The sequence below is a fragment of the Plantactinospora endophytica genome (genome assembly GCF_016862915.1).
Taxonomy (GTDB): domain Bacteria; phylum Actinomycetota; class Actinomycetes; order Mycobacteriales; family Micromonosporaceae; genus Plantactinospora; species Plantactinospora endophytica.
The window spans coordinates 230,184-287,854 of record NZ_BONW01000001.1 but is presented as its reverse complement, the minus strand read 5'-3'; the positions used below and the strand labels follow the sequence as shown (position 1 = coordinate 287,854).

Here is a 57,671-nt window from a genome sequence, read left to right as displayed (position 1 = left end):
GGGTCGTCGACGTTCTCGAAGTAGTTGCCCTCGACGATCACGCCCGCGTTCTCGGTCGACGCCACACCGTAGTTGCCGGTGTTGAGGTAGTAGTTGTTGTAGACGTGCACCTGGTCGCCGAAGCGGATCCGCGGGTTGCGCTGGTTGGTGTTGTCGAAGAAGTTGTGGTGGTAGCTGACCTTCAGGTAGCCGACGTCCTGGGCGGCGTTGCCGTCGTCGTGCCCGAGCAGCATGTTCTTGTCCGTGCCGTCGGCGTGGTTGTACGACACCGTCACGTACGACGAGCCGCGCTTGATGTCGACGCCGCCGTCGGCACCGGTCGTCCAGGTGTTGTGGTCGATCCAGATGTGGTGCGAGAACATCTGCACGTTGACCGCGTCGTCGTCCCAGTTGCGGAAGTTCAGGTTCCGCAGGATGACGTTGTGCACGGCGTTCGACGGCGGCGAGGTGATGTCGTCGTCGATCGGCAGGCCGATGTTGAGTCCGCCGCCGGTGAAGCCGGAGTTCGAGCCGAGGCCTACGATCGTCTTGTCCGAGCTGACCTCGTGCATCGGGCCGGGCAGGTCGATCATGCCGTTGACCTGGATGATCCTCGGTCCGACCGCAGCCGCCTCGGCGACGAACGCCGCCGCCGAGTTGACGGTGACGGTCGGGCCGCCCGCGCCGCCGGTGGTGCCGTTCTGGCCGAGCGCGTTCACCGAGGCCCAACCGTCGGCCACGTTCGGGCCGGGGTTGCCGGTCGGCGGCGGGGTGGTGGTCGGGCCACCGGTCGGCGGGGTGGTCGGCGTGCTCACGCTGTCGCTGACCAGTACGTCGTCGAAGCTGGCGGTGGCGTTGAAGGTGGCCACCCCGATCCGGCCGGTGCCGTACTGGCTGTCGCTGCCCTCGGTGAGCAACGTGCCGTTGACGTACCCGCGCAGCGAACTGCCGGAGACGTCGAGACGCAGCGTGTACCAGGTGTTCAGGCCGACCGACACGCTGGCGGTGTCCAGCGTGGTCGAGGAGCCGCCGGAGAGCCGCTTCAGCTCGACCGTGTTGTTGCTGCGCAACGCCAGGTAGTAGTAGCTGGTGTTGCTCTGCACCCGGGCCAGCACCGCGACGAACCGGTTCGAGCCGTTGAACGCGGTCGGCTTCACCCGGGTCTGTACGGAGTAGTTGTTCCAGCTCGTGGTGCCGGCCAGGGCCCGGGCGTCGCTGCTGGTGCCGGTCTGCCGGTACACCTGACTGCCGTCGGCGGCGACCGACCAGGAACCGCCGCTGGCGGTCCAGCCGGTCGAGTTGCCGTCCTCGAAATTGTCGGAGAAGAGCGTCGCGGCCTTGGCGGTGGCGCCCATCCCGATCGCGAGCGCGACCGCGACGAGCGCGGAGCCGGTCGCGAGCAGGAGACCACGACGATGTCTCCGCCGGGTTTCGGTGGTACTCACGGAACCTCCTCGGTTATGCGTTTGCCCTGACGGGCACCGGCCTCGGATCTGATGGCGCAATTGATCGAAGGTTGTCAATCTTCAAGGGTCGGGTCGACCCGGGACGGGTGACGTCGACCAGGGGGTTGGACAACAGGACGGGCCGATACGGCGGGCTCCGTCCGGAGAAGTGGTCTGTCGGGGCCGCGCGCGGCGGTGCGGGGGTGCGGTGGCCCGTACCGCCGCGCGCGGGGTCCTAGAAGGGCAGCTTCCCGGTACCGCTGCCGGCCATCACCGTCGCCCGGATGCCGTTCGGGTCGGCGACGGTGTACGGGTAGAAGGTGCTCGGCTCGGTCACCGAGCCACCGGAGTCACCCGGCTCACTCGTACCGGCCAGCACGTTGTTCCGGGCGACCAGCCGTCCCCGGGAGCCGGAGTAGCTGATCGACCAGGGCACCTCGACGTCCTCGAAGTAGTTGCCCTCCACCACGCAACCGGAGTTGAGCTGGCAGGCCACCCCGACGTCGGTGTTGTAGACGAAGTAGTTGTTGAAGACGTGCACGGGATCGCCGAACCGGACCCGGGGATTGCGCTGCGGCGTACGGTCGTACCAGTTGTGGTGGTACGTGACCTTGAGGTAGCCGGTGTCCTGGGCCGCGTTGCTGTCGTCGTGCCCGAGCAGCATGTTCTTGGTGTGGTGGTGGGTGTGGTTCCACGACACCGTCACGTAGCTGGCACCGCGCTTGATGTCGATCAGGCCGTCGTAGCCGGCCGACAGGTCGTTGTGGTCGATCCAGACGTGGTGCGAGAACATCTGCACGTTTATCGCGTCGTCGACGGTGTTCCGGAAGTTCAGGTTCCGGATGATCACGTTGTGGATGGCGTTCGCCGGTGGGCTGGTCGCGTCGCTGACCGCCAGGCCGATGTTCAGGCCGCCGCCGGTGATCCCCGAGTTGGCGCCCACCCCGACGATGGTCTTGTCCGACATCACGTCGTGCATCGGGCCGGGCAACGCGATCATGCCGTTGACCCGGATGTTCAACGGACCGGAGCGGCTGATCGCGGTGAGCAGGTCGGTGGCGTTCGAGACGGTCACGGTCGGGCCGCCCGCGCCACCGGTGGTGCCGTTCTGGCCGAGCGCGTTGACCGAGGCGAAGCCGATCGGCGGGGCACCCGGGTCCAGCGGCGGACCGGTCGGCGGCAACGTCGGCCCGCCGGTCGGGCCACCGGTCGGCGGCGTACCGGTGACGGTCGAGACCTCGACGTCGTCGAAGGAGCCGCTGGCGTACGAGGCGGCCAGCCCGACCCGCCCGGAGGAGAGCACCGAGTCGGTGGCCTGCACCGACAGGCTGCCGTTGACGTACCCGCGCAGCGTGCTGCCGGTGGCCTCCAGCCGCAGCGTGGCCCAGGTGTTCACCGGTACCGCACCGGTGCCGCTGGCCAGCGCGACCGGCGCCGAACCGTCCCGCTTGACCAGTTGCACCCCGCCGGTGCTGGTCACCACGAGCGCGTAGTAGCGGCTGCTGCTCTGCGCCCGGGCGATCACCCCGACGTGCCGGTTGGCGCCGTTGAACCCGGTCGGCCTGACCCGGGCCTGCACCGCGTAGTCGCTCCACGAGGTGGTGCCGGTCAGGGTACGGGCGTCGCTGCTGGTGCCGGACTGCCGGTAGACCCGGCTGCCGTCGGTCGCCACCGACCAGCTTCCGCCGGAGGTCGACCAGCCGGACGAGTTGCCGTCCTCGAAGTTGTCGGTCAGCAGGGTGTCGGCGAAGGCGGCCGGCATCGCGACGGTCATCGCGGCGGCGGTGAGCAGTCCGGCCGCGCCCGCGACGGCGGTCAGCCGCCAGCTCGGTCGTCTCCGGCGCTGGTTCTCGTGCACGGTGAACCTCCCTGGGTGGTGGGGGGTGGTGGGCCGCCGCCGGCGCGGCGACGGCGGCGTGTGGGGGTACTGCGTTCCGGCGGCGCCGCGCCGCCGCTGGGCTGGACCCGGCGGGACGACCGGGGCCAGCGAGCTACACCGGCAGCCGGCCGGCGCCGGCCAGGGCCTGCACCACCAGCGGTACCAGCGGTGCGGGCAACACCGGACCGGACCGCAGGGTCGGCGTCCAGCCGGCGTCGCCGCCCAGGTCGGGCTCGTGCTCGGCGTTGTACGCGGCCAGCAGGCTCACCGGCCGGGCCGGCTTACGGCCCTCGCGTGCCCAGTTGCCCCGCTCGGTCAGCACCGTGCCGTCCCAGTCGTAGAGCAGGTCGGCCGCCGTAACGCCGTCGCCGAGGGTGAAGTGGTTGTTCTCGGCGTACACCGCCGACTGGACGCCGATCCCGATCGCGTAGCCGAACGCGTCCCCACCGAGCCGGTAGGCGTTGTTGTAGATGTCGACCCGGCCGAACCGCACCCGGGGCAGCCGCTGCATGGTGCCCTCGAAGAGGTTGTGGTGCAGCGTGACGTCGAGCCGGCCGACGTCCGGGCCGACCGTGTTGGAGGACCCGATCAGCATCACCTTGTCCCGGGCCACGAACCGGTTGTACGAGGCGGTCACCCGACTGGCGGTGTGCGTGACGTCCAGCGACCCGTCGTGCACCATGTACGGCCGTCCGAAGTAGACCGGCAGTCCGCTGTCCGGGTTGTCGCCGTCGGTGAAGGTGTTGTGGTCGACCCAGACGTTCTCGCTGCGGCGTACCGACATCAGGTCGAACTGGGAGTTCCAGTTGCCGGCGTCGCCGTCCGTCGGCGACCAGGCCGGGAAGCAGTCCCGGGCGTCGGCGAAGGTCAGGTTGCGTACGATCACGTTGTTGGCGGTGTCCACCATCAGGGTCAGCCCGGCGAGGGTGGCGCCGCGCAGCCCGACGATCGTGGTGTTCGGCCCGACGTTAATCTGGGTCTGCCGGGTCTGGTTCGCCACCGACCGCACCCGGGCCTGCTCCAGCGGCCCGGACGGCGCCACCCGCCCCCAGACCGCCGGATCGTACGCGGCCAGATAGGCGTCCAGCGAGTATTCCGGATCGGCCAGGTCGGCGCAGTCGAGCAATTGTCCGTCGACGTGCTCGAAACCGTCGACCACACCCTTGACATAAATGATCTTCGGAGTAGCGTTGGTCCTGTTGGTGGCATTGTCGCCACCGAGCGCCTGGACCAGTTCGGCGCGTGTCCGCACCACGTGCACCTGGTCGGCGGTGGCGGCCGAGCCGCCGGTGGTACCCGGTCCGGCGGCGGCCCAGCCGTCATCGGCCGACAACACCTGCCGGCCCAGCAAACGGGCCACCCAGGACAGTCCGTCCTTACCATGTGCGCTGGCCGTCGCGGGCGCCACCAGGGCGCCGGAGACCACGAGAAGACTGCCGACCACGGCGGCGGTCAACCTGCTCGATCGCATCCCACTCTCCGCGTCTGTCTACCGTCTGCCGGATCTCGTAACTGTTACGAAATCCTTCTGTTATTGAACGGTAGGTAAGAGCACTTAAAAGTGTCAATGCATTCTGTTTGCAGGTATGTTGCACCGGAGAAAGGCAATAACAATTGTCTCGGCGACCGTTTGCCGAGAAGAGGGATATTCGGTCCGATTTCTATCGAACAGTTGTCCCCGGGATTTGCAGCCTGTCGTCGGTTTTCACGCAACCGGTCCGGTCGTCACGCATCGCCCGTCTCCCTCTCCACCGCCGCCCGGTGCGGCTTCACCGCCCACGGCACACCCAGCTCCGACAGCAGCGCACCCTCGGCCGCCGCCCGGCGCAGCGCCGCGTTGATCCCCCGGATGGTCAGCACCCGGTCCGCACCGGTACCGGTCGAGACCACCCGCTCCCCGCCGACCAGTTCCGGCTCCGGCGCGGCCGAGATCGCCTGCACCAGGGCGGTGAACGCCGCCGTCCGGGAAAGCGGCGCGATCAGCGGCACCGCCGCCGGATCGGCCCGGTGCGCCAGCAGGTTCTCCAGCAGGTTCACCCGACCCGGCACCTCACGCGGTCCCGGATCACCGGGCAGGGTCAGGTGGTCGGTCGGATACTCCAGCACCGCCCGGCCGGCCGTACCCTGCACGATCACCTCACCGGCGACGAAGTCCTCGCCGGCCAACGTCACCGCGGCCAGCACCGGCAGGCCGCAGCCGAGCGTCGCCCGCAGCGCGGCGGTGTCGTCGACCTCGATCGGCCGGGTCCGGTAGCGCTCCAACTCCATCTGGGCCGGCCAGTCCGGCGGCGTGCCGTCGGCACCGGCCAGCCGTGCGACCGCACCGGCCGCCACCGCCGCACCGGCCACCGCCAGGCACTGCATCACCGCGTGGGCCAGCGGATTCACCAGTACGCCGTCCAGCGCCGGCCGCCCGTCCAGGCTGCGCCGGCCGGCCCACGGCGCCCGGGCGTAGTAGCCGTCGGTCCGTTGCCAGGAGGCCACGGTGGAGATTCCGGTGACCCGGCCCAGCCGGCCGTCGGCCACCGCCGCGACCAGCTCGTGCAACGCCACCGAGCCGAGCGCCTGGAAACCGATCTGCGCCACCCGGCCCGCCTCCGCCAGGGCGGCGGCCAACGTACGGTGGTCGGCCAGCGACAGCACCGGCGGCTTCTCCAGCAGCAGGTCCGCGCCGGCCCGGATCGCGTCCAACGCGATCGGCAGATGCGTGTGCGGCGGGGTGCAGATCACCACCACGTCCGGCCGGGTCGCCGCGAGCATCTCGCGATGGTCGGTGAAGACCCCCGTCCCGGCCGGCACCGGCGCGTCCGGTGCCGCCTCCACCGGCCGTACGTCGACCAGGGCGACGAGTTCCAGCCGGCCCGCGTCGTGCAACGGGGCGATGATCCGGCGGTGCCACAGCCCGTGCCCGCTCGCCCCGACCAGCGCCACCCTCGGCGGCGCCCCGACCCCGGTCATGCGACACCTGCCAACGTCTTCTCCACTCCGTGCCGGTCCAGCGCGGTCAGCCACTCGACCACGAGTTCGCGTACCTCGTCGTCGGCGGCGAGTTCCGCCGGGAAGACCTCGGTCAGCCCGAACAGTGCGTCCACCACCCCGGCCGGCGAGTCCTTGCCGGCGTCCAGGGCCGCCCGGATCCGGTCGGCGAGCGGGTCGTCCAGCGGCAGCGCCGTACCGTCGTCGGCCCGGCCCTGGGCGAAGCGCATCCAGGCCGCCACCACCAGGGCACCCCAGCGGGCCCGGCCGCCGGCCGCGCGTACGTCGGCGATGGTGTGCAGTACCCGCTGCGGCAGCTTCTGCGAGCCGTCCATGGCGATCTGGATGGTGCGGTGCCGGATCACCGGGTTGGCGAACCGGTCCAGCACCTCCTCGCCGTAGTCGACCACCGAGACGCCGTCCGGCGGGGTGAAACTGGTGGCCACGTCCTCGGCGATCAGCCGACGCAGCACGGCGGTCAGGTGCGGGATCTCCAGCGCCTCGGCGATGGTCTCCCGGCCGGCCAGCGCACCGAGGTACGCCGTCGCCGAGTGCACGCCGTTCAGCGCCCGCAGTTTGAGCCGCTCCCACGGGCCGGCGTCGTCGGTGATCACCGCCCCGGCCCGCTCCCAGGCCGGTCGCCCGCCCGGAAAGCGGTCCTCGATCACCCACTGCCGGTACGGCTCGGCGGCCAACGCCGCCAGGTCACTGACCCCGAGCGCCGCCTCCGCGTCGGCCAGGGTCTGCGGGGTGCTCGCCGGCACGATCCGGTCCACCATCGAGCAGGGGAAGCTGACGTTCTCGCGCAACCAGTCGGCGATCCGCTCGGAGCGGCCACCGGCCGCGTCGCCGACCACCTGGAGCGCCTGGCCGACCATGCTGTGCAGCCGGTCCCCGTTGGACGGCAGGTTGTCGCAGGTCAGCAGCGTGATCGGCCCGGCGTCGGCGACCGCCCGGGCGAGCAGCCCCTGCACCAGCAGGCCGGGCACCGTCTGCGGCGGCCGGTCGGTGGTCAGGTCGGCCAGCACCGCCTCGTTTGGCTGGAGCCGGCCGGTCGCCGGGTCGAGCTGGTACGCCTTCTCCGTCACCGTCAACGTGACCACCCGGATCGCCGGGTCGGCCAGCAGCGCCACGATCGCCGTCGGATCGCTGGCCGCGTGCCGGACCTCGGCGAGCGCCCCGACCACCTGGGTCCGGTTGCCGGCCCCGGATGTGCTGGTAACGCTGAACAGGCAGTCCTGGGCGGCGAGCTTGGTCACCATGTCGGTGCTGCGCGGCGCCACCCCGACGATGCCCCAGTCGCCGCCGGCCGCCGCGATCGCCGCCTCGGTGTAGACCGCCTGGTGGGCCCGGTGGAACGCGCCCAGCCCGAGATGCACGATCCCGGCCGGTACGGCACCGGGCCGGACCAGCGGGCGGCTCGACTCCGGCAGCCGGCGCAGTACGCCGAGGCCCAGCCTCGACGCGCCGACGGTCACGCCCATACCGGGCCGGCCGGGAAGGAGTACTCGGCGATCGACGAGGGTTTCATCGTCGCGCTGTAACCGGGCTGCTCCGGCAGCAGGTAGCGGCCCTCGCGGGTGCGTACCGGGTCGACGAAGTGCTCGTGCAGGTGGTCCACGTACTCGACCATCCGGCCGTCCAGCGAGGTGCCGACCCGCAGGTAGTCGAAGATCGCCAGGTGTTGCACGTATTCACAGAGCCCGACGCCACCGGCATGCGGACAGACCGGCACGCCGAACTTGGCCGCCATCAGGATCACCGAGAGCACCTCGTTGACCCCGCCGATCCGGCAGGCGTCGATCTGGCAGACCCCGATCGCCTCGGCCTGCATCAACTGCTTGAAGATGACCCGGTTCGCCGCCACCTCACCGGTGGCGACCCGGCAGCGCCCGCCGGAGAGCCCGGTCACCGCCTCGGCGATCCGGGCGTGCCCGAGTACGTCGTCGGCGTGCGTCGGCTCCTCGATCCAGTACGGGTCGAACTCCACCAGCCGGGACATGTTCTCGATCGCCTCGTCGACGTCCCAGACCTGGTTGGCGTCCATCATCAGCAGCGCGTCCGGGCCGATCTCCTCGCGGAGGATCCGCGCCCGGCGTACGTCGTCCTCGACCGGCCCGCCGACCTTCATCTTCATCGCCCGCCACCCCTGGGCGTACGCCTCCCGGGTCAGCGCCCGGACCTTGTCGTCCGGATACCCGAGCCACCCGACCGAGGTCGTGTACGAAGGGAAACCCGTCTGCTCAAGCTCGGCGAGCCTGTCCGACCATCCGATAGATCCCTTGTCGAGCAGGGCGACGGCCTCGGCCGGGTTGATCGCGTCGATGATGTGGTGGAAGTCGACGTTGCGGACCAGTTCCTCGCTCGGCATTTCGGCGAGCAACCGCCACAGCGGCTTGCCCTCCAGCTTGGCCCGCAGGTCCCAGACCGCGTTGACCAGCGCGCCGGTCGCCATGTGGATGACGCCCTTTTCCGGCCCCAGCCAGCGCAACTGCACGTCGGCGGTGAGCGACCGCCAGAATGCCACCGGCTCGGCGACGATCTCCGCCATCGTCCTGCCGACCACATGGTGGGCCAGGGCGCGGATGGCGGCGCAGGTCAGCTCGTTGCCCCGGCCGTTGGTGAAGGTGAACCCGGCCCCGAAGGTCCCGTCCGGCGCGTCGGTGCGCAACTCGACATAACTGGCCGAGTAGTCGCCCCGGTTGATCGCGTCCGAGCCGTCCCCGGCCGCCGCCGTCGGAAACCGTACGTCGTGCACGTCGACGCCGGTGATGGTAACCGTCACTGAGCTTGCCTTCCGTTCACGACTGCGGGACTGGATCGCTGCGCTCGCACATTCCTCCCACTCACTGGCGAGCATCCCCGAGCTTGAAGACCTTCTTGGGCAGGTGGTAGGCGAGGTCGACGACGGTCTCGGCCGCCTCGTCCAGCGGTAGCCGGTCCTCGGCGACGAGCCGGGCGAGGAACCCGGCGTCGATCCGCCGGGCCACGTCGTGGCGTACCGGAATCGAGCAGAACGCGCGGGTGTCGTCGACGAAGCCGGCGGTGTTGTAGAAGCCGGCGGTCTCGGTGACCGCCTCGCGGAACCGGCGCAGCACCTCCGGGGAGTCCAGGAACCACCAGGGCGCGCCGAGGTAGAGCGCCGCGTAGCCGCCGGCCAGCGGGGCCAGTTCCCGGGTGAAGGTGTACTCGTCCAGCGTGTAGACGACCACCCGCAGCCGGGGGTCGTTGCCGTACGCGTCGAGCAGCGGGGTGAGCGCGTGCAGGTATTCGGTGGCCTGCGGGATGTCGCCGCCGACGTCCCGGCCGTGCTTGGCGTAGAGCCAGCGGTTGTGGTTGCGCACCGAGCCCGGGTGGAGCTGCATCACCAGACCGTCCTCGATGGACATCCGGGCGAACTCGACGAGCATGTGCGCCCGGAACGCCTCGGCGTCCTCCGGGGTCGCCTCGCCGCGCAGGCCACGCTCGTAGAGGGTGCTCGCCTCGGCCTCGTCGAGCCGCAGGGTCAGCGCGGTCGGGTGGCCGTGGTCGGTGGAGGTGGCCCCGGCCGCGATGAACGCCTCCCGGCGCCTGCGCAGCGCGGCAAGATAGCCCGGGTACCGCCCGGTGTCCTCCCCGGCGATCTCGCCGAGCCGTACGACGTTGTCGGCCCAGCCGTCGAACTCCATGTCGACCACGTTGTCCGGCCGGAAGGTGGTGACCACCCGCCCACCAGGCCCGCCCCAGCCGTCGGCGGCCAGCTTGGCGTGCCGACCCAGCTCGTCCAGCGGCGACTCGGTGGTGGCCAGTACCTCGATGTTGAAGCGCTCGAAGAGGGCCCGGGGCCGGAACTCCGGCTGGGCGAGCTGTGCCGCGATCGCGTCGTAGATCTCGTCGGCGGTGCCGGGGGTAAGCCGGGTCGTCACGCCGAAAACGTTCCGGAAGGTCTCCTCCAGCCAGAGCCGGCTCGGAGTACCCCGGAACAGGTGCCAGTGCGCCGCGAACCGCCGCCAGATCGTCCGCCCGTCGGTCTCCACCGGCTCGCCGTCCACCGCCGGTACGCCCAGCTCGGCCGGGGTGACCCCCTGGCTGAGCAGCATCCGGGTCAGGTAGTGGTCCGGCACGATGATCAGCCGGGCCGGGTCCGGAAAGGCGACGTCGTCGGCGAGGATGCCGGGGTCCACGTGCCCGTGCGGCGAGATCAGCGGCCGGTCCCGGACCAGCGCGTACAGCTCGCGGGCGATCGCCCGCTGGCTGGGCTCGGACGGGAAGAGCAGGTCGGGCCGGTCGGACGGTGCGGACACGGGTCGGCTCCTTGCGATCAGGGGATGGTGAGCAGCTCGGCGACGCGGACCGGCTGCCCGGTTTCGAAGGAACGGTTCGCGGCCAGGCCGGTGAGCAGGGCGAGCGCGCCGTCCCGGGCGGTGGCGGCCCGGTCCATCGGATCGGTGTGGCCGCCGAACAGCACCGCGGTCATCCGGGCGTCCGCGCCGCCGTGGCCGGTCCGGGTGTACCCGGAGACCGGCACCTCCCGGGGCTGCTCCCAGAACGGCCGCACGGTGATCCGCGCCGAGCCCTCCTCCACGGCTGCCTGTACGCCGTGCAGCGCCGCGCCCTTCAGCTCGCCGGCCGCCTGCGGGCTGACGAAGTCGCTTTCCACCACCTCGAGTTCGAGCCGCCCCCGGCTGCCGTTGAACATCACCCGGTAGCCCTCCCAGGGGGCGTACGCGGTGAGGTGGTAGGTCATGGTGGCGCCGCTGTCGTACTGCGCCAGCACCGCCATGTCGTCCTCGATGGTCACCCCGGGGGCGAAGACGTTCTGGTCGCGGTGGTAGCCGTCCTCGGCCTCCGCCTCCAGATAGAGCGCCCGCAGCCGGGGGTGCTCGGCGAGGTGCAGCGCGAACGGGTCGTCGGTGGCGGCCGGCGAGCCGTGCGCCCGGTCGTACCCGCGGGCGTAGCCGTGCCGCCGACCGGCCTCGTCGCCGTAGAAGAAGAGTCGACCCGAGGCGTAGACCTGCACCGGCTGCGCGTCCAGCCACCAGTTGACCAGGTCGAAGTGGTGACTCGCCTTGTGCACCATCAGCCCGCCGGAGTTGGCCTTGTCCCGGTGCCAGCGCCGGAAGTAGTCGGCACCGTGGCGTACGTCGAGCAGCCATTCGAAGTGCACCGAGCCGATCTCGCCGATGGCGCCCTCGGCGAGTACCTCCCGGACCTTCTCGTGCAATGGGTTGTAGCGATAGTTGAAGGCAACCGAAACTTTCCGGCCGGTTTCCGTAACAGTGCGCAGGATTCGCTCGCACCGCACCACGTCGGTGGTCATCGGCTTCTCGGTGATCACGTCACAGCCGGCCCGCAGCGCCGCGACGATGTACTCGTCGTGCGTGCGGTCCACACTGGTCACCAGTACGACGTCGACCCGTTCCTTCTCCAGCATGGTGGAGAACTCGCTGGCCAGGTACGTCGGCACCGGGTCGAAGTCCAGCTCCGCGAGCCAGCCGTTGTGCGCGTTCATCCGGGCCTGGTTGACGTCGGCGAACGCGACGAGTTCGGCCGTGTTCGGGTGGTCCAACACCAGTGCCCGGACGAACATCTCCGCCCGCGCGCCCGTACCGACCAGGGCGAAGCGCTGCCTTCCCGGGGTAACCGACATCCCAGCTCGCCTCCGTTGGCTGCAAAGGTTTGCAGGAGAAGTAACCACGCAAGCCGGGCGGCCGTCAACGACCTGCGGCAAACCTGCGACCTTTATCCGTTTTTGCAACTATGGGAGCACTCCCATGGCTGCGTACCGCAACAGACCCGTAACCAAGCACCGTTGACACCTGAGCAACCGTTTGCATTAATTGGCCAACCACGTGACGGCAGACACACCGGCAGCCACAGAGAGGACTCGCGTGCCAGCCACCATTCGAGACGTCGCGCGCGCCTCCGGGGTGCACATCTCCACCGTCTCGCGGACGTTCTCGGCCCCGCACCTGGTCAACCCGGAGACCCGCAACCGGGTGCTGGCCTGCGCCGAACACCTCGGCTACCGGCCGAACCGGGCCGCCCGGGCGCTGATCACCGGGCGCACCCACAACATCGGCCTGATCATCGCCGACATCGCCAACCCGTTCTTCCCACCGCTGATCAAGGCGGCGGAGAGTCAGGCCCGGCAGCGCGACTACCACATCTTCATCGCCGACACCAACGAGGACCCGGCGGCCGAGGAGGACCTCGTGCACGCCCTGGCCAAGCAGGTCGACGGCGTGCTGCTGTGCAGCCCCCGGATGAGCAACAGCCTGATCGAGCAGCTCAGCCGCGAGGTGCCGCTGGTCGTGATCAACCGCCAGGTCACCGGGCTGCCGGCGGTGGTGATGGACGTCGGCCAGGGCGCCCGACTCGCCGTGGAACACCTGACCGGCCTCGGGCACCGCGAGCTGGCCCTGCTGGGCGGGCCGCGCGGCTCGTGGACCAACCGGGAGATCCGCCGGGCGGCGACCACCGCGGCCCGGGCCGCGGACGCCTCCCTGACCGTGCTCGGCCCCAACCCGCCCACCGAGGGCGGCGGCATCGCCATGGCCGAACAGGTGCGCCGGACCGGTGCCACCGCCGTGCTCGCCTACAACGACCTGATGGCGATCGGCCTGATGGAAGGGCTGGACTCGCTCGGGCTACGGGTGCCCCAGGACATCAGCGTCGTCGGCATCGACGACATCGCGCTGAGCCGACTCACCCGGCCCAAACTGACGACGGTGGCCACGCCAACCGCGGCCGCCGGCCGGACGGCCGTCGACATGCTCCTGCAACACGACGGTTCCTCCTCCGCACGCGCCGGGCGCGGCGGCGGACGGACCACCACCACCGACGACCGTCGTACCACCGCACAGGTAACGCTGCAGACCGAGTTGGTCATCCGCGACTCGACGGGCGTCGGTCCGGCGGCTTCGGCCGTCCGGCCCGCAGCGGCGGCAGCAGCCGACCGCCCGGGCGCGGCACCTCCTGCTGACCCGGGCCCGCACGGCCATCCGGACCCGGGCAGCGCGACCGCGGCCACCCCCGAAAGTGTCGCCTCCTAACGCCAAGGAGTGAGCGCAATGCACCCCGCCACACCCCCGACGGCAAACGCGCCTGCCGCGCGTGGCCACCGTACCCTGCACCGTCGTGGCCTGCTCCGGATCACCGCCGCGATGGTGGCCCTTCCCCTCGTCCTCGGCGCCACCGCCTGCGGCGGCGACGAGGAGCCCAGCACCGATCCCAACGCCAAGGTCGAACTCTCGATCTTCTGGTGGGGCGGTGAGGCACGCGCCAAGCTGACCGAGGAGGCCCTGGCGCTCTACACCGCCAAGCACCCCAACGTGACGTTCAAGAAGACCTGGCAGGCCAACCAGGGCTACTTCGACAAGCTCGCCACGCTGACCGCCGGCGGCGACGCCCCGGACATCTTCCAGATCGACGACAACTACCTCACCGAGTACGCGTCCCGGAACACCACTCTGGACCTGACGAAGTACAAGGACGAGGGCAAGCTCGACGTCTCCAAGTTCCCGAAGAGCCTCTACGAGTACGGCGTGGTGGACGGCAAGTTCGCCGGGGTCGCGTTCGGGGAGAACACCCAGGGCCTGGTCTACAACAAGTCGCTGCTCCAGAAGCACAGCCTGCCGGAGCCGACCACCGGGATGACCTGGGAGGCGTTCATCGCCTGGGCGGCGAACGCCAGCAAGGTCACCAAGGTCCCCGGCACGATGGACCCGAGCGCCGACTACAAGGCGCTCTGGGTCTGGCTGCGCCAGCAGGGCAAGGACCTCTACAAGGGCAAGGAACTCGGCTTCACCGCCGACGACGTCACCAAGTGGTTCGAGCTGTGGAAGGGCGCCCGCGACCAGGGGGCCACCCCGACCGCCGACGTGATCCACGAGGGCAACGCGACCGACATCACCAAGCAGCTCGTGGTGACCGGCAAGGCGGGTACCTCGTTCGTCTGGGCCAACCAGATGCCGGAGCTGAAGAAGAACACCAAGGACGAGCTGGGCGTCATCGCGTACCCGGGTGACCCGAGCGCGCAGTGGGCCCGGGCCTCGATGTACTTCTCGGTGTTCGGCAAGAGCAAGAAGGCCGACGTCGCGGTGGACGTGATCAACTTCCTGGCCAACGACCCGGAGGCCGGCAAGGTGCTCGGCACCGACCGTGGCCTGCCGTCCAACCTGGACGTCCGCAAGACGGTCAGCGACTCGGTCAACGACCCGGCGATGAAGCAGTCGATCCAGGTCTCGAACGACCTCGGCACCAAGTTCGGCCCGTCGCCGCAGGTACCGCTGAAGGGGCACAGCAAGGTCCGCTCCGAGCTGATCAAGTTCGCCGAGGAGGTCCAGTACGGGCGGCAGCAACCGGCCCAGGCCGCAGCCGCCTACTTCGAGGCCGCCAAGGCAGCGATCGCCTAGCCGCCGCCCGGTCACACGTTCGGAGAGGAGTTGGCTCGTGGCGTTGACCACGGCGCCCAACCCGACTCCGCCGGCCAGGGAAACCGTCCGGGCCTCCGCCAAGTCGCGGAGGCCCGGACGGACCCGGCACGGCGAGGGTCTGGCCGGTTACGTCTTCCTGTCGCCCTGGCTGCTCGGCCTGATGGCCGTCACGGCGATCCCCATGCTGCTGTCGCTCTACCTCAGCTTCACCAACTACGACATCCTGACCGACCTGTCCGACGTCGAGTGGGTGGGGCTGGCGAACTACGAGCGGATGTTCACCGCCGACCCGTCGTACTGGCACGCGGTGCAGGTGACGTTGTCGTTCGGGCTGATCGCCGTACCCCTGAAACTGGCCGCGGCGCTCGGCGTCGCGCTGCTGCTCAACCGTGCCTGGCGCGGAGTCGGGCTGTTCCGGGGTCTGTTCTACCTGCCGTCGCTGCTCGGCGGCAGCGTCGCGCTGGCCATCGTCTGGGTCAGCATGTTCAACCGGGACGGCGCGTTCAACTCGTTCCTGAGCCTCTTCGGCATCGAGGGCAAGCCGTGGGTGAACGACCCGGACTGGTCCCTGGAGACGCTGATGGTGCTCGCCATCTGGCAGTTCGGCGCGCCGATGGTGATCTTCCTGGCCGGGTTGAAGCAGGTGCCGACCGAGCTGTACGAGGCGGCGGCGGTCGACGGCGCCAACAAGCTCCGGCAGTTCCTCAACATCACCCTGCCGATGCTCTCCCCGGTGATCTTCTTCAACCTGGTGCTCGAAACGATCAACGGCTTCCAGGGCTTCACCGCCGCGTTCGTGCTCAGCAACGGCACCGGCGGGCCGGTCGACTCGACCCTGATGTACACGCTCAACCTCTACATCACCGGCTTCACCGAGCTGGAGATGGGCTACGCCTCCGCGATGGCGTGGGTCTTCCTGGTCGCGATCGCCCTGATCACCGTCGTCTTCTTCAGCACCGGCCGGTTCTGGGTGCACTACTCGGACGGAGACGGAAACTGATGGTCGCCCAGACTCCGACCCTGCCCCGCCCCGGCGCCACGGCGACCGCCGCCCGGCGCCGGCGCAGCGGCGCCGGCCGCCAGGCGATCCGGCTGCTGATCCTGGTCGCCATCCTCGCGGTGGTGCTCTATCCGCTGTTCTGGATGCTCGGCACCTCGTTCAAGTCGCAGGAAGAGATCGTCAACAACATCGGGCTCTTCCCCCGCGAGTTCACCCCGGGCAACTTCACCGACGGCTGGACCAACTTCGACGTCAACTTCGGCCGGTTCTTCTTCAACAGCGCGTTGGTCAGCCTGCTCACCGTGGTCGGCAACGGCGTCTCCTGCCTGCTCGCCGCGTACGCCTTCGCCCGGCTGCGGTTCCGACTGCGCGGGCTCTGGTTCGCCGTGATGATCGGGACACTGCTGCTTCCCGGGCACGTGCTGATCGTGCCGCAGTACATCCTGTTCCAGAAGACCGGGATGGTCGGCGCGGCATGGCCGTACCTGCCGCTGGTGCTGCCGCAGTTCCTCGCCACGGAGGCGTTCTTCGTCTTCCTGATGGTCCAGTTCATGCGGGGTATCCCGCGCGAACTGGACGAGGCCGCCAAGATCGACGGCGCCAGCTCGTACGGTATCTTCCGGCATGTGATCCTGCCGCTGAGCCGCCCCGCGCTGGTCACCACGGCGATCTTCTCGTTCATCTGGACCTGGAACGACTTCTTCCGGCAGTTGGTCTACCTCTCCGACCTGGAGGACTACACGGTGCCGGTGGCGCTGACCCTGTTCATCGACTCGACCAGCCAGAGCGCGGTCGGCCCGATGTTCGCGATGTCGCTGCTGTCCCTGCTGCCGGTGTTCCTGTTCTTCATCGCCTTCCAGCGGATGCTGGTCGAGGGCATCAACACCAGCGGGCTCAAAGGGTGAATCGGAGGGTCACGGCGGGGTGATCTCGTGGTGGCGCAGAGAGGTGCAGGTGACGAGGATGGCCGAGGTGCCTCGTCGTGGGGCGGAGAGCGGTCCGGGCTGGCCGGAGGAGCCGGTGGTGGCGGCGCCCCGGCCGGACTGGCGGGAGACCCTGCGTACCGCCAGTGACCTGGCGCTGCTCGGCATCGTCGTCGCCCTCGTATCGCTGCCGGTGGTCACCGTGGGAGCCGCGGTCGCCACCGCCAGCGCCGCGCTGCACACCTGGATCGAGACCGGGAGCTGGCCCGGACTGCGCCCGGTGCTGCGGGACTTCCGCCGCGCGGTGATCCCCGGCATCCTGCCCACCGTGCTCGCCGGGATCGCCGCCGCCGTACTCGCGGTGAACCTGCTGGCGCTGACCCGGGGTGTCGTGCCGGGCGGGGTGCCGCTGATCGTGGTCACCGCCGCGCTGACGGCGGCGGCCGGCGGCTTCGCCGGACTGACCGTCGTACGCCTCGGCCAGCAGGGCGGGCCGGGCTGGCGCGACGCCGTCCGGGGAGCCGCCGGATGCGTACGGGTCCGCCCGGCGACCCTGCTCGGCACGGCCGGTACGGTCGCGCTGGCCACCCTGCTCTGCGTGCTGATCCTGCCGCCGTTGACGCCGATCCTGGTCGGCTACACCCTCTTCGGGCTGCACGCCACCACTCGCCGGCTGGCCGGGCCGACTCCGTCCTGACCCGGACCGCCCCCGCCGAACCCGCCCGACCGTTCCCGCCTCCGCCGAACCCGCTCCCACCGGACCCGCTCCCACCGGATTTGCCCCCGCCGTTCCGCCGCTGACAGGGGACCTGGGAAGCCGTCGGTCGTTCCGCCCGGCGAGCGCCGGGAACCTGATCACCGGTGAGTCGGAGTCGCGCCTGTTCTGTCGACGATCCGACCCCGGGCAGGTCGAGGTGGGGACATTCGGCGGACCGGTCGGGCCACTTCGGCCGGACGCGAAATCGATTCGGCCACATCGCTCCGTCGATCGCGCCATTAGTAGCTGCGCGTACTGATTTCGATCACTCGGCGCCACTAACATCGCAGTCCCACTGCCGGGACGGAGCCGGGGGTATTCCCTTGATCGAAAATGGCGCGCCGGATCCACCCTCCAAGCCGGAGCCGCGACGGGACGACCGCTTGTCGGGGCGCCGCAAAAAGGAGATCGACCCGGACATCCGCAGCGAGTTCGAACGCGACGTCGACCGCATCTCCTACAACTACTACTTCCGCCGACTGGCCGAGATAACCCAGGTGTCGTCGGGGCACGGCAGGTTGCTCCGGCACAACCGGATGACGCACTCGCTCAAGGTGGCCCAGGTGGGTCGCCGCCTCGTCCAGTACCTGGAGCACGACCCGAAGAACAGAGCCGGAATCGAACGGGCCGGCGGGATCGACCGGAACGTGGTGTACGCCGCCGGACTGCTGCACGACGCCGGGCACCCACCCTTCGGGCACATCGGCGAACAGCAGCTCAACCGGCTCGCGGTGGAGAAGGGGCTGGAGGACGGCTACGAGGGCAACGCACAGACCCTGCGGATCGTCCTGAGCCTCACCACGCACCACAGCAGCGATCCGGGGCGGACGGAGCGCCGGGACCGGCGCAGCTTCGGGCTCGACCTGACCCGCGCGGTCGTGGCGGCCTGCGTGAAGTACCCGTACGCCCGGCAGGACCGGCGGCAGGACGGGAAGTGGGGGTACTACGACCCCGAGGCGAAGCTGTTCGAGGAGTTCGTGGCACCGCTGCTGCCGGCGTCGGGTACACCCACCCTGGAAGCCGAGATCATGGACTGGGCCGACGACATCACGTACGCCGTGCACGACCTCCAGGACTTCTACGTCGACGGGATCATCCCGCTGCACTACCTGCGGCACCGGCGCACCGGCGACCGTTACGAGGCCGTGCACCAGGAGGAGTCGAAGGACTTCTGGCAGTACGCCGCGCACAAGCTGCGGAGGTTCCGCGACGACGTGTCGACGTCCGAGATGCGCCGCACCTTCGAGGAGTACGCGTGCCGGTTCCCCGAGGGGCCGTACCGGGGGACGCGGGCGGAGACCGCCGAGATCGAGGCGCTGGCCTCGCAGGTGATCACCGACGCCAGCAAGGAGGCCATGGTCACCCCGGACGGCCGCCTCTACGTCACCCCGACAATGCGCGCGGTGATAGCCGCGATGAAGCAGGTTACCTGGTACTACGTCATCGACCACCCGGACCTCGTGGCCAGTCAGCTCGGCCAGCGCTCACAGGTCAACCTGGTCTTCGGAAAGCTCTACAAGCGGGTCGAGTACTGCTTCCGTCAGCGGGACAACAACCGCATCCTCTCCCCGGACGAGCAGTGGACCCGACGGCGGCGACTTCCGGCACCGCTGCGGGAATACACCGAACAGTTGCTGGAGGCGAACTACGGCAACGGGGCGTACCCGAAGCGTTCCCACTGTTACGCGCGGGGGGTCATCGACTACATCGCCTCGATGACCGAGGTGGAATTCAAACGGGTACGCCAGTTGCACGCCCCGGGCGAGGGCTACCCACCCGACGACGACACCGATTTCTATCGCGGCAACGAAGGTTCCTAGCCGGCGACCGGCCCGGCGGAGACGACCCAGGAAAGGAATTCGGATGGACGCGGACCCGACGTTCTACGAATACGAGCGCCGGTTCCTGGTGCCCGACGCCGCCGCCCTGCTCGGCGAAGAGCGGGGCAACCTGATGGTGCAGGCGTACCTGTTCTCCCGGAACGGGTACGCCGTCCGGGTGCGCCGCACGCACTATCCGGACCAGGCGGGCGGCCACCGCGAGGGGCCGGCGTTCGTCGCCGCCAAGGGGCCGCGCCGGCACGGGGCACGCGAGGAGTACGAAATGGAGGTCCCGCCGTCGTTCGCCACGGAGCTGATCAAGCGTGCCGAGCACACGGTGTCGAAGACGCGGTACCAGGTCGTCGACGGTGGCGAGACCTGGGACGTGGACGTCTTCCACGGCGACAACCACGGGCTGGCCATCGCGGAGTGCGAGTCGCGGAGCGTACGCCGGATCGAGGTACCGGCCTGGTGCGGGGCGGAGGTCACCGACGATCCCCGGTACAACAACGAGAACCTCGCGGAGACGCCGTTCACCCGGTGGGCGGCGTCATGAGGGACCTCGAACTCGACGAGTGGCTCTCCATCATCGGCCTCGTCCTGGCGGTACCGCCGCTGGTCGCCTTCTTCTTCAGCCTGCTGGCCCGGGTCCGGCGGGCCTCGCCCCGCATCGCCCTGCACGAGTTCCTGCTGCTCGTCCGCCAGCCGTGGCACGTCGTACTGGTGCTGATGGTGCTCGCCGGCACGTCGTACGTGCTGGCGTTCCCGGCGGCCGGCTTCCCGCAGCGGCTCGTCGTGCTGGTCCCGGTCGTCGCGGCGGTCTCGCTGACCGCGTCGTTCTTCCTGGCGCAGAGCCGGCAGCTCAGCGGCGCGGTGATCGTCAACGAGATCCGCCGGCTCTCCCGCTCCGTCCAGGGGCACCGCAAGCCGATCTGCTCCGCGATCCGGTTCGACGTGGACCGGCTCAAGGCCATCACCAACTACTCGCCGCAGGTCGGGGAACGGATCCGGGAGACGGTTGCCGAGGTGATCGCCGAGGAGGTGGGGCGGCTGCGACGGCTCGGGCTGGAGGTGGCCGCGCTGGAGATCCCCGGCGAGGACGAGACGGTCGTGATCGTCTCCGGCCTCTCGGTCGACGAGGCGGCGGACGTCGCGGACGAGGTGCGTCGCCGGGTCAAGCAGAAGGTCCGGAGCATCCCGTACTACGCCGAGGCGGTCGCCTTCGTCGGACAGGGCATGAGTACCCCGCCCACCCGGGACGAGGAGCGGGAGGGCATCGGTACCGTCAGCGCCGGGGTCGCGGCGGACCGGGGCATTCCCGAGATCCTGCTCTCCGACGTGTCGGCCGCCGTCAAGGAGTCCAAGACGCACGGGCGCAACAAGACGGTGATCTACCGCCCCGGCCAGGCGGCGGAGATCCGCAGCGACTACCGGGACGGCGGCAGTGGTTCGACCGGCGTGAACGGTACCGGCCAGCGCCGCCCCGCCGAGGGCGGAACGACGAGCGGCTAACCCAAGCCCGCGACCCCGGCCCGCCCGGCCGCCACCCGCCCGACGTGCCGGCCGGTGCGCCGCTCCGGCCCGTGGAGCCGGGGAAACGTACCGGTCAGAGCGGTTCGGAGTCGCGGTGTCGGACCGGCGTGAAGCGGACCGGGATCGACTGCGGGGTACGCCCCCACGGCGACGGCACGGCCACCAGTTCCTCGACGGGGATCGCCAGCCGTACCCCCGGCAGCAGGTGCAGCGCGGTCTCCACGGCGGTACGGACGATCAGCCGGGCCGGGATCTGCGCCGGGCAGGCGTGCGGGCCGGCGCCCCAGGACAGGTGTGCCCGGTTGCCTACCTCCCGCCACGGCTCGCCACTGGCGTGGATCCGGGGGTCGGCGTTCGCGGCGGTCAGTCCGAGGATCATCGCGTCGCCGCGCCGGACCGGCTGCCCGGCCAGCTCGGTGTCCCGCAGCGCGTACCGGGCCGGCGCGTTCGTCATCGGCGGGTCCCGCCACAGCACCTCGTCGAGCGCGTCGTCGACGCCGAGCCGGCCGCCCCGGAGCCGCCCGGCGAACCGCTCGTCGGTGAGCATCAGCCGCAGCGTCTGGGCGATGCAGCTCATGGTGTTCTCGTTCGCCGCGACCAGGGTCAACACCATGGTGTCGTAGATCTCGGCGTCACCGCGCAGGTTCGGGTGCTCGACCAGATAGGTGGTCAGGTCCCGGGACGGGGTCGCCCGCCGGGCCGCCACGACGTCGGCGAGGATCTTCATGACCTTCTCCCGGGCGGCCAGCGCGTCGGCGCCCCAGGCGAACATCGCGGCCAACCCGGCCTGGAGTTCGTGGCTCTCGACGGTGTTCAGCCCGAACCGATCCGCGATGGCCAGTACCGGGACGATCGCGGCGTAGTCGGCGACCAGGTCCGCCTCGCCCCGGCCGGCGAACGCGCCGATCACGTCGGTGCAGAGCGCGGCGACGGCCCGGCGCATCGCCCGCTGGTCGATCTCGGCCATCCCGCCCGCGATCGGGGCACGCAACCGGCGGTGCCGCTCGCCGTTGACGAAGAACGCGTTGTCGTACGGCGACATCATCGGGCGGAGCAGGGAGTCCGCCGGCAGGCTGCCGTCGTGGTGCGCCGACCAGTCGTTCGGATCGCAGGAGTAGACCTGTTCCTGCCGGGTGACGGTGAGGATCTCCTGGTAGCCCATCACCAACCAGGCGTGTACGCCCGGTTCGAGTTCGACCGGGGCCACCGGGCCGTGCTCGGCCCGGAGCCGCCGGAAGACGTGCTGCGGGTCGGGGCAGGCCGTCGTCGCGGCCAACGGCACCAGCCCGGTCAGCTCGGCCAGCGGTTTGCGGGCACCGGTCGGACGGTCGAGAGAAGAGGTTGTCACGAGACCATTTCCTCAGGCGACGGGGATGTCCTGCGGTACGTCCGCCGGGCGGTCGGCGGAGACGTCGAGGGCATGCTGGACGAGGGCGGTGAGCGCGTTCAGGGCCGAGGCGCGGTCCCGGGCGTCGCAGTCCAGGATCGGCGTCTCCGGCAGCAGGTCCAGGGCGGTACGCAGTTCGTCGGCGCCGTGCGGCACCGTGTCCGGGAAGTGGTTGACCGCCACCACGAACGGCAACCGGATGCCGAGTTCCAACTGGTCGAAGACCTCGAAGCTGGCCTCCAGCCGACCCGGCCGGGTGTCGACGAGCACGAGTACTCCGGCGGCGCCCTCGGCCAGCCCCTCCCAGAGGTCCCAGAAGCGCCGCTGCCCGGGAGCACCGAAGAGATAGAGCGCCACGCTCCCGTTGAGGGTGATCCGGCCGAAGTCCATCGCGACCGTGGTGGTGCGCTTGTCGTCCACGCCGGTGAGGTCGTCCACCCCCTCGCTGACCTGGGTGACGGTCTCCTCGGTACGCAGCGGGGCGATCTCGCTGACCGAACCGATCAACGTGGTCTTGCCGACCCCGAAACTGCCGACCACCAGGATCTTCACCGACCTGGTCACGGTCTCGGGCAGGTAGCCCGCGGAGCCGTCAGAGGGCACGGAGGCCATTGAGCACCTCTTGCAGTAGGTCCCGGGGAAGCTGGGCGGACCGGGGACTTCCGGCCCGTGCGGTCAGGTGGCCGGAGTCGACCAGGTCGCTGGCGAGCACGCGTACGACACTGACCGGCAACTCCAGCCGGGCGGCGACCTCCACCAGCGACAGCAGCCCCCGACACATCGCCAGCAGGGCGCGTTCCTGTCGACCGGCCGAGACCGGCAGCGGCGGCGGCGGATCTGTCGCGATCAGCAGCGTGTCGACGCTTATGGTGTTCCGCGACGGGCGGGCCCGCCCCTTCGTCAGCACGTACGGCCGCAGCGCCGAGTCGCGGTAGCCGCCGCTCCGGTCGTCAGGTGGGGTCATCGGCGCTCCCCGGCCCGTCGGTCGCGCCCCGCTCCGTCGCCCGGTCCCGCCGGGCCGCCGCGTCCGGTCATTCCCCGGCGCCGTTCCGGGCCGTCGTGGCGAGGTTCCGCTCACCGATCTTGTTGACCTGGGTCTGCATCTGGTGGGCGATCAGCGCCGGATCGACGGCCGCCTCGGTCACCACCGCCAGGTGTGAACCGTCGCCGGCCCGCCGGACGAAGAGGTAGCCGCCGTCGAACTCGATCAGCAGGTGCCGGAGGGAACGCCCGCCGGACCCGAACTCCCGGCCCACGCTCCGGCCGAGCGACTGCAACCCGGAGCAGGCGGCGGCGAGCCGGTCGGCGACGTCCTGCTCGGTGTGCTCGGACCGGACCATGCACAGCCCGTCGGCGGAGAGCACCACGGCGTGCCGGACGTACGGCACGGAGACGACCTCGGCCAGCATCCAGTTCAGGTCTTGCTTCGTAGTCATCGTTCGTCGTCCTTCGGGTTGTCGGCGGTCAGCGCGAGCCCTCCGGGCCCGGCCCACCACCGGTCCGGCCGCCCTCGATGAAGGCACCCATCCAGGAACCGGCCTGCTCCGGCGTCGGGTCGGACGACCCTGCCGCCGGCTCGATCTCAATCTGGTCGGCCCGGTCGGCCTCGCTCCGGGCAGCCTCGGCCGGAGTGGCCTCGCCGCGCCGGGAGCGGCGCCGGGGCAGCGTCACACCGGCGGCCGGATCGGCGGGCTCGACCTCGACCGTCCTCGGTCCGGCCGTCGGCGGCACCGTCGCCGTCGCGGCCGGCGGGCGCATCACCACCGCCTCCGGCGGGTCCACCGTCTCCACGACCTTCGACGGGATCAGCACCACGGCCCGCAGTCCACCGTACGGCGACTCGCTCAGATCCGCCCGGAACCCGTGCCGGCGTACGTAGTGGCCGACGACGGCGAGCCCGGTCTGCGGAATCTCGCCCAGTTCGCCCAGCCCCACCGGGCGACGCCCGGAGACCGTCTCCCGAGCCTGGTCCAGCCGGTGGTCGTCCATGCCGATGCCGCCGTCGTCGACCTCGATGACCGCGCCGCGCTGCACCCGTCGCACGGTCACCGGCACGGTGGTGGCCGGCGGCGACGACTGGGTGGCGTTGGCCAGCAACTCCGCCACCAGGTGGATGACCGGCTCCACCACCTCGGCGGCGACCGCCACGTCGTGGTCGCCGGAGACCTCGATCCGCTCGTACGCGAGGATCCGGGCCGACGCGGCGCGGACGACGTCCACCATGGCCAGTGGCTCCTGCCACTGCTGCCCCGGCCACTCGCCGCAGAGCACGGCAAGGCTCTGCGCGTGCCGGGCCTGCTGCGCGGCGGCGTGGTCGACCCGCATCCCGGCCTCGACCACGTCCGGGTCGTGCTGGTGCCGGTCGGCCATCAGCGACACCTGCTCCTGGATGGAGTGTGCCGCCGTCTGCACCCGTCGGGACAGGGCCACCACCGCGAGCCGCAACGACTCCTCGCGCTCGTCCGACCGCTTCAGCGCGCTGGTCGCCTCCGCCAGGACCTCGTCGACGAGTACGGCGGTCCGCTCGTCCAGCTCGGGATCGCGGGGCGCGGACGGCACCGGCGCCCCGGCCAGTACTGCCGAGAGCCGGGTCCGGAGCAGGTGTTCGAGGGCGTTGTGCACCGCCGCCGAGCGGGCCTGCGCCCGGTTCCGCCACTGTGTCTCGCGCTCGGCCAACTGGTGCTGGTAGCTGAGCACCTGCCGCTCGAACTCCCGTTGGCGCTCGGCCAGGGCGGCCCAGGCGGCCCGCTGCCGTCGGCGCAGTACGGCCAGCAGCAGCAGCGCCAGCCCGGCGGCCACCGCCGCCAGCAGTGCGACCGCCGGCCCGGGTGGATCGGCGCCGCGCACGGCGGCGACCACGGCGGCCGTACCGGCCAGGGCGATGAGGAGGAAGGCGGCCGACCACATCAGACGGCCCCCGGGTGTGGGACGACCTGACGAGACAAGAGGTGTCATTTTCACCTTCGAGCGGAAGATCCAGGCAGGACGGGATGCCAAACCGCAGTTCAGGCAGGTGGTGGATCAGGATCGTACCTGATCGGAACCGGATCACAACCCCCCTAACCGGACAGTCGTGACTCGACGTGGCCACGACCGTACGGTGGAGTCGGTCCCGCCGTTCGGCGGGCGCTCCACTCGGTCTTGGGACAATCGGCGCAGGTCAGGGCGGGGTGGGTCAGGGCGGGGTGGGTCAGTTCCCGGTGAACCGGGCGACGACGAACTCGGCGCGGGCGCCGCAGACGACGACGGTGCTGTTCCAGCTACAGGTGGCGGTGGCCACCTGCTTGAGCTGGCCCAACTCGGTCAGCTTCCCGGAGCCGGCGACCACCCCGGCGACACTGGCGTCCTGGCCGTATGTGCTCGGATCCTTGTCGAAGACCAGCAGGTTGCCGCCGTCGACCCGGACGGCGAACCCGTCCCGGCTGAGCTTCTCCGCGCCGTCGGCACCGAACAGGTTCTCCACCGGCTCGCTGGAGGAACCGGTCCGGACCAGCGGGTACTCGCCCACCGCTCGCAGTTCCCGCCCCTGCGGCACCTTCTTCCGCCACGCCGCCTGCTGACTGCCGGACCGGTCGGTGCGGACCGCCACCAGCTCGGTGGTGTCGCCGTTCGCGGCGGCGGTCTCCAGCAGACAGACCTGATGCTCGCCGCAGGGTTGCAGCTCGGTCGGCCGGCGACTCTTGTCCACCGCGTTGTAGATGTTCGTCGGCGGGCCGAGGTCCGCCAGGTCGTACCGGGCGAGACCGTAGCCGTCGCTGGACGGGGCGACGAAGAGCTGCCCCTCGTACGCCAGCACCTTGTCGTCGACGTCGGCGGCGTCGGCCCGGGACCTGAGTACCCGGCCGTTCGTCACGTCCACGACCCGGATCGAGTCGTCCGCGCCGATCTGCACGAGCTGCGGCCGGTCGCCACGGTTCGGCAGCGCCGGATCGCCGCTCGGCTCGGCGGCCCCGCCCACCTCGCGGGCGGTCCGCACCGGATGGACGGCGGAGTCGCTGGAGTACTGGCCCTTCGGGTTCGGCAGCGTCCATTCCTTGCCGGTCCGGGCGTCGATCCCGACCAGCGCGTCGGCGGTCTCGTCGAGGATCACCACGTACTCGTCGAAGAAGTAGAACCCGTCGTCGCCGCGTACCGGCCGGCTCCACAGTTTGGCGCCGTTCGCCGGGTCGAGGGCGATCACGTCCTGGGGCGTGGTGGTGCCGATGACCTGCGGCTTGACCAGCAACACGTCCGGCAGCGCCTTGATCCACTCCCACCGCTCGGCGGCGGCGTCGGTGGTGAACCACCGCTCGACCTTCGCCGACCCGGCCGTCAGCACCGCGACGTCGAGCCGCTGGTCGGCCCGCTGGTAGGCGACGTACGCGCGCTCGCCTGCGGTCGCGGTGAAGAGCAGGGACGCGTTCTCCTCCCGGGCGGCGATCCGGTCGACCTCCTGGAACGGTTCGAACTGGATCCCGGGATAGGGGTCCCGGGTCAGGTAGAGCAGGGTCGCGACGACCACCCCGAGCAGCGCCAGCGCCGCCCCGGCGACGATCTGGACCGGGCGGCGGCGTACCAGGCCGGCCAGCCCGACCGGCGCGGCGGCGCCCGGCGGTGCGGCCGGACCCGGCGGATAGGCCGGCCCACCGGCTGCCCCGAACGGCGGCGGGCTACCCGGCCCACCGGCCCCGAACGGCGGCGGGCTACCCGGGACGGCCGGTGAGACCGGCTGCCCGGGATGGCCGGTGGCGAGCGGCTGGGGTGGTCCTGCGGCGGTGCCCTGGCCGGGCGGGGCCGAGACCGCCGCGACCCGGCCGGCCTCGTACCCCCGGGACTGGCCCGGCACCGTCGCACTGCCGGCGGCGGCCGGACCGGCCGGCACCCCGGCGGCGCCCCGGACCGCCGGTGCCGACGTGACCGGAAGTTCGGCCAGTGCGCCCTCGGCGACCGGCAACTCCGGCTGTTCGAGTACGGTCGGCGCGATCCCGAGTTCGGCGTGCAGCATCCGGGCCACCAGCGGTACCCGGGAGGAGCCGCCGACCAGGAACAGTCCGGCGAGCTGGTCGACGCCCAGCCGGCAGTTGGCGATCACCGAGGCCGCCTCGAAGACCCCCCGGCGCAGCAGCGGGGTGACCACGCCCTCCAACTCGTCCCGGGTCAGGTGCAGCGCCTGCTCGACGCCGGGCACCGGAACCGGCGCCGTCGCGGCCCGGGACAGCATCTCCTTGGCCCCGCGTACGTCGTCCCAGAACTGCCGCCGGCTGCGCCACTGGCTGGCCGTGACCGGCCGGCTGAGCTGCTCCCAGACCGGCCCGTGCGCCGTCCGGATCACCCCGCCCAGGTGTTCCACCAGCGCCGAGTCGAGGTCCAGCCCGCCGAGGTCGGCGACCCCGCCCGAGCCGACCACCACGAACCGGGCCCGACCGCTCTCGTCGGTGCCCTCGTTGCGGACCACCGCGATGTCCAGGGTGCCGCCGCCGAAGTCGAAGACCGCCAGTGCCGACCGGACCGGTACCGGCCGGCGCAGCACGTCGGCGAAGTAGCGGGCGGCGGCGACCGGCTCCGGTACCAGCAACGTCCCGGCGGTCGACCGGATCGCCGGATCGGCGTTCACCGGCGGCCAGCCGGCCCGGGCGACGGCGGCGGCCAGGGTGTCCCGGCGGCGGGCCCCCCAGGTGGCCGGATAGCTGAGTACGGCCGGCGGCAGAAACCCGACCGCCTCGACCGCCGCGCCCGCCACCGCGCCGAGCACACCGGCCAACAGGTCGACGGTGGGGATCTCGCGGTCACCGAGGAGTACGGCCGGCTCGTCGATCCGCCGCTTCGGGTTCGGCTCGTAACGGCTCGGGTCCGCCTGGGCGAGCCGCTGGGCGTCCCGCCCGACGTGCGGTCGCCCGGCGCCGTCCAGGAACACCCCGGACGGCAGGATCGGCTGACCGTCGAAGAGCAGCGGCCGGGTCCGGCCGTCGGGCCAGCGCAGCACCGCCACGGTGTGCGAGGTGCCGAGGTCGACGCCGAGCCCGTAGCCTCCGTCCTGACCTGCCATAAACCGACTCCTCCGCAGGGCGAGGGGTTGCCCGGCCATGCATGTTACGGCCCGCCGCCCAACACCGACCGGCACCTCCACACCCGCCGCCGCTGCACGGGCGGCGGGCCGGGAAACCCGCTACCGACCGGCTCCCGGTTGACCCGGCAGTCGGCTGGCGGTGGTGGTGCAGAGCAGTTGGTCCACGGTGCTCGGGCGGCCGGCCGACCGGGTGCGGCGACCGGCCGGTCGGTGGATCAGGCGGCCAGGCGGCGCCGGGAGACCTCGGCGAGCGCCACCGCCGCCGCGACGCTGGCGTTGAGCGACTCGACCTCGGAGACCATCGGAATGCTCACCCGCAGGTCACAGGTGGCACCGACGAGCCGGGACAGCCCGCGTCCCTCGGAGCCGACCACCACGACCAGCGGGCCGATCGCCGCCTCCAGGTCGTACAGGTCGGTTTCGCCGTCGGCGTCCAGCCCGACCACCAGGAAGCCTTCCTGCTGGGCGAGCTTGACCGCCCGGGTCAGGTTGGTGACCTGGCTGACCGGCACCCGGGCCGCCGCGCCGGCACTGGTCCGCCAGGCGGTCGCGGTGATCCCGGCGGCCCGCCGCTCGGGTACGAAGACTCCCTGTGCGCCGAACGCCGCCGCCGAGCGGATCACCGCCCCGAGGTTGCGCGGGTCGGTGACGCCGTCGAGTGCGACCAGCAGCGGCGAGGGCTGCTCCAGCGCCCGTACCAGCATGTCCTCGTACGGCTCGTAGGCGAACGGCGGCACCTGCACGCCGATCCCCTGGTGCAGTACCCCGCCGGTCATCCGGTCCAGCTCGGCCCGGCTGACCTCGATGATCGCGATGCCCCGGTCGGCGGCGGTCCGGACCGCCTCGTTGACCCGGTCGTCGATGTCGATGCCCTGCGCGACGTAGAGCGCGGTGGCCGGTACCTGCGCGCGGAGCGCCTCCACCACCGGGTTGCGACCGACCAGCAGCTCGGCGGCGTCCCGGCCGGGTGCGGACCGGCGGCCCGGTGCGACCCGGGGGCCGCCCGGACGCGGGGCCGGCTTGCCGCCGCTCCGCCCCGCGCTGGCCGCGCCCCGCCCGACGCTGACCGACTTGCGACCGCCCTTCTTGGTGCCGGCGCCACCGGCACCCCAGGTGGTGTCCTTGCTGCCCGGTACGCCGACCTTCGGCGCCCGGCCCTCCTCGGCGGCGGCCCGGCGCTCCTTGGCCTGCTTCCACGCGGTGCGCTGCGGCAGTTGCTCGGTGCCGGAGTATCCCTTGTGCCAGGGGCGCTCGTCGGCGGGCAGCGTCCTGCCCCGGCCCTTGAGCGCACCCTTGTTCTTGCCGCCGGAACCCGTGGTGGCGCCCTTCTTCGCGGTGACCCGACGCCCTTTTCGGGCCGAGTTTCCGGGCATCAGTCCTGTTCTCCGATCGTCCAACGCGGCCCGTGCGGGGTGTCCTCGACCACCACGCCCGCGTGCTTGAGCTGGTCCCGTACCGAGTCGGCGGCGGCCCAGTCCTTCCGGCTGCGGGCCTGTGCCCGCTGCTCCAGAGCCAGCGCCACCAGCGAGTCGACCACGGACCGCAGCTCACCATCCTGCCCGTTGCTGGTCCAGGCGGCGTCGAGGGGGTCGAGACCGAGCACGTCGAGCATCGCCCGGACGGTCGCGAGCGCGGCCCGGGTGCCGGCGTCGTCGCCGCCGGCCAGCGCGATCTGGCCGTCCCGGACGGTGTCGTGCAGCACCGCGACGGCGGCCGAGGTGTTCACGTCGTCGTCCAGGGCCGCGCCGAACTCGGCCGGCAGTTCGCCGAGCGCGCCCGCGCCGACCCGTTCGACGGCCCGGCTGACGAAGCCCTCGATCCGCCGGTACGCCACCGCGGACTCGCGCAGCGACTCGTCCGAGTAGTCGATCCGGGACCGGTAGTGCGGCGCCACCAGGTAGTAGCGCAGCTCGACCGGACGGACCCCGATCGAGGCGACGTGGTCGAGGTCGACGACGTTCCCCAGCGACTTGCTCATCTTGGCCTCGCCGAGGTTGAGCAGCCCGTGGTGCACCCAGTACCGGACGAAGGGCAGCCCGGCGGCCCGGGACTGGGCCTGCTCGTTCTCGTGGTGCGGGAAGGTCAGGTCGAGCCCGCCGCCGTGGATGTCGAACTCGGCGCCGAGGTAGCGCCAGCACATCGCCGAGCACTCGATGTGCCAGCCGGGCCGGCCCGGCCCCCACGGCGACGGCCAGGCCGCGTCGGCCGGCTCCCCCGGCTTGACGCCCTTCCAGAGCGCGAAGTCGTTGGCGTCCCGCTTGCCCCGCTCGGCGGCCTCGACCGCGATCTGGGTCTGGGTCGCCTCCGGCCGCTGACCGGACAGGTCGCCATATTCCGGGTACGACCGGACGTCGAACCAGACGTCGCCGGAACCGTCCTCGGCCACGTACGCGTGCCCGTCGGCGATCAGCTTCCTGATCAGCTCGTGCATCTCCGGGATGTGCCCGGTGGCCCTCGGCTCGTACGTCGGCGGCAGCACGTTGAGGCTGCGGTACGCGGCACCGAGCAGCACCTCGTTGGCGTACGCGATCGACCAGAACGGGCGGTCCTGCTCGACCGCCTTGACCAGGATCTTGTCGTCGACGTCGGTGATGTTGCGGATGAAGGTCACCTGGAAACCGCTGCGCAGCAGCCAGCGGCGCAGCACGTCGTAGTTGACCCCGCCCCGGAGGTGCCCGATGTGCGGCGGAGACTGGACGGTGAGACCACACAGGTAGATCCCCACCCTGTCGGCGTGCATGGGGACGAAGTCCCGCACCGATCGGGTGGCGGTGTCATACAGGCGTAGCGTCACCGTACAAGGGTACCGACCGATGTCTGTCGGGGCTCACCCCGCGACCACCGCCCGGGACGCCCGGCCCGCCCTGCCGCCGAACTGCCCGCTCCCGCCCCGGCCGGCCCCGGCCGTACGCTGCCTGGTGTGGCGAGGGCGGCGAGCGACGCGGCGGCCGGCCCGGCGGAGGAGCCCGCCGGTCGGGCCGGTGAGACGGCACAGACCCTGGACCGGGGCCTGCGCCTGCTCCAGCTTGTCGCCGACGCGTCCGGTGGACTGACCGTGACCGAGGCGGCGGCCCGGTTGGGCGTCGGCCGGGCAGTGGTCTACCGGCTGCTCGGCGCGCTGGTCGAGCACGGGATGGTGCGCCGCGACGCGGGCGGAAAGCTGCGCCTCGGCGCGGGGCTGCTGCACCTGGCCCGCCGGGCCCAGCCGCTGCTCGCCGACGGTGCCCTGCCGGCCCTGCGCCGGCTGGCCGAGCAGACCGGGGCCACCGCACACCTGACCGTGGTCGACGGCGCCGAGGGGGTGGCGCTGGCGGTGGTCGAGCCGAGCTGGACGGCGTTCCACGTCGCGTACCGGACCGGCGCCCGGCATCCGCTGGCCCGGGGCGCGGCGGGCCGGGCGATCCTGGCCGGTCGGCAGGGCCGGGCCGACCCGGTGGCGTCCAGCGGCGAACTCCAGGCCGGCGCCTACGGCGTGGCCGCCCCCGTCCTCGGCGTCCCGGGCCTGGAGGCCAGCGTCGGCGTGGTCGCCCTGGCCCCGCTCGACCTCACCAAAACCGGCGCACAGGTCCGCCTCGCCGCCACCGAAATCGCCGCCGCCCTCGCGTGACGGGGGCTCGCCCGACCGCGGGCTCGGCCAGGGGCGCACAACTCCCCGGAAGGAGCGGCTTCCGACGCACGGACAGCCCCTCTTTCCCGGATCGTGCGTGATGCACGGAGTCTCCCGGCGCGGCGCCGAACCCTCAGGGGTGGGTCATCCGGAGGACGTCGAGGGCCTCGTCGAGCTGTTCGGCGGTGAGCTTGCCCGCCTCGACGTGTCCCCGGGCGAGCACCACCTCCCGGATCGACAGCTCCTTGGCCAGCGCCTCCTTGGCGATCGAGGCCGCCTCGTCGTAGCCCAGGTAGCGGTTGAGCGGGGTGACCACCGACGGCGACCCCTCGGCGTACGCCAGGGCCACGTCGACGTTCGCGACCAGGCCGGTCACGCAGCGGTCGGCGAAGAGCCGGCTCACGTTGGCGAGCAGCCGGATCGACTCCAGCACGTTGCGGGCCAGCACCGGCAGCATGACGTTCAGCTCGAAGTCGCCCTGCGAACCGGCGAAGGTGACCGTCGCGTCGTTGCCGATCACCTGGGCGCAGACCTGGCGTACCGCCTCGCAGACCACCGGGTTGACCTTGCCGGGCATGATCGACGACCCGGGTTGCAGGTCGGGGATCTGGAGTTCGCGCAGCCCGGCCCGGGGACCGGAACCCATCCAGCGTACGTCGTTCGCGATCTTGTAGAGCCCGACCGCGATCGTGCGGAGTTGGCCGGAGACCTCGACCAGCCCGTCCCGGGCGCCCTGCGCCTCGAAGTGGTTACGCGCCTCGGTCAGCGGCAGCCCGGTCATCTCGCGCAGCTTCTCGATCACCTTCGGCGCGAAGCCGGCCGGGGTGTTGATCCCGGTGCCGACGGCGGTACCGCCGAGCGGCAGTTCGGCTAGCCGGGGCAGGCAGCTCTCCAGCCGCTCGACACCGTACTGGAGCTGGGTGGCGTACCCGGAGAACTCCTGGCCGAGCGTCACCGGGGTGGCGTCCATCAGGTGCGTACGCCCCGCCTTCACCACCTCGGCGAACTCGTCCACCTTGGACTCCAGGGCGAACTCCAGGTGCCGCAGCGCCGGCAGCAGGTCGTGCACCACCGCGTACGTGGCGGCCAGGTGGATCGAGGACGGGAAGACGTCGTTGCTGGACTGGGCGGCGTTCACGTCGTCGTTCGGGTGCACCTCGCGGCCCAGTCCACGGGCGGCCAGCGTGGCGATCACCTCGTTGGCGTTCATGTTCGAGGAGGTGCCGGAGCCGGTCTGGAAGACGTCGATCGGGAACTGGTCGTCGTAGCCGCCGTCGGCGACGTGTCCCGCCGCGGTGACGATCGCCCCGGCGATCTCCGCCTCCACCACTCCCAGCTCGGCGTTGACCATCGCGGCGGCACCCTTGATCTGGGCCAGTGCCTTGATGTGCGCCGGTTCGAGCCCGCGCCCGGAGATCGGGAAGTTCTGCACCGCCCGCTGCGTCTGGGCCCGCCACAGCGCGTCGACGGGCACCTCCACCTCGCCCATGGTGTCGCGTTCGATCCGGTAGCCGGCCGCCTCTGGTGTGGTCACGCTATCCATCCTGCCCCGCACCGGCCCGGCCCGCAGATGATCGCCGTCACCGCTCCGGCCGTCGGCCGAGCCGAGCCGCTCCTACCGGGGACGAGTCCCCTCCTCCCCCTGCGGCGTCCAGCGGGTGAGCGCGGCGCGGCCGCCCGCTCGGCAGGCGGGGCCGGGCCGTCGGTGGTCAGTCCAGTTCCGCCAGTTGCCGCCGTACCTCGTGCTGGTCCGGGGACTCGACCTGGACCAGCAGTCCCAGCGACCGGGTCCAGTACGACCGGGCTGCCGCCGGATCGGTCTCGCGCAGGCACCGGGCGAGGCCGTCCAGCGCGCGGGCCTGCTCGTACAGATGCTGGATCTTGGTCGCCCCGAGCAGGGCCTGCCGGTGCAGCTCCAGCGCGGCGGTGGTGTCCCCCAGGTCCAGCAGGGCCCGGCCGAGCAGGTTGCGGGCGGCGCACTCGCCGGCCCGGTCCCCGGCGTCCCGCATCGCACCCAACGCCTCGCGGTGCCGGGACGCCGCCACCTCCGGCCGGCCACACGCCCGCTCCACCGCGCCGATCTCGTTCAGCAGGTCGGCGGTGGCGAACAGGTTCCCCCGGGCCGTCTGCTGCACCCGCAGCGCCACGTACATCCGGCGCAGGGCCAGGGAGTGCTGGCCCATCCGGCCGTAGATCGCGCCGATGCCGCCCAGACTGTCGGCCACCAGCGCGGTCCGCCCCACCTGGCGGGCGGTGAAGAGCCGGTTCCGCATCGCCCGCAACGCCTCCGGATAGCGGCCGAGCTGCATGTAGCCGCTGGCCAGGTTGGTCAGCGCGTTAGGCATGCTGTGCCAGGCCGCCGTCCGCCGGCCCAGCGCCAGACCGAGTTCGAGGTACCGCACCGCCTCCCGGGTCCGGCCCAGCATCAGCAGCGGCAGGCCGAGGTTGACGTACGCCCCCGACTGTCCCGCCACGTCGCCGAGCCGCTCCCAGAGCGCGATGACCACCCGCAGCGACTCCACCGCCCGCTGGAACTCGCCGAGCCGGAAGTACGCCGACGCCAGGTAGTTGTGCATCGTCGCCACCCCGGCGTCGTCGCCGAGCGCCTCGGCAGCCCGCAGCCCGTCGGTGTGCGTCTCGATCAGCTCGTCGAGGTGGCCGCCGAGGAAGAGCTGCCGCCAGTTCGCCCGGGCGAGCCGCCAGCCGTACCGGTGCAGGCCCTGCTCGACCGCGAGATGGACCAGCGCGACCAGGTTGCGCCGCTCCGCCTCCAGCCAGCTCCGCCCCTCGGCAGCGGCGGCGGCGACCAGGTCGGGCCGGGCCGGCTCCCCCGGGATGGCGACCCGCAGGTTGGCGGTCGGCTCGAACGCCTGGCTCACCGAGGCGGCGGCGTGCAGGTAGAAGTCGAGCAACGCCTGGAGCGCGCGTCGCCGCTCCGGCTCGCTGCCGACCACGGTGACCAGCTCGGCCGCGTACTCCCGGACCAGGTCGTGCAGGCGGAACCGGCCCGCGTCCACCTCGTCGACCAGGTGCGCGTCCACCAGCTCGTCGACGTGTTCCCGGGCCACCCCGAGCGGCAGCTCGGTCAGCGCCGCGCAGGCGTACTGGTCGAACTGCGTGCCGGGGTGGATCCCGAGCAGCCGGAACGTCCGCTGTACCGGCTCCGGCAACTGGGCGTACGACAGCGCGAACGCGTCCGCCAGGGTCCGGTGCTCGACGGCGAACTCGGCGAGTACCGGCCGTTGCGCGTCGCCGAGCCGCTGGACCAGGTCCGCCACCCGCCAGCGCGAACGGTGCGCCAGCCGGGCGCCGGCCAGCCGGATCGCCAACGGCAGGTACCCGCAGCGCCGGACCACCTCGGCGGCGGCCTCCGGCTCGTCCCGGACCCGTTCCGGGCCGACGATCCGGGCCAGCAGGTCCACCGCCTCACCCGGCTCCAGCACGGTCAGCGACTGCGCCCGTACCCCGTCCAGGCCGACCAGCCGGCGCCGACTGGTCACCACCGTCAGGCAGCCGGGGGCGGCCGGCAGCAGCGGTCCGACCTGGGCGGTGCTGGCCGCGTTGTCCAGCACCAGCAGCGCCCGCCGGCTGGCCAGCTCGGTACGCCACAGCGCCAGCCGGTCGGCGAGGTCGGCCGGCACCCGCTCCCCGGGTACGCCGAGCTGGCGCAGCAGCGTGGCGACGGCGGTACTGGTCGGCAGCGGGCTGTGCAGACTGTGTCCGTGCAGGTCGACGAAGAGGTGCGCGTCCGGGTACGCGGTGCCGAGCGCCGTCGCCAGGTGTACGGCGAGCGCCGTCTTGCCGCTGCCCGGCATCCCGTCGATGACGTAGACGGCGGAGAAGTTCGGCCCGGCCTCCTCGATCTCCTTCCGCAGCCGGGCGACGGTCTCGTGCCGGCCGGTGAAGTCCTCGATCGCCCGGGGCAGGGCCCGTACCGGTGACCGGAGCGGCTGCTCGTCGTCCGCCGACCCGACCTCACCGGCGAGTACCCGCCGGTGGATCTCCCGCAACGCCGGCCCCGGCTCGATGCCCAGCTCCCCGGCGAGGATCTCCCGCCCGGTCCGGAACACTGCCAGCGCCTCGGCCCGGCGTCCACTGTCGCCCAGGGCGAGCATCAACTGGCCCCGGAGCCGTTCCCGCAGCGGATGGCGTTCCACCAGGTCGGTCAGTTCGGCGACCAGGTCGCCGGTCCGGCCGAGCCGCAGCTCGACCTCGAAGGCGTCCTCCATGGCCAGCATCCGCTGCTCGTCCAGCGAGGCCGCGCCCCGGCGCACCGCCGTGCCAGAGATGCCGGCGAGGGCCGGGCCGCGCCAGAGGGTGAGGGCGGCGCGGTAGCCCTCCCGCGCCTCCGGCCAGTTCTGTTCGCCGGCGGCGGCGCGGGCCCGGGTGACCAGCCGCTCGAAGAGCTGCGCGTCCAGGTCGTCCGGCCCGAGCACGATGCGGTACCCGGCCGGCCCGGTGACGATCGTCTCACCCGGCACCCCGGCGGCGGCGAGCAGCCGGCGCAGCCGGGAGACGCAGGTCTGCAACTGCCCCCGCGCGGTGACCGGCGGGTCGGCGTCCCAGACCGCGTCGACCAGTTCGTCGACCGGTACCACCTGCGGGGCATGCAGAAGTAGCACCGCCAGGACAACCCTGTCCCGGCCAGCGGTCACCGTCGACTCACCGCCGCTCACCTGAAGCGGCCCAAGGATTCCGAACCGCATGTCGGCTCCTGACCGAGGTCGTACCCGGCAGCAGAGTAACCCGACAATCACGCGCAGCAGAATCGACTTGATAGCGGGGTGGCAGTGGAACGAGAGTGCCACCGCACACACTGTCCGCTGGGACGCACGACACACCAGGTGAGACACATCGACGGGGGCGGTGCGTCCGCCGGCCCGTGGGGGCGACGGACGCACCGTGTCGGAGCAGCGGTTTCGCCGCCTTCCACACCTGAGGAGACGCCAGACATGGACGCCTCTGCAAGACCCGAACGGTCCCGGCCCGTGCCAGCCGCCGGGGACGTGTTGCAATTCGACGAGTCCGACTACTGCTACGGAACGGGGCCGCTCGTCCTCCGGGTCACCGGGGTCGGTGCGGACCTCGGCCGCTACCCGCAGCTCGAGTGGCTGTCGCTACGCGGCGTGGAGCTGCGCGGGGACGGCAGCGCCGGCCCCGAACGGCAGGTACTGGTCCGCACCAGCGCCCTGGCGCGCACCGGCTGACCAGTCCGGCACCGTTGTCCGTCGGTCAGCGCCGCCCGACGGTCAGCACCGCGAGATCGCGCTCCATCCCCGAAGGAGCGCCCACCAACGCTCGACCAGGCCCCTACTTCACTGATGTTGCGCGATCTTGGACAGCGCGTCTCGGACAGCGCGTCTCGGTCAGCGGCGGCCGACGGTCAGCACGGGTTTGGTGACCTCGGCGAAGAAGTCGTTGCCCTTGTCGTCTACGACGATGAAGGCGGGGAAGTCGACTACGTCGATCTTCCAGACCGCCTCCATGCCGAGTTCCGGATATTCCAGGACCTCGACGTGCTTGATGCAGTCCTGGGCCAGCCGGGCCGCCGGGCCGCCGATCGAGCCTAGGTAGAACCCGCCGTGCTGGTGGCAGGAGCGGGTCACCTGACCGGACCGGTTGCCCTTGGCCAGCATCACCTGGGAGCCGCCGGCCGCCTGGAACTTCTCCACGTACGCGTCCATCCGGCCGGCCGTGGTCGGACCGAACGAGCCGGAGGCGTACCCCTCGGGCGTCTTCGCCGGCCCGGCGTAGTAGACGGCGTGGTCGCGCAGGTACTGCGGCATCGGCTCGCCCGCGTCCAGCCGCTCGGCGATCTTGGCGTGTGCGATGTCCCGGGCCACCACCAGCGGGCCGGTCAGGGAGAGCCGGGTCTTCACCGGGTACTTCGACAGCTCGGCCCGGATCTCGTCCATCGGCCGGTTCAGGTCGACCTGGACCACCTCGGAGCCCTGGTCGAGCTGCGCGTCGGTGACGTCCGGCAGGAACCGGGCCGGGTCGGTCTCCAGCCGCTCCAGCCAGACCCCGGACGGAGTGATCTTGCCTACCGCCTGCCGGTCCGCGGAGCAGGAGACCGCTATCGCGACCGGGCAGGAGGCGCCGTGCCGGGGCAGCCGGACCACCCGGACGTCGTGGCAGAAGTAGCGCCCGCCGAACTGCGCGCCGATGCCGAACTGCCGGGTCAGTTCCAGCACCTCGGCCTCCAGATCCAGGTCCCGGAAGCCGTGCGCCAGCATCGAGCCGGAGGTCGGCAGGTTGTCGAGGTACTTCGCCGAGGCCAGCTTCGCGGTCTTCAGCGCGTACTCGGCGGAGGTGCCGCCGATCACCACGGCGAGATGGTACGGCGGGCAGGCGGCGGTGCCGATCAGCCGCAGCTTCTCCTCCAGGAACTGCATCATCCGGGTGGGATTGAGCAGCGCCTTCGTCTCCTGGTAGAGGTACGACTTGTTGGCCGATCCGCCACCCTTGGCCATGAAGAGAAACTTGTACGCGTCCGGGTGCCCGTCCGGGTCCTCGGCGTAGATCTCCACCTGGGCCGGCAGGTTGCTTCCGGTGTTCTTCTCTTCCCACATGGTGAGCGGGGCGAGCTGCGAGTACCGCAGGTTCAGCCGGGTGTACGCCTGGTAGACCCCCCGGGACAGCGCCTCGTCGTCGGAGCCGTCGGTCAGCACGTGCCGGCCGCGCTTGCCCATCACGATCGCGGTGCCGGTGTCCTGGCACATCGGCAGTACGCCACCGGCGGCGATGTTGGCGTTGCGCAGCAGGTCCAGCGCGACGAACCGGTCGTTCGGGGAGGCTGCCGGATCGTCGATGATGGCCCGGAGCTGGCCGAGGTGCGCCGGCCGCAGATAGTGGGAGATGTCGTGCATCGCCTCGGCGGTCAGCGCGGTCAGCGCGGCGGGCTCCACGGTCAGGAAGCGGCGGCCGCCCGGCCCGTGGACCACGTCGACGCCCTCGTCGGTGACCAGTCGGTACTCGGTCTGGTCGGCGCCCACGGGCAACAGAGGGGAGTACGAGAACGGCGCGCCACTGCTCATAGCCGGCAAGCCTAGGCCAGCCGACCGGGGCCGGCCCACTCGCCGGGTCGACCCTGCGATGCCGCTCTCATCCGTACCGTCCCGACCCGGCGCTCCGGCCCCGGCGTCGGCGGCGGCCAGGTCCCCGGCGGAGCCCGTCGGCGGCGGTCGGGTCCCACGTTTCCGACTCGACCAGCCGGGCCATCCCGAGGGCGGCGTGCCGCGCCCGGACACGAGTCGGGGTCAGCCGTCCTTGCCGTTGTCGGGTGGACACTCCGGCTGCTTGGGGCCGCCGCACTCGGCGCCGGGCCCGGAGTCCTGGCCGCCCGGTCCGGCGGTCGGCGCCGGCCCGCCGGTGGAGACCCCGGCGAACTGGAGGTACCCGATGTCGCGCCCGTCGCCGATCACCATCCCGGCCGGGCCGACCGCGAGTACCTCGGCCGACGAGCGGACGTTGGCCAGTTCCCGCCCGGTGCGCGGGTCGAGTGCGATGATCCGGTTCGGCCGGCGGTCGATCAGCAGCGCGGCGTTCCTGGCCAGCGCGGCGGCGCCCTCGGGGCTGACCTTCCGGGTCCACCGGGCCCGGTCGATGGCGAGTTCGCTGCCGATCACCGAGCTCTGGTCGGCGGAGCGGGACAGCGCGTACCGGTCGTCGACGGCGAGCAGCTTCTCGCCTTTCGGGCCGGTCCAGAGCACCCGCCCGTCGTACGCGTCGACGACCGTCTCCCGGGCGTCCGGCGCGACGCCGACGAAGACGTTCTCCCCGCCCTGCGGATCCTCCCGCTGCTTGCAACCCGCACCGTCGGCGGTACGCAGGTTGAGCCCGTCCCGGCGCCACACCTCCTGCCCGGTCGCCGGATCCCGGGCCACCACCGTGAAGTAGCAGGTGCCGTCGGCGGCGCGGGCCTCGATCCGGAGCATCCGGCCGCCGACCACCACGATCCGGTCCTCCTGCCCCGGCTCCACGTCCTGCATCACCCGGCCGGTGGCGGTGTCCACGATGTGCACCCGGCCGTCGACGGAGAGCCCGATCAGCGGCGGCATCTCGACCGGGCCGTTCGCATGCTCGTGCACCTGCCGAGTGGTCAGCCGCCGGGTGCCGAGCGTGTCGGGGTTGCCGGCCAGCGGCCCGGTCTCGACGCCGGGCAGGAACGTCGTCCAGATCGGAGCGCTGCCCCGGGGATCCCAGGCGGTCAGGGTGCAGTCCAGCGGCTCCCGGCAGCGCGCGTCGACCAGGGCGTTGCGGTAGGTCCAGACGCCGACCGCCGCGGTGTCCTTGCGGCGTACCGCCCCGGTCTCCGGGTCGAGCAACTCGTAGCCCTTGCTCAGCAGCTTGCCGACGGCGACCACGGCGTCCCGGTCGCCACCGGCGACGGCGGCCCAGTCCGCCTTGCGCTCCCAGAGCCGCAGGCCGGTGGCGAGACTGCGGGACTCGACCCGGGTCCGGTAACGGATCACCACCGTGTTGCCGGCGATGGTCACGCTCTGCGGCGTACCGCCGACGCGCTGCTGCCAGACGACGTCCGGCTCGGAGATCGGTTCGTCGCGGTCGATCCAGTCCCAGACCCCGGGGAACGGATTCCAGACGTTGGTCGCGGCCAACACGATCACCGCGATCAGCGCGATGGCCAGGGCGGACATCACGCCCGCGCTCCGGGCGCTCCCCTTGGCCATCCGCATACCGTAAACGAGACGGTCCGGCAAGTGTCGCTAGGGCGTTATGTCCGTGTCGTCGATCTTCGCGCTTTCCGTCGCCGCCCCGCTCGCCGTGGCGGGAGTCGACGCCGGCACCGGCGCCGCGGTCGAAGTCGACGTCGGCAGCGTGGTCGGAGTCGCGGGCGGCACCGTGGTCGGAGTCGACGTTGGCACCGTGGCCGGAGGCGACGGGAGCGCCGTGGTCGGGTCGGCGTTGTCCGGGCGGAGCCAGCGCCAGAGCAGCAGGGTCGCGGCCATCGAGGCGACACCGGCGAGCGCCATCACCCGGCCCGGCGCCAGCCACTCGGCGAGTACCCCGGCCAGTCCGGCGGCCAGTCCCTGTGCGGTCATCAGCCCGGTGGCCAGCAGCCCGAACGCCTGCCCCCGACGCTGTTCCGGCACCGCCGCCAGGAACCGCCGGGCCAGCCCGAGCTGGAAGGCGAACCCGAAGGTGGCCAGTGCGTACAGTGCGGCGGCAACGGCCAGTCCCGGCCCGGCGACGAAGCCCAGCATCGGCGCGCCGAGCAGCAACGCCAGCCACGGGGCCAGCCGCTCCCGGCGGGCCGGTGCCACCCATCGCCCGACCACCAGGTCGCCGACCAGCATGCCGCCCGCGGAGGCCGCGAACAGCACCCCGGCGCCCGCCCCCGGGCCGAGCCCGTCGGTGTACGGCACGATCACGCCCTCGGCACCGACCAGCAGCGAGCCGGGCAGCCAGTGCGCCAGCAGCAGCCCCCGGATCCGCCGGTCACCCAACAGTTCCCGGTTGACCTGCCAGGTCTGCCGGACCACCCCGCGCCGGTTCACCGCCCGGTGTGGCCGCTCCGCCACTCCGAACCGGACCAGCAGGGCGGAGACCGCACAGGTGAGTACGGTCAGCCAGAGCGCGCCGTACGGGCCGACGAGGGCGAGCAGCAGGCCGCCGACGGCGAACCCGAGCACCTGGGTCGCGCCCGCCGCGACGGTGAAGAGCGAGCGCCCGAGCACGTAGCCGTCCCCGTCGAGCAGCTCCGGCAGCAGCGCGTTCCGCGCGGCGGTGCTGACCGGGGCCAGCAGCCCGACCGCGAAGACCAGCCCGAGCATGCCGGCCGGCGGCAGCACCCCGAGCGCGAGCACCGCGACGGCGGCGAGCCGCAGTAGGTCGTAGCCGACCATCAGGGCCCGGGGCCGCCACCGGTCGGCGAGGGCGAGCAGCAGTACGCCGCCGATCGCGTGCGGCAGGAAGCCGACCACGTACGCCAGCGCGGCGAGCAGCGGCGACCCGGTCCGGTCGTAGACCAGTACGGCGAGGGCGAGCATCTTCACCGTCTCGCCGACCATGAAGACGCCGAACCCGCCGAACAGTGCCCGGAACTCGGGTACGGCCAGCACGCTGCCGAAGGTCGCGGGGCGGTCGGCCGGGTCCGGCGTACCGGTCCGGCGCTCGGCCGGTCCTGTCGTTGTGCTCACCCGGCCAGCCTGGGCGACCCCGCCGGGCACCACTAGGGTTTCGGTCACCAGCGAAAGGTCACACCCGGCCCGGACCGGCACCCCGTCGACGGCGCACCGGGGCCGGGCGACGGAAGGAGAGACCCTTGATGATGCGGATCGAGGTGACCTCGGCCGACGTGGCGGCCAGCCGCTTCACCATCTCGCCGCTCGGCGAGGCGATGTCGGCGCTGCGGCTCTGCGCCGGGCAGCACCACTCGGCGGCGCTGGCCCCCTGGGTGACCCGGGCGCGGGACCGGTACCTGCGGTTGCGGCGCGAGCGGCCGGCGGTCGGGGCGCTGCTGACGCTGCTGCGGCGGGACGGCTACAACGCGGACTTCATCCAGCCGCCGCCGTCGGACGTCGGGCTGACCCTGACCGACGAACTCGCCGCGATCCGGGCCACCCCGCTGGCCCAGGCCCGCGACGAACTGGCCCGGAACCTGGCCGGGCACCGGACCCCGCCCGCGTACGCCCGGCGGGTGTTCGAGGCGCCGCAGGTGGTGGACCTGATCGCCGACGCGATCGAGGCGGCCTGGCACACCCTGGTGGCGCCGGACTGGCCACGACTGCGGGCGATCCTGGAACGGGACCTGCTGCGCCGGGCCGGGCAGCTCGCCACCTACGGCTGGGCCGCCGCGCTCGCCGACCTCGATCCCAAACTGCGCTGGGTCTCGGACGGGGCGCACGGGACGATCGAGGTACGCTGCCACACCGGTCGGCGTTCGCTGGCCGGTCGGGGACTCCTCTTCGTACCCAGTGCCTTCGGCCCGCTGATCACCTACACCGAGCCGCCCTGGCCGTACGCGATCGTCTATCCCGCCCGTGGCGTCGCCGACCTGCTCGGCCCGCCGCCACCCGGTCGTACCCCGGACGCGGTCGACCGGCTGATCGGCTCCTCCCGGGCGGCGGTCCTGCGGGCCCTGGCCGTCCCCGCCACCACCAGTCAGCTCGTCGCGCAGCTCGGCGCCGGGCTGGGCACCGTCGGCGGACATCTCGCGGTGCTCCGGGACGCCGGGCTGGTCGCCCGGACCCGGCTCGGCCGGTCGGTCCGCTACGAACGCACCGCGCTCGGCGACGCACTCGCCGCCGAGGGGCCGCCAGCAGTCGAGGGGCCGCTCGCCGAAGGGCCGCCGGCCGCCGGGGAACCGCTCTCCGTCGGCGTGGTCCCGGCCGCCGAGCGGAGCAGCGGGAGTACCCGGTAGGGGATCTTCTCCGCCAGCGCGATGATGCTGGACGCCCGGGCGATCTGCTCGTGCGAGACGATCTGGTCCAGCACCCGTTGCAGGTCGCTGTTGGACCGGGCGACTATCCGGCAGAGCACGTCGCCGGAGCCGGTGATGGTGTGCGCCTCCAGCACCTCGGGGATGTCGCGCAGGTGCGTGGTCACCGGGTCGTGGCCGGGCCGCTGGTTGATCTCCAGCGTGACGAAGGAGGTCACCCCGAACCCGAGCGCCACCGGATCGAGCTGCGGCCCGAGCCCCTGGATCACACCCCGGGCCAGCAGCTTGTCCAGCCGGGCCTGCACGGTGCCCCGGGCCACCTGGAGCCGCCGGGAGCACTCCAGTACGCCGATCCGGGGCTCGGCCGCGAGCAGGTCGATCAGTTTGACGTCGAGCTGGTCGAGCTGGACAGCTTGCGCAGTACTCACGGCTACCCACCATACTAAATGCACAACCTGCCCAGCATTTCGCGAGGCGGTTGCCCAGGTCATCGCCGGGCGGGATGCTCCCGGAAAGACGGCCGCGCCGCCGGCCGGCAGTCGCACCCTCTCAGGGAGGCAGGACGATGACCAGCGCACTCCACCAGCCGGCCACCGCCGGCTCGGCTCTGGACTCCGACGTCGACCTCGACCGGCTCGTCGGCGCGGTCGGGCACGAGGACCCGACCGACCCCTTCCCGGTGCAGGGCATCGACCACATCCGGTTCATGGTCGGCAACGCGAAGCAGACCGCGCACTACTACTCGACGGCGTTCGGGATGACCCTGGTGGCGTACCGGGGGCCGGAGCAGGGTCACCGGGAGCACGCCGAGTACGTGCTGACCAGCGGCTCGGCCCGGTTCGTCTTCACCGGCGCGGTCCGCCCCGACGCCCCGGACGCCGACCACGTGGCCCGGCACGGCGACGGCGTACTCGACATCGCGCTGGCGGTACCGGACGTCGACGCGGCGTACGCGCACGCCATGGCGCAGGGCGCCACCGGCCTGACCGCCCCGTACGACGTGACCGACGAGCACGGCACCGTCCGGATCGCCACCATCGCCACGTACGGCGACACCCGGCACTCGCTTGTCGACCGGTCCCGCTACCAGGGGCCGTTCCTGCCCGGTTTCGTCACCCGGGGCCCGATCGTGGACCGCCAGCCGATGATCGACGCAGGCGTGCAGCCGAAGCGCTTCTTCCAGGCCGTCGACCACGTCGTCGGCAACGTCGAACTCGGCCGGATGGACGAGTGGGTGGAGTTCTACCGCCGGGTCATGGGCTTCACCAACATGGCCGAGTTCATCGGCGACGACATCGCGACCGACTACTCGGCGCTGATGTCGAAGGTGGTGGCGAACGGTACCCGCAAGGTCAAGTTCCCGCTGAACGAGCCGGCGGTGGCCCGCCGCAAGTCGCAGATCGACGAGTACCTGGAGTTCTACGGCGGCCCCGGCGCCCAGCACATCGCGCTGGCCACCAACGACATCCTGGCCAGCGTCGACGCGATGCGGGCGGCCGGCGTCGAGTTCCTGGACACCCCGGACTCGTACTACGACGACCCGGAACTGCGGGCCCGGATCGGCCGGGTACGCGCCCCGATCGAGGAGCTGAAGGCCCGGAAGATCCTGGTCGACCGGGACGAGGACGGCTATCTGCTGCAGATCTTCACCAAGCCGGTGCAGGACCGCCCGACGGTCTTCTTCGAGCTTATCGAGCGACACGGATCCCTCGGTTTCGGCAAGGGCAACTTCAAGGCGCTCTTCGAAGCCATCGAGCGGGAACAAGAGGCACGCGGAAACCTGTAACACTGTCCTGCGTGACCCAGCAGCCTCCGTCCATGCCTCCGCCCCCCGGAGAAGGTCGGCCGTCGTCCGGTTCGCCGCCCGGCGGGTTCGTGCCGCAGCCCCGGCAGCCCGGCTACGGGCCACCGCCGGGCTACGGCCCGCCCGCCGGTTACGGCCCGCCGGGGCACGTGCCGGGGCAGCCCGGGTACGGCCCGATGCCCGGTTACCCGTTCCGGCCACCGCCGGCCAGCCCGTCCGGCCAGCCGCTCGCGTCGTTCGGCGACCGGCTGCTGGCGTACCTGATCGACGGCGCGATCCTCGGCGGGGTGGTGCTGTTGATCTCGATTCCGGCGTTCGTCGTCTTCTTCTCGACGGCGGGTGCGGACTTCTTCGTCACCCTGGAGCCGGACGCCACCACCGGCGTCGCCGAGCCGGACGTGTTCGGCTTCCTGGTGCCGTTCCTGCTGCTGGAGGCGGGCCTGCTGGTCGGCGGCTTCGCCCTGCAGTACGTCTACCAGGTCGAGATGGCGAAACGGACCGGCCAGACCATCGGCAAGCGGGTACTGAAAATCAAGGTCATCCCGCTCGACCCGGCCGCCACGGTCGGCCGGAGCCACCTCGCCCGGCGCTATCTGGTGCAGGTGGGCAGCGGCCTGGTTCCCGGGCTGGCCTACGTCGACGGGCTGTGGCAGCTCTGGGACAAGCCGTACCAGCAGTGCCTCCACGACAAGTTCGCCAAGACCGTGGTGGTTAAGGTTCCAGCGTGAACGTCAGGACTCAACCAAGGTCGTCCCGGTGACGGTGCAGCCGGGCTGGTACGCCGATCCCGCCGAGCCGACCACCCAGCGGTACTGGGACGGGGACGGCTGGGTGGGCGCGCCGCTGCCCGTCGACGCCACCCCGCCGCCCGGTCCACCGCCGGCCGACGAGCCCGAGCCCGTCCCCACGCCGTCCAGCGGTGCCGGGGCACCACCGGGCACATCCGGAGCACCAGGAGCACCCGGCACCGGGGCAGCGCCGGGCTCACCCGGCTCACCGGCACCGCCGGCAGCACCGGGATCGCCCGGTGGCCCGGCTGCGCCGTGGGGCGGACCGCCCTGGGGCGGCCCACCGGTCAGCGGCCCACCGCCGGGTGGGGCCCCGCCGGTCAGCGGCGCGCCGCCGGCCTCCGGACCGCCGTACGGCTGGCCCGGCGCCGGTCCGGCCGGTCAGCCGTACGGGCCGCCGCCCGGGACGCCGCCGTACGGCCCGCCGCCGGGCTGGCCGGGATACTGGCCGGCGCCGCCACCCCGGCCGCACGGGTTGGAGCTGGCGCCGCTCGGCGCCCGGGTGCTCGCCCGGCTGATCGACATCAGCCTGGTGCTGCTGCTCAACGTCGTGGTCAACGGCTGGTTCGTCTGGCGGTTCGTGCAGGAGATCGAGCCGGTCTCCCGGGAGATCTTCCGGCGTGCCCTGGCCGGCGAGTCGACCACCGAGGGCCTGCCCCAGGCCAGCGCGCAGGCCGACGGGTTGCAGGTGGTCATCCTGCTGATCGCGGTCGCGCTCTGGTTCGCCTACGAGGTGCCGTCGGTGGCCAACACCGGGCAGACCTTCGGCAAGCGGGTCATGGGGATCAAGGTCGTACCGCTGGCCGAGACCGAGCAGTTGGGCTTCGGCCGCTCGTTCCGGCGGTGGAACATGCTCGGCCTGCCGGTCTTCCTCTGGAGTTGCTGCGGCATCGGCTTCCTGATCCAACTCGTCGACTGCGCGCTCGCGTTCTTCGACCGGCCGCTGCGGCAGTCCCTGCACGACAAGCGGGGCCAGACCGTGGTGGTCCGGCTCGCTCCACCGGCCGATGCCCCGCCCGGGTCCACCGGCACCCCGCACGATCGCATCGGAGGCCCCGCGTCATGACCGGTCCGACCAGTTCCACCCCCGGCCCCGAGCGGCGGGCCGGGGCACCCCGGCTGACCCGCGCCGACCTGGACGCGCTGCCGAACTACGTACCCGGGCGCAGTCCGGCGGACCTGGCCCGGGAACTGGGCCTGCCGGAAGCGATCAAGCTGGCCAGCAACGAGGTGCCGTACGGACCGCTGCCCGGGGTGGTGGAGGCGGTCGCCGAGGCGGTGGCCGGGGTGCACCGCTACCCGGACATGGGCGTACTCGCACTGCGGGCCGCGCTGGCCGAACGGTACGGGGTGGCGGCGGACCGGATCGCCACCGGCTGCGGGTCGGTGGCGCTGGCCGAGCACCTGGTACGCGCCACCTGCCTGCCCGGTGACGAGGTCGTCTACTCGTGGCGCTCCTTCGAGGCGTACCCGATCATCGCGGCGACCAGCGGCGCGACCAGCGTGCGGGTGCCGAACACCGCCGGCCACGGGCACGACCTGACCGCGATGGCGGCGGCGGTGACCGACCGGACCCGGCTGATCCTGGTCTGCAACCCGAACAACCCGACCGGGACCAGCCTGCGCCGCGCGGAGCTGGACCGGTTCCTCGCCGCCGTGCCGGACGACGTGCTGGTGGTGCTCGACGAGGCGTACCGCGAGTTCGTCACCGACCCGGAGGTGCCGGACGGCCTGGCGGCCTACGGCGACCGGCCGAACGTGGTGGTGCTGCGCACCCTCTCCAAGGCGTGGGGGCTGGCCGGGCTGCGGATCGGCTTCCTGGTCGGGCAGCCGGAGGTGGCGGCGGCGGTACGCAAGGTGGTCACCCCGTTCTCCACCAGCCTGGCCGCCCAGGCGGGGGCGCTGGCCGCGCTCGCCCAGGCCGACGAGGTGCACCGGCGCTGTGCGCTGGTGATCGCCGAGCGGGACCGGGTGACCGAGGCGCTGCGGAAGCGGCTGCCGGCCGACCCGGCCGGCGGAGGCGTGCCGGAGAGCCAGGCGAACTTCGTCTGGTTGCCGCTGCGCGACCGTTCGGTGCCGTTCGCCCAGGACTGCGAGGCGCGGGGCATCATCGTCCGCCCCTTCGCCGGTGAGGGCGTACGCGTCACCATCGGCACCCCGGCGGAGAACGACGCCTTCCTCGCGGTGGCCGACCAGTTGACCAACCAGTCCTGACCCGCCGGACCTGACCCGCCGGACCTGACCCGCCGGACCTGACCCGCTCAGGTGCCGGCCAGGATCACCGGCTGGGCGGCCAGGTAGTAGCGGTCGTCCCCGGCGGTCGGGTCCACCGGCTCGGCGAGCCGTTCCACCGCGACGAAGCCGCTGGCGGCGTACGCGAACCCGGGCGACCAGGTGGTCGAGTCCCGCCCGTACGTGAACGGGAAACGGGACCGTTCCGCGCCGGTCGCCGCGTCGAGGGTGACCAGGTCACCTCCGGCGGTACGCAGGTGCACCCGGCCCGGTTGGGCGGCGATCAGCCGGGCCGGGCCGGTGTCGGACCAGCGCCACAACTCCCGCACCTCGTGACCGGCACTCCCAGGCTCGGCACCGGTACGCACCGAGCGGGCCACCAGCCCGGTCCCGCCCGGAGCCACCGCGACCTCGCCGACGAGTACGGCCGCCGGATCGTCCAGCGCCGGGGCCGGTACCGGACGACCGCCCTCGACCAGCCAGCCCCGGGTCACGCCCCCGGCGACGGTACGCAGCGCCCGGCAGCCGGAGCGGCCGGCGGCGCAGCCGACCGGGACGACCTCGACCGGCTGGCCCGACTCGTCGGGGCGCCAGCGCCCGGCGAGGGTACCGGTGGCGACGTCGTGGAACTCGACCTCCCGCGACCCGGCGCAGGTGTCCAGGACGGCGAACAGACCGTCGGCGGTGGTCAGCCCCTGCCCTGTCCCGGCTGCGGCCTCGTCGTCCGGACCGCCGTCCCGGCAGGCCGGATCGGCGGCGAGGCGCCAGAGTTCCCGGCCGGAGTCGAGGTCGATTCCACGCCGGTCGGCCGTTCCGCCGACCACCAGCACGGGCCGCCCCGCCGAACTGCGCGCGGTGTAGAGGCCGGTCGGGGCGTAGACGGTGGCGGCGCCGGTACGCCGGCCGAGGTAGCCGTGCCCCGGCCGGGGTCCGGTGGCGTGCCAGCGGACCGTGCCGCTGCTGGCCTCCAGCGCCACCAGTTCGCCGTCGGACCAGCGGGTCAGCACGGTCCCGCCGTCGGCCACCACTCCGGCCAACTGGGCCGGCCAGCGCCGGTACGACCAGTACGGCGTGCGTCGGGTCGGCGCGTCGACCGGCAGGTCGGCCCGGACCCCTCGGGTGGTGCCGTAGACCCGGATCCGGTCGTCGACGATCAGCGGTGCCGCGTTGAGGGTGCCGACCACACCGGGTCGGGCGGTCACCGGGGCCGGATAGTCGGCCCGGGCCGGGGTGCTCACCTCGGCCGGCGCCAGCACCCGGTGGACGATGACGGCGGACCCGACCACGAGCAGCACCGCCACCGCGATGGTGACCGCCGTCCGCGGCCAGTTCCGCGCGCCGTTCGGCGTTGCCATGCCCGGACACCTCCGCCGGAACCCTATCGGCCGCCGGCCGGCCGCCGCCTGGCAGGTACGTGATCCGGTACCCCGGCCGGCCGCGCCCGGCCAGCTCAGGCGGCTAGCACAGCTCGGGCGGCGCGGTGGCTCAAGCAGCGCCGGGTCGGCAGTTCGAACGGCTCAGGAGGCGGCGCGGGCAGCTCAAGCAGCGAGGGCGGCGCGGGTGACTCAAGCAGCGGGGGCGGGGCGGGTAGCTCAAGCGGCTCAGGGGGCAGCGCGGGTGGCTCAGGCAGCGCGGAGCGGGGGCTCAGGCGGCGACGGCGGGGTCGATCCGGCCGGGGACGGTGGCGGTGGCCAGGTCGGCCAGGTCCCGACGCAGCGTGCCCTCACCGGCCCGCGCGGCGAGCCCGCCGAAGATCACGGCCAGCAGCCGGCCGTACCGGGCGGTCGGTACGCCCTCGTGGTTGACCGTGACGACCGTGCGGCTCGGGCCGGCCCGTCGCGCCGCGCCCCGCCGACCCCGGCCCGGCCTCCGCGCCTGGACCGGCGAGAAGGTGTACGTCGTCAGGTAGTCCACCCCGTTGCCGGAGGAGCTGACCACGAGCCGGCGCGGCGGTACCGCCTCCAGGACCGTGAACTCCTCGATCGCCACGGTGCCGTCGGGTCCGCTACGGCTCTCCCGCCAGACGGTGCCGACACCGACCCCGGCCGTAACGCCGCACTCGCCGCGCCCCACCGAACCGTCCCGTCCTGCCGATCCGTTGTAGGGGAGCAGCTCGCCGTTTCGGGCGAGCACCTCGACCTCGTCGACCTGGCAGAGCCATCGGGGTCGCGCGGGCAGGTCGGTGAAGACCCGCCACAGCTCGTCGGCCGGTGCCTCGATCAGCCGGCTGAACGCCACGGTCGACATGGGCGCCTCCCCCCGTACCACGGTACGGCGCGGAGAGGGCGGGGCACAGCCCGGGCCGCCGCAGAGTGATCAGAACGTGACAGGGAGACGCGGGCGGGTGTCGACTCCCCGTGACCGCGCGGTTCCAGCGGTGTCCGGAACCGCGCGGTTGTCTCACTCAGCTTCCGAACGCGCCCGTCCTGGTCGCGGCCACGAACGCCGCCCAACTGCCCGGCTCGAACGACAGCACCGGGTCCGGGTCCTTCGAGTCACGCACGCCGACCACCCCGGGCAGGTTGTCGGCCACCTCGATGCAGAGTCCCTGGTCGTTGGAACGGCTGCTCTTTCGCCAGCGAGCAACTTCCGCGTTGAACATGTTCGTACCCTTTCAAGGTGAATCACACTTGATGACGGGTTTGTCACCGTCCGGGTAAGTCAACGCGTGATGAAGCGATCCTGTTACTCGCTCCGGCTGCTCAATCGCACACTTCGTCCGACCGGTCGGTACCGAACTGTCTGAACGCCGACTGGGCACCGGCTGTGCGTACGCTGGGCGGAACCAGAAGCTGCCGGTGCCGCACGCAGCGGAATCGCGGCCGGCGCCGAGGTCAGTCCGGGCGGGCCGGGGCGATCGTGCCGACCACCTCGCCCAGGCCGACCGTGGTGCCGTCCGGCCCGGGCGCGGTGGCGCCGATGGTGACCGTGTCGCCGTCCGCCAGGAAGGTCCGGGTCGAGCCGTCGGCGAGCAGTACCTTCTCGGCCCCGCCCCAGGTCAGTTCCAGGAACGAGCCGACCTGGTCGCGCCGGGGTCCGGAGACCGTGCCGGAGGCGTAGAGATCACCGGTACGCAGTGCCGCGCCGTTCACGGTCAGGTGCGCGAGCTGCTGGGCCGGCGTCCAGTACATCCCGGCGAACGGCGGCTCGCTGACCCGGGTGCCGTTCCAGTCCACCGTCAGCCGCAGGTCCAGCCCCAGGTGCGGTACGTCCCGCAGGTAGTCGAGCACCGCCGGCTCCTGCGCCGGCGCCGGCACCCAGGCGTCGGCCAGCGCCTCCAACGGCACCACCCAGGGCGAGATCGAGGTGCAGAACGATTTGCCGAGGAACGGCCCCAGCGGCTGGTACTCCCAGGCCTGGATGTCCCGGGCCGACCAGTCGTTGAGCAGCACCACCCCGAAGACGTGCGCGGCGAAGTCGTCGACCCCGACCCGCCCGCCCAGCGGCGACGGTACGCCGACCACGAAGCCGACCTCGGCCTCGATGTCCAGCCGGGTCGACGGCCCGTACACGGGGCCGTCCGGGGTGTTGCGCTGGCCCATCGGGCGGACCACCGGGGTACCGGAGGCCACCACCGTGCCGGCCCGACCGTGGTAGCCGACCGGCAGGTGCCGCCAGTTGGGCAGCAGCGACTGGCCGCCGGGGCGGAAGATCTGCCCGACGTTGCTGGCGTGGTGCTCGGAGGAGTAGAAGTCGACGTAGTCGCCGACCTCGAACGGCAGCACCAGTTCGACCTGGTCCAACGGGACCAGCAGCGGCTGCACCGCCGCCCGGTGCTCCTCGGCGGTCAGCAGTTCGACGATCCGGGTCCGGACGGTGGTCCACTGCGCCCGGCCGAGCGCCAGGAACGCGTTCAGCGTCGGCTGCCGCAGCGCGTCACCGGCCAGCACCAGCCCGGCCGCCTCCGCACCGTCGAGGTCCAGGACGAAGTCCCCGACCCGTACGCCGATCCGGGGCGACCGCCCCGCCGACCGGAAGACCCCGTACGGCAGGTTGTGCACCCCGTACGCCGATCCCGCCGCCTCCGCCACCCAGGTCACGCCATCTCCTCCACTGTCCCGGCCCGGGGCTGGTGTCCCGGCCCGAAGCTACTGTCCCGACCTGCGAGCTACTGTTCCGGCTCGAAGCCGCTGTCCCGACCTGCGAGCTACTGTTCCGGCTCGAAGCCGCCGTTCACCAGTCCCAGCCTGACCAGGTCGATCAGCGGCTCCATCACGCTGCACGAGCCGAAGCCGATCCAGAGTGGACGGTGCTCCTCCCGGCGGGACCTGGCCGCCTCGACCAGCGGCAGCGGGTCGGTCCCGGCCAGCGTCTCGGCCACCTCGGCGACCTCGGCACCGGCGCAGGCCACGGCGGTGCCGGCCAGGACGTTGACGAAGCCGTGGTGGGTGAAGCCGGTCTCCGGGTCGATGTGCCGGATGGCGTGGTGCAGCCCGGCGGTGAGCTTGAACGGCAGTTCCCGGTCCCGGCAGGCGCCGATCACGGCGGCCAGCTCGACCGGGGTGGGGAAGAGTTCGGCGGCCAGCCCGCCGGTGCGGAACTTGGCCGCGATCCGCTTGCCGGCGACCCGTTCGTCGGCCAGCCGGTCGAGCGCGCCGAGCAGCCCCCAGGTGAGCGGGATCTCGGCGTAGACGTCGGCGTCGTCCAAGTGGGCGGGCAGGCCGGCGAGGGCGGCGAGCCCGGGCAGCGGGTCCTCGCCGCGCTTGGCCACCGCCATCTCGACCTGCCGGATCCGGATCCGGGGGTCGGTGCGGTCGCGCAGCGGGTACAGCTCGGAGACGGGTACGTCGCCGATCACGCCGACGTCGATCTTCTCGTCTTCGGCGAGCAGGGCGGGCAGGTTGGGCAGCGCCGAGGCGGGCAGCAGCAGTGGGCCGACCAGCGGGGCGTACCAGGCGCCCCGGTGCCGGCGGTGCGCGGTGACCGCCTCGGGCAGCGTGGCGCTGCCGGGCGGGAAGACGGCGGCGTCGTCGACCAGCCCGGCGAAGAGCCGGGGCACCTGCGTTGACACGAACAGAGAACTTACGGGACGCTACGACTAGCGGACAACACCGTCCGATTATCGGACGTTCTCGGCCGGTGACTGGGACAAAAGGGAGGCGATCATGCCGTACTACCGCAGCGTCGGCGAGGTTCCCCGGAAGCGCCACACCCAGTTCCGGCAACCCGACGGCAGCCTCTACGCCGAGGAGTTGATGGGCCAGGAGGGCTTCTCCTCCGACTCGTCGCTGCTCTACCACCGCCACCTGCCGACCGCGATCGTGGCCGCCGAGGAGTTCACCCCGCCGGCCTGGCAGCGGGTACCGAACCTGCCGCTCAAGCCCCGGCACCTGCGTACCCACAAGCTCGACGGCGGCGCCGGCACCGACCCGATCCTCGGCCGGCAGCACCTGCTGGCAAACGACGACGTGCGGATCTCGTACGTCGTCGCCGACCAGCCCTCCCCGCTCTACCGCAACGCGACCGGCGACGAGTGCCTCTACGTCGAGTCCGGCGCCGCCCGGGTCGAGTCCAGCTTCGGCGTGCTCGGGGTGACCGCCGGCGACTACGTGGTCATCCCGACCTCGGTGGTGTACCGGATCGTGCCGGTCGCCCCGGAGCCGCTCCGGATGCTCGCCATCGAGGCGTCCGGGCACATCGGCCCGCCCAAGCGCTACCTCTCGGTACGCGGCCAGTTCCTCGAACACTCCCCCTACTGCGAGCGGGACGTACGCGGCCCGGAGGCGCCGCTGCTGGTCGAGGAGACCGACGTCGAGGTGTACGTCCAGCACCGCCGGGGCTGGACCCGGCACGTCTACGCCAACCACCCGTTCGACGTCGTCGGCTGGGACGGCCACCTCTACCCGTGGGCGTTCTCCATCCACGACTTCGAGCCGATCACCGGCCGGATCCACCAGCCCCCGCCGGTGCACCAGACCTTCCAGGGCCCGAACTTCGTGATCTGCTCCTTCGTACCCCGCAAGGTCGACTACCACCCGCTGGCGATTCCGGTGCCGTACAACCACCACAACGTCGACTCCGACGAGATGCTCTTCTACACCGGCGGCAACTACGAGGCGCGACGCGGCTCCGGCATCGAGCAGGGCTCGATCTCGCTGCACCCGGCCGGCTTCACGCACGGCCCGCAGCCCGGCGCCCCGGACCGGGCGATCGGCGCCGACCGCTTCGACGAGCTGGCCGTGATGGTCGACACGTTCCGCCCGCTCGACCTCTGCGGCCCCGCACTGTCCTGTGAGGACACCGGGTACGCCTGGACCTGGTCCGGCCGCACCACCGGCTGAGCCCCCAGCAGGGCGGCGGCCCCGTCACCGGCGTGCCTCGACCAGGGGCTGAAGCCTACGCTGGAAGGCCGTCTCGTCGATGCCCCTGGCCAGTTTCCGGTTGTAGCTCATCTGGTAGGGACAGTTGTCCTCGCCGCCCTGCCGCCCCGGCACGGTGAACTCGCTGACCAGTTTGCCGCTGCGCGCCTCCCGCACCGCCACCTGGTAGACGCTCTCGAACAGGTTGAAGGTGAACGGCCTGCCGCCGCCCAGTATGGCCCGTTCATTTGCATATTCGCAGATCACGTCCTGCCGCGAGTCCCGGGTCGCCTCGACGCGTACGCAGACGAGGAGTTGCACCTGGTCGAGGTTCCGGGCAGAGGTGCCCGGCTCGTACCGGGGTTCCCAGTCCCTGGGCAGCAGGATCTCGGCGTACTCCATCTCGCGTTCGTCGGAGTATCTGACCGTTGCCATCAGGTGCGGGCCCCGGCCGGAGAAGGGCCGGGAGGTGAGGTTGTAGACGTAGAGCTTCGGCGACCGGCACGGGTCGGCGGTGTCCGTGCTGCGGGTCTGCGTCGGGCCGGACGGCGCCGGAAGAGGTGGAAGTTGCCCGGAGGACGGCGGGCCGCCGGGCCGATCCGGCGGCCAGGTGCACGGCCCGGTCAACGCGACCGTGAACCGCCCGCTGTCCAGAGCCATCTCGACGAGCACCTCGGTGCCGTCGTCGTGCTTGGCGGTTATCTCCCGGACGTCGACGGGCGAGTCGACTCGCAACCGCTTGTCGTGTTCGGCAAGGCCCTCGCGGATCAGCCAGGTGTCCACGTCGTCGAGGTACTTCCCGGTCTTCTCACCGGCGGTGACCGTCAACTCGGCTCGTGGCCGGACACCCCAGCTCGGTCCGCCCTCGGGCAGATCGGCGCAGCCCACCCGTTGAGAGTGGCTCGGCGGGGTGGCCTGCGCGGGCGGCTCCAGCGCCCCGTCGACCGCGCGGGACAGGTGTTCGGTGAGCCGCTGCGCGAACTCCTGGGTGGTCACCTTGGGCGCTGGCGCATCCGGCCCGCTCTCGCCGGTGCACCCCGTGAGCGCCAACACCCCGCACACCGTCACACCGAGCCGGCGACGCCACCGCTGCGTCCACTGCTGCCGAGCCATCGCTCCCCCGATCTTTCGGTCGGCACGGGTCAGCCTAGAACAAACGGGATGTTCTGTCCCAGGCGCTACCTGTCGATCCCCGCCGTCCGGTATGGGTGATGCCGTCAGTCGCGGTCGGGTGACCAGCCGAAGAGCACCAGCAGCTCGGTCGCGGCGGTGGCGAGGATCGCCAGCACCAGCGGCCACGGGGTGCCGATGATCGCGTAGAGCATGATCAGGCATGGACCGGCGATCACCGCGTAGACGGCGAACGCCAGCATCCGGTCGGTGCGGATCAGTTCGGGCAGCCGCCCCCGGCCCAGGTTCGGCACCCGGCGGGCGAACCGCCAGACCAGGATGCCGCCGGTCACCGCCGCCAGCCCGGCCCAGACCCGGGACGACACCGGATTGCCCGCCGCCAGGCAGGCCACCAGCACCGAGACGACGATGGTGTAGCCGGCGCCGTACATCAGCAGTTGACGCAGCCCGACGCCGATCGCCCGAGCCCCGTCCCGACTGGTCGGGTCCAGTGCCGCCGCGTCCGCGAGATGTTCCAGCGCCTCCGCGTAGCGCCGCTGCTCCAGCCGGATCACTCCGATGTTGTGCTGGGCCGCCGCCAGCTCGGGGTCGAGCCGCAGCGCCTCCCGGTACGCCCGCTCGGCCAGGTCGAACATCTCCATCCGGGCCGCCACCAGGCCCAGCACCAGGTGCGCCTGCGGTTCCTCCGGCGCCAGCTCGACGGCCCGCCACGCGGCGTTCAACGCCTGCTGGCCGTTGCGCGACTCACCCAGGATCGCCGCAGCGCTGCGCTGGGCGTACGCGTCGTCCGGCCCGAGCGCCAGGATCTCGTCGGCCACCGCCGCCGCTTCCTTGAACCGGCGCAGGTCGGCCAGGGCATGTCCCCGGATCACCAGCGGGTGCACGAGTTCCGGGGCGACGGCCACCGCCGCGTCGGCCGCGCTCAACGCCTCCTCCGGCTTGTCGCCGGCGAGTCTGACCATGGCGAGCATGACCAGCGCACGCACATCCGACGGGTCGAGCGCGATCGCGAACCCGACTTCGGCGGCAGCTTCGTCGTACCGGCCGAGTTCGGCGAGCAGTTCGGCGCGCTGGACGTACCCTTCGGCGGAGGAGGACTGGTCGGAATCGGCGTCGCTGGACACGAGCCGAGCCTATCCGGCGCTGTCCCGTCGGAGGTCCACGCCCGACCCGCCGAACACCCCCTCCCCGGGCAGTTAACGATCGGCCGCCGGCCAGTTGACGGGCGACCCGCCGAACGCCCACTCCCCACCGGCGCGGATGCGCGGTACCGTAGACGGGACCAAGCCTGGCGCTCCCCCCGTGGCGTCAGGCTTGGTCCCTTAATGCCGCCGACACCTGGTCGGACGGCGTCCGCTCCCGAACCCGACTCGTCTTCCCCACGGTCGTAGCCGCGCGGGATCCCGTCAGCGGGACCCTTCCGAGGCCCGCACGCAGTAACCGCCCCTGCGTCGGCGCTGCCCATCTTCTGCCGACAGCAGCACCCAGTCCAGGGTGGAATCACCGGAACCGTTCAGCAGGCCCGACCGCAGGGCGGAACCGAGCGAGGTCGTTCCGTTCGGTACCGGAGAAACTAGTCCGGGGACGCGAGACTCATTCCCTTTTCGAACCGGCCACCTCCTCGTGCGCGGCCGGGCTCGCCACCCGGGCCGAGACAGTCAGCTCCGGCCGTCCGGCCTGGAGCAGGCCGGCGAGTTCGAGCAGTGTGTTCGCGCTGCCGTCCAGCGACTCGGGCCTCACATCGGTCGCGGCGCCCACCCCCGTCGTCGGCAACCTATCGAAGGTTACGATAGCCAGCTTTCGCCACGGCAGATCCGACGCACTGGACGGCGCGAAAACCGGAATGGCGCGAGACCTGCGGCCGGCTCAGGACCGCCGCTGGATCAGCGCAACGGCGATGCCGGCCAACCCCTCGCCCCGGCCGGTCAGGCCGAGCCCGTCCGTGGTGGTACCGGAGACGGTGACCGGGGCACCGACCGCCGCCGTCAGCGCCCGTTGCGCCTCGTCGCGGCGGGGACCGATCTTCGGGCGTACCCCGATGACCTGGATCGAGACGTTGCCGATCTCGAAGCCGGCGGCCCGGACCCGGCGGGCGGTCTCGGCCAGCAGCGTCACCCCGGCGGCACCGGCCCACTCCGGCTCGGCCACCCCGAAGTTGCTGCCGAGGTCGCCGAGGCCGGCGGCGGAGAGCAGCGCGTCGCAGGCGGCGTGTGCGGCGACGTCGCCGTCGGAGTGCCCGGCCAGCCC

The 57,671-nt window shown here is 72.0% G+C and carries 45 protein-coding genes and 2 pseudogenes (2 of these 47 cut by a window edge); 16 read left to right on the top strand and 31 right to left on the bottom strand.

The annotated features are described in order from the left end of the window. The 8 genes from Pen02_RS01235 to Pen02_RS01200 form a co-directional block, all read right to left on the bottom strand. Window positions 1–1,424, bottom strand: partial view of a pectate lyase family protein gene (locus Pen02_RS01235; RefSeq protein WP_203864000.1) — the 5' portion only. It extends 1,183 nt beyond the left edge of the window; the window shows 1,424 of its 2,607 coding nt (coding positions 1–1,424); its start codon is at window positions 1,422–1,424; its stop codon lies beyond the left edge, outside the window. Between the two features lie 235 nt (window positions 1,425–1,659). After that, entirely contained in the window at window positions 1,660–3,282 is a 1,623-nt protein-coding gene (locus Pen02_RS01230; protein ID WP_239139863.1) for a pectate lyase family protein, read from the bottom strand. Between the two features lie 133 nt (window positions 3,283–3,415). After that, on the bottom strand, window positions 3,416–4,774 hold the full coding sequence (locus tag Pen02_RS01225; protein WP_203863999.1) for a pectate lyase family protein: 1,359 nt from the start codon (window positions 4,772–4,774) through the stop codon (window positions 3,416–3,418). 254 nt (window positions 4,775–5,028) lie between these two features. Then, window positions 5,029–6,261 (bottom strand): Gfo/Idh/MocA family protein, encoded by a 1,233-nt coding sequence (locus tag Pen02_RS01220; protein ID WP_203863998.1) that lies wholly within the window; start codon window positions 6,259–6,261, stop codon window positions 5,029–5,031. Then, entirely contained in the window at window positions 6,258–7,763 is a 1,506-nt protein-coding gene (locus tag Pen02_RS01215) for a mannitol dehydrogenase family protein (RefSeq protein ID WP_203863997.1), read from the bottom strand. Before Pen02_RS01215 ends, Pen02_RS01220 begins: the two co-directional genes overlap by 4 nt. Then, a complete protein-coding gene (locus Pen02_RS01210; protein WP_239139857.1) occupies window positions 7,754–9,064 on the bottom strand; it encodes an enolase C-terminal domain-like protein in 1,311 nt (436 codons plus the stop codon). Before Pen02_RS01210 ends, Pen02_RS01215 begins: the two co-directional genes overlap by 10 nt. 61 nt (window positions 9,065–9,125) lie before the next feature. Beyond that, entirely contained in the window at window positions 9,126–10,562 is a 1,437-nt protein-coding gene (uxaC, locus tag Pen02_RS01205) for a glucuronate isomerase (RefSeq protein WP_203863995.1), read from the bottom strand. Between the two features lie 17 nt (window positions 10,563–10,579). After that, on the bottom strand, window positions 10,580–11,908 hold the full coding sequence (locus Pen02_RS01200; protein WP_203863994.1) for a Gfo/Idh/MocA family protein: 1,329 nt from the start codon (window positions 11,906–11,908) through the stop codon (window positions 10,580–10,582). 241 nt (window positions 11,909–12,149) lie between these two features. Here Pen02_RS01200 and Pen02_RS01195 point away from each other — a divergent pair, with 241 nt between their 5' ends. The 8 genes from Pen02_RS01195 to Pen02_RS01160 all read left to right on the top strand — a co-directional run bounded on the left by Pen02_RS01195 (window position 12,150) and on the right by Pen02_RS01160 (window position 20,708). Beyond that, window positions 12,150–13,313 carry a LacI family DNA-binding transcriptional regulator gene (locus Pen02_RS01195; RefSeq protein ID WP_203863993.1) on the top strand — a complete coding sequence of 388 codons (1,164 nt, stop codon included), beginning with the start codon at window positions 12,150–12,152 and terminating at the stop codon, window positions 13,311–13,313. Between the two features lie 18 nt (window positions 13,314–13,331). Next, complete coding sequence (locus Pen02_RS01190) at window positions 13,332–14,675, top strand: ABC transporter substrate-binding protein (protein ID WP_203863992.1); 1,344 nt, start codon at window positions 13,332–13,334, stop codon at window positions 14,673–14,675. Window positions 14,676–14,712: 37 nt separating this feature from the next. Continuing rightward, entirely contained in the window at window positions 14,713–15,696 is a 984-nt protein-coding gene (locus tag Pen02_RS01185) for a carbohydrate ABC transporter permease (protein WP_203863991.1), read from the top strand. After that, the gene (locus Pen02_RS01180; protein WP_203863990.1) at window positions 15,696–16,601 is read left to right on the top strand and encodes a carbohydrate ABC transporter permease; all 906 of its coding nucleotides are present in this window, start codon (window positions 15,696–15,698) and stop codon (window positions 16,599–16,601) included. The genes Pen02_RS01185 and Pen02_RS01180 overlap by 1 nt, the downstream gene beginning before the upstream one ends. Window positions 16,602–16,659: 58 nt before the next feature. After that, on the top strand, window positions 16,660–17,316 hold the full coding sequence (locus Pen02_RS01175) for a hypothetical protein (protein WP_203863989.1): 657 nt from the start codon (window positions 16,660–16,662) through the stop codon (window positions 17,314–17,316). 443 nt (window positions 17,317–17,759) lie between these two features. Further along, on the top strand, window positions 17,760–19,196 hold the full coding sequence (gene dgt, locus Pen02_RS01170; protein ID WP_203863988.1) for a dGTP triphosphohydrolase: 1,437 nt from the start codon (window positions 17,760–17,762) through the stop codon (window positions 19,194–19,196). Between the two features lie 43 nt (window positions 19,197–19,239). Beyond that, a complete protein-coding gene (locus Pen02_RS01165) occupies window positions 19,240–19,752 on the top strand; it encodes a CYTH domain-containing protein (protein WP_203863987.1) in 513 nt (170 codons plus the stop codon). Beyond that, window positions 19,749–20,708, top strand: a complete 960-nt coding sequence (locus Pen02_RS01160; RefSeq protein ID WP_203863986.1) for a nucleotidyl cyclase domain-containing protein — start codon at window positions 19,749–19,751, stop codon at window positions 20,706–20,708. Before Pen02_RS01165 ends, Pen02_RS01160 begins: the two co-directional genes overlap by 4 nt. 94 nt (window positions 20,709–20,802) lie before the next feature. On the opposite strand, the gene Pen02_RS01155 is transcribed toward Pen02_RS01160, so the two are convergent. The 8 genes from Pen02_RS01155 to cysS all read right to left on the bottom strand — a co-directional run bounded on the left by Pen02_RS01155 (window position 20,803) and on the right by cysS (window position 30,956). Then, window positions 20,803–22,077, bottom strand: a complete 1,275-nt coding sequence (locus tag Pen02_RS01155; protein ID WP_203863985.1) for a cytochrome P450 family protein — start codon at window positions 22,075–22,077, stop codon at window positions 20,803–20,805. Window positions 22,078–22,089: 12 nt separating this feature from the next. Next, window positions 22,090–22,728, bottom strand: a complete 639-nt coding sequence (locus Pen02_RS01150; RefSeq protein WP_203863984.1) for a GTP-binding protein — start codon at window positions 22,726–22,728, stop codon at window positions 22,090–22,092. Beyond that, window positions 22,709–23,080 carry a DUF742 domain-containing protein gene (locus Pen02_RS01145; RefSeq protein ID WP_203863983.1) on the bottom strand — a complete coding sequence of 124 codons (372 nt, stop codon included), beginning with the start codon at window positions 23,078–23,080 and terminating at the stop codon, window positions 22,709–22,711. Before Pen02_RS01145 ends, Pen02_RS01150 begins: the two co-directional genes overlap by 20 nt. A gap of 67 nt (window positions 23,081–23,147) precedes the next feature. Beyond that, window positions 23,148–23,552, bottom strand: a complete 405-nt coding sequence (locus Pen02_RS01140) for a roadblock/LC7 domain-containing protein (protein ID WP_203863982.1) — start codon at window positions 23,550–23,552, stop codon at window positions 23,148–23,150. Between the two features lie 28 nt (window positions 23,553–23,580). Beyond that, entirely contained in the window at window positions 23,581–25,023 is a 1,443-nt protein-coding gene (locus tag Pen02_RS01135; protein WP_203863981.1) for an ATP-binding protein, read from the bottom strand. Between the two features lie 283 nt (window positions 25,024–25,306). Beyond that, window positions 25,307–28,141, bottom strand: a complete 2,835-nt coding sequence (locus Pen02_RS01130; RefSeq protein WP_203863980.1) for an Hsp70 family protein — start codon at window positions 28,139–28,141, stop codon at window positions 25,307–25,309. 236 nt (window positions 28,142–28,377) lie between these two features. Next, on the bottom strand, window positions 28,378–29,535 hold the full coding sequence (rlmB, locus tag Pen02_RS01125) for a 23S rRNA (guanosine(2251)-2'-O)-methyltransferase RlmB (RefSeq protein WP_203863979.1): 1,158 nt from the start codon (window positions 29,533–29,535) through the stop codon (window positions 28,378–28,380). Further along, window positions 29,535–30,956 carry a cysteine--tRNA ligase gene (cysS, locus tag Pen02_RS01120; protein ID WP_203863978.1) on the bottom strand — a complete coding sequence of 474 codons (1,422 nt, stop codon included), beginning with the start codon at window positions 30,954–30,956 and terminating at the stop codon, window positions 29,535–29,537. Before cysS ends, rlmB begins: the two co-directional genes overlap by 1 nt. A 126-nt stretch (window positions 30,957–31,082) precedes the next feature. Here cysS and Pen02_RS01115 point away from each other — a divergent pair, with 126 nt between their 5' ends. Then, a complete protein-coding gene (locus Pen02_RS01115) occupies window positions 31,083–31,769 on the top strand; it encodes an IclR family transcriptional regulator (protein ID WP_203863977.1) in 687 nt (228 codons plus the stop codon). 133 nt (window positions 31,770–31,902) lie between these two features. Here the strand turns inward: Pen02_RS01115 and Pen02_RS01110 are convergent, their stop codons facing one another. Both Pen02_RS01110 and Pen02_RS01105 read right to left on the bottom strand, forming a co-directional pair. Beyond that, window positions 31,903–33,303 carry a class II fumarate hydratase gene (locus Pen02_RS01110; protein WP_372445538.1) on the bottom strand — a complete coding sequence of 467 codons (1,401 nt, stop codon included), beginning with the start codon at window positions 33,301–33,303 and terminating at the stop codon, window positions 31,903–31,905. Between the two features lie 175 nt (window positions 33,304–33,478). Further along, on the bottom strand, window positions 33,479–36,475 hold the full coding sequence (locus Pen02_RS01105; protein WP_203863975.1) for an AfsR/SARP family transcriptional regulator: 2,997 nt from the start codon (window positions 36,473–36,475) through the stop codon (window positions 33,479–33,481). A 246-nt stretch (window positions 36,476–36,721) separates the two neighbouring features. Between Pen02_RS01105 and Pen02_RS01100 the strand changes: the two genes are divergently transcribed. Next, complete coding sequence (locus Pen02_RS01100; RefSeq protein ID WP_203863974.1) at window positions 36,722–36,976, top strand: hypothetical protein; 255 nt, start codon at window positions 36,722–36,724, stop codon at window positions 36,974–36,976. A gap of 159 nt (window positions 36,977–37,135) precedes the next feature. Here the strand turns inward: Pen02_RS01100 and Pen02_RS01095 are convergent, their stop codons facing one another. The 3 genes and pseudogenes from Pen02_RS01095 to Pen02_RS01085 all read right to left on the bottom strand — a co-directional run. Then, window positions 37,136–38,806 (bottom strand): fumarate hydratase, encoded by a 1,671-nt coding sequence (locus Pen02_RS01095; protein ID WP_203863973.1) that lies wholly within the window; start codon window positions 38,804–38,806, stop codon window positions 37,136–37,138. A gap of 222 nt (window positions 38,807–39,028) precedes the next feature. Beyond that, entirely contained in the window at window positions 39,029–40,459 is a 1,431-nt protein-coding gene (locus tag Pen02_RS01090; RefSeq protein WP_372445537.1) for an outer membrane protein assembly factor BamB family protein, read from the bottom strand. A 240-nt stretch (window positions 40,460–40,699) separates the two neighbouring features. Continuing rightward, a pseudogene (locus Pen02_RS01085) lies at window positions 40,700–41,929 on the bottom strand (MFS transporter); the annotation flags it as partial. A gap of 131 nt (window positions 41,930–42,060) precedes the next feature. Between Pen02_RS01085 and Pen02_RS01080 the strand changes: the two are divergent. Beyond that, a pseudogene (locus Pen02_RS01080) lies at window positions 42,061–43,044 on the top strand (ArsR/SmtB family transcription factor); the annotation flags it as partial. On the opposite strand, the gene Pen02_RS01075 reads toward Pen02_RS01080, so the two are convergent. Continuing rightward, a complete protein-coding gene (locus tag Pen02_RS01075; protein WP_203863972.1) occupies window positions 43,002–43,598 on the bottom strand; it encodes an Lrp/AsnC family transcriptional regulator in 597 nt (198 codons plus the stop codon). The pseudogene Pen02_RS01080 and the gene Pen02_RS01075 sit on opposite strands and share 43 nt — an antisense overlap. Before the next feature lie 137 nt (window positions 43,599–43,735). Here Pen02_RS01075 and hppD point away from each other — a divergent pair, with 137 nt between their 5' ends. Genes hppD through hisC form a run of 4 tightly spaced genes read left to right on the top strand, consistent with a single transcriptional unit; the run spans window position 43,736 to window position 47,976 of the window. Then, window positions 43,736–44,956: a 4-hydroxyphenylpyruvate dioxygenase gene (hppD, locus tag Pen02_RS01070; RefSeq protein WP_203863971.1), complete on the top strand. Its 1,221-nt coding sequence runs from the start codon at window positions 43,736–43,738 to the stop codon at window positions 44,954–44,956. A gap of 32 nt (window positions 44,957–44,988) precedes the next feature. After that, window positions 44,989–45,702 (top strand): RDD family protein, encoded by a 714-nt coding sequence (locus Pen02_RS01065; RefSeq protein ID WP_203863970.1) that lies wholly within the window; start codon window positions 44,989–44,991, stop codon window positions 45,700–45,702. A gap of 28 nt (window positions 45,703–45,730) precedes the next feature. After that, window positions 45,731–46,828, top strand: coding sequence for an RDD family protein (locus Pen02_RS01060; protein WP_203863969.1), 1,098 nt, complete (start codon window positions 45,731–45,733; stop codon window positions 46,826–46,828). After that, a complete protein-coding gene (hisC, locus tag Pen02_RS01055) occupies window positions 46,825–47,976 on the top strand; it encodes a histidinol-phosphate transaminase (RefSeq protein WP_203863968.1) in 1,152 nt (383 codons plus the stop codon). Before Pen02_RS01060 ends, hisC begins: the two co-directional genes overlap by 4 nt. Window positions 47,977–48,023: 47 nt before the next feature. On the opposite strand, the gene Pen02_RS01050 is transcribed toward hisC, so the two are convergent. The 5 genes from Pen02_RS01050 to Pen02_RS01030 form a co-directional block, all read right to left on the bottom strand. Then, on the bottom strand, window positions 48,024–49,349 hold the full coding sequence (locus tag Pen02_RS01050; protein ID WP_203863967.1) for an outer membrane protein assembly factor BamB family protein: 1,326 nt from the start codon (window positions 49,347–49,349) through the stop codon (window positions 48,024–48,026). Between the two features lie 289 nt (window positions 49,350–49,638). Further along, on the bottom strand, window positions 49,639–50,241 hold the full coding sequence (locus Pen02_RS01045; protein ID WP_203863966.1) for an SRPBCC family protein: 603 nt from the start codon (window positions 50,239–50,241) through the stop codon (window positions 49,639–49,641). A 157-nt stretch (window positions 50,242–50,398) separates the two neighbouring features. Continuing rightward, complete coding sequence (locus Pen02_RS01040) at window positions 50,399–50,596, bottom strand: DUF397 domain-containing protein (protein ID WP_203863965.1); 198 nt, start codon at window positions 50,594–50,596, stop codon at window positions 50,399–50,401. A gap of 232 nt (window positions 50,597–50,828) precedes the next feature. Beyond that, entirely contained in the window at window positions 50,829–52,034 is a 1,206-nt protein-coding gene (gene fahA / locus Pen02_RS01035; RefSeq protein WP_203863964.1) for a fumarylacetoacetase, read from the bottom strand. A 107-nt stretch (window positions 52,035–52,141) separates the two neighbouring features. Then, window positions 52,142–53,005: a hypothetical protein gene (locus tag Pen02_RS01030; protein ID WP_203863963.1), complete on the bottom strand. Its 864-nt coding sequence runs from the start codon at window positions 53,003–53,005 to the stop codon at window positions 52,142–52,144. A 94-nt stretch (window positions 53,006–53,099) separates the two neighbouring features. On the opposite strand from Pen02_RS01030, the gene Pen02_RS01025 reads away from it, so the two are divergent. Beyond that, entirely contained in the window at window positions 53,100–54,275 is a 1,176-nt protein-coding gene (locus Pen02_RS01025; RefSeq protein ID WP_203863962.1) for a homogentisate 1,2-dioxygenase, read from the top strand. Between the two features lie 24 nt (window positions 54,276–54,299). Here Pen02_RS01025 and Pen02_RS01020 read toward each other — a convergent pair whose 3' ends face one another. The 4 genes from Pen02_RS01020 to ispF form a co-directional block, all read right to left on the bottom strand. Continuing rightward, window positions 54,300–55,406, bottom strand: a complete 1,107-nt coding sequence (locus Pen02_RS01020) for a hypothetical protein (RefSeq protein WP_203863961.1) — start codon at window positions 55,404–55,406, stop codon at window positions 54,300–54,302. Window positions 55,407–55,510: 104 nt separating this feature from the next. After that, the gene (locus tag Pen02_RS01015; protein ID WP_203863960.1) at window positions 55,511–56,548 is read right to left on the bottom strand and encodes a tetratricopeptide repeat protein; all 1,038 of its coding nucleotides are present in this window, start codon (window positions 56,546–56,548) and stop codon (window positions 55,511–55,513) included. A 469-nt stretch (window positions 56,549–57,017) separates the two neighbouring features. Next, window positions 57,018–57,197, bottom strand: coding sequence for a hypothetical protein (locus Pen02_RS01010; RefSeq protein WP_203863959.1), 180 nt, complete (start codon window positions 57,195–57,197; stop codon window positions 57,018–57,020). A 93-nt stretch (window positions 57,198–57,290) separates the two neighbouring features. Beyond that, window positions 57,291–57,671: the 3' portion of a 2-C-methyl-D-erythritol 2,4-cyclodiphosphate synthase gene (ispF, locus tag Pen02_RS01005; protein ID WP_203863958.1), read on the bottom strand. Its footprint extends 96 nt past the window's final position; only the last 381 of its 477 coding nucleotides appear in the window; its start codon lies beyond the right edge, outside the window — the gene reads right to left on this strand; its stop codon occupies window positions 57,291–57,293.

Coding starts and splice junctions, on each gene's coding strand:
- Pen02_RS01225 (WP_203863999.1), bottom strand. CDS start 4,774: ATGCGATCGAGCAGGTTGACCGCCGCCGTGGTCGGCAGTCTTCTCGTG.
- Pen02_RS01220 (WP_203863998.1), bottom strand. CDS start 6,261: ATGACCGGGGTCGGGGCGCCGCCGAGGGTGGCGCTGGTCGGGGCGAGC.
- Pen02_RS01215 (WP_203863997.1), bottom strand. CDS start 7,763: ATGGGCGTGACCGTCGGCGCGTCGAGGCTGGGCCTCGGCGTACTGCGC.
- Pen02_RS01200 (WP_203863994.1), bottom strand. CDS start 11,908: ATGTCGGTTACCCCGGGAAGGCAGCGCTTCGCCCTGGTCGGTACGGGC.
- Pen02_RS01190 (WP_203863992.1), top strand. CDS start 13,332: ATGCACCCCGCCACACCCCCGACGGCAAACGCGCCTGCCGCGCGTGGC.
- Pen02_RS01180 (WP_203863990.1), top strand. CDS start 15,696: ATGGTCGCCCAGACTCCGACCCTGCCCCGCCCCGGCGCCACGGCGACC.
- Pen02_RS01175 (WP_203863989.1), top strand. CDS start 16,660: ATGGCCGAGGTGCCTCGTCGTGGGGCGGAGAGCGGTCCGGGCTGGCCG.
- Pen02_RS01165 (WP_203863987.1), top strand. CDS start 19,240: ATGGACGCGGACCCGACGTTCTACGAATACGAGCGCCGGTTCCTGGTG.
- Pen02_RS01160 (WP_203863986.1), top strand. CDS start 19,749: ATGAGGGACCTCGAACTCGACGAGTGGCTCTCCATCATCGGCCTCGTC.
- Pen02_RS01150 (WP_203863984.1), bottom strand. CDS start 22,728: ATGGCCTCCGTGCCCTCTGACGGCTCCGCGGGCTACCTGCCCGAGACC.
- Pen02_RS01145 (WP_203863983.1), bottom strand. CDS start 23,080: ATGACCCCACCTGACGACCGGAGCGGCGGCTACCGCGACTCGGCGCTG.
- Pen02_RS01140 (WP_203863982.1), bottom strand. CDS start 23,552: ATGACTACGAAGCAAGACCTGAACTGGATGCTGGCCGAGGTCGTCTCC.
- Pen02_RS01135 (WP_203863981.1), bottom strand. CDS start 25,023: ATGTGGTCGGCCGCCTTCCTCCTCATCGCCCTGGCCGGTACGGCCGCC.
- Pen02_RS01130 (WP_203863980.1), bottom strand. CDS start 28,141: ATGGCAGGTCAGGACGGAGGCTACGGGCTCGGCGTCGACCTCGGCACC.
- rlmB (WP_203863979.1), bottom strand. CDS start 29,535: ATGCCCGGAAACTCGGCCCGAAAAGGGCGTCGGGTCACCGCGAAGAAG.
- Pen02_RS01105 (WP_203863975.1), bottom strand. CDS start 36,475: ATGCGGTTCGGAATCCTTGGGCCGCTTCAGGTGAGCGGCGGTGAGTCG.
- Pen02_RS01100 (WP_203863974.1), top strand. CDS start 36,722: ATGGACGCCTCTGCAAGACCCGAACGGTCCCGGCCCGTGCCAGCCGCC.
- Pen02_RS01095 (WP_203863973.1), bottom strand. CDS start 38,806: ATGAGCAGTGGCGCGCCGTTCTCGTACTCCCCTCTGTTGCCCGTGGGC.
- Pen02_RS01090 (WP_372445537.1), bottom strand. CDS start 40,459: ATGGCCAAGGGGAGCGCCCGGAGCGCGGGCGTGATGTCCGCCCTGGCC.
- hppD (WP_203863971.1), top strand. CDS start 43,736: ATGACCAGCGCACTCCACCAGCCGGCCACCGCCGGCTCGGCTCTGGAC.
- Pen02_RS01065 (WP_203863970.1), top strand. CDS start 44,989: ATGCCTCCGCCCCCCGGAGAAGGTCGGCCGTCGTCCGGTTCGCCGCCC.
- hisC (WP_203863968.1), top strand. CDS start 46,825: ATGACCGGTCCGACCAGTTCCACCCCCGGCCCCGAGCGGCGGGCCGGG.
- Pen02_RS01050 (WP_203863967.1), bottom strand. CDS start 49,349: ATGGCAACGCCGAACGGCGCGCGGAACTGGCCGCGGACGGCGGTCACC.
- Pen02_RS01045 (WP_203863966.1), bottom strand. CDS start 50,241: ATGTCGACCGTGGCGTTCAGCCGGCTGATCGAGGCACCGGCCGACGAG.
- Pen02_RS01040 (WP_203863965.1), bottom strand. CDS start 50,596: ATGTTCAACGCGGAAGTTGCTCGCTGGCGAAAGAGCAGCCGTTCCAAC.
- Pen02_RS01025 (WP_203863962.1), top strand. CDS start 53,100: ATGCCGTACTACCGCAGCGTCGGCGAGGTTCCCCGGAAGCGCCACACC.
- Pen02_RS01020 (WP_203863961.1), bottom strand. CDS start 55,406: ATGGCTCGGCAGCAGTGGACGCAGCGGTGGCGTCGCCGGCTCGGTGTG.